General features: G+C 43.1%; 42 protein-coding genes, 1 pseudogene and 1 riboswitch. Of the genes and pseudogenes, 37 read left to right on the top strand and 6 right to left on the bottom strand.

Going from position 1 to position 41266, the window contains the following annotated elements:
- Window positions 1-45: 45 nt before the first annotated feature.
- The 31 genes and pseudogenes from BMZ22_RS13960 to BMZ22_RS14110 all read left to right on the top strand — a co-directional run bounded on the left by BMZ22_RS13960 (window position 46) and on the right by BMZ22_RS14110 (window position 26958).
- A complete protein-coding gene (locus BMZ22_RS13960) occupies window positions 46-597 on the top strand; it encodes a YcxB family protein (RefSeq protein WP_090086700.1) in 552 nt (183 codons plus the stop codon).
- A 111-nt stretch (window positions 598-708) separates the two neighbouring features.
- Window positions 709-1134, top strand: coding sequence for a hypothetical protein (locus BMZ22_RS13965; RefSeq protein ID WP_090086702.1), 426 nt, complete (start codon window positions 709-711; stop codon window positions 1132-1134).
- 63 nt (window positions 1135-1197) lie between these two features.
- Window positions 1198-1725 carry a hypothetical protein gene (locus tag BMZ22_RS13970; protein WP_090086704.1) on the top strand — a complete coding sequence of 176 codons (528 nt, stop codon included), beginning with the start codon at window positions 1198-1200 and terminating at the stop codon, window positions 1723-1725.
- 476 nt (window positions 1726-2201) lie between these two features.
- Window positions 2202-2450, top strand: a complete 249-nt coding sequence (locus tag BMZ22_RS13975) for a hypothetical protein (protein ID WP_090086706.1) — start codon at window positions 2202-2204, stop codon at window positions 2448-2450.
- Between the two features lie 127 nt (window positions 2451-2577).
- Window positions 2578-2769, top strand: a complete 192-nt coding sequence (locus tag BMZ22_RS13980) for a hypothetical protein (protein WP_090086708.1) — start codon at window positions 2578-2580, stop codon at window positions 2767-2769.
- Window positions 2770-2887: 118 nt separating this feature from the next.
- Window positions 2888-3091: a hypothetical protein gene (locus BMZ22_RS13985; protein ID WP_090086710.1), complete on the top strand. Its 204-nt coding sequence runs from the start codon at window positions 2888-2890 to the stop codon at window positions 3089-3091.
- Between the two features lie 147 nt (window positions 3092-3238).
- Window positions 3239-3490 carry a hypothetical protein gene (locus BMZ22_RS13990; RefSeq protein ID WP_090086712.1) on the top strand — a complete coding sequence of 84 codons (252 nt, stop codon included), beginning with the start codon at window positions 3239-3241 and terminating at the stop codon, window positions 3488-3490.
- A gap of 686 nt (window positions 3491-4176) precedes the next feature.
- Window positions 4177-5571, top strand: coding sequence for a 23S rRNA (uracil(1939)-C(5))-methyltransferase RlmD (rlmD, locus tag BMZ22_RS13995; RefSeq protein WP_090086714.1), 1395 nt, complete (start codon window positions 4177-4179; stop codon window positions 5569-5571).
- 518 nt (window positions 5572-6089) lie between these two features.
- The gene (locus BMZ22_RS14000) at window positions 6090-7136 is read left to right on the top strand and encodes an ATP-grasp domain-containing protein (protein ID WP_090086716.1); all 1047 of its coding nucleotides are present in this window, start codon (window positions 6090-6092) and stop codon (window positions 7134-7136) included.
- A 24-nt stretch (window positions 7137-7160) separates the two neighbouring features.
- The gene (locus BMZ22_RS14005) at window positions 7161-8237 is read left to right on the top strand and encodes a M20 family metallopeptidase (RefSeq protein ID WP_090086718.1); all 1077 of its coding nucleotides are present in this window, start codon (window positions 7161-7163) and stop codon (window positions 8235-8237) included.
- 173 nt (window positions 8238-8410) lie between these two features.
- Window positions 8411-9367: a tRNA dihydrouridine synthase gene (locus BMZ22_RS14010; protein ID WP_090086720.1), complete on the top strand. Its 957-nt coding sequence runs from the start codon at window positions 8411-8413 to the stop codon at window positions 9365-9367.
- Window positions 9368-9511: 144 nt separating this feature from the next.
- On the top strand, window positions 9512-10771 hold the full coding sequence (locus BMZ22_RS14015) for a YeeE/YedE family protein (protein WP_090086722.1): 1260 nt from the start codon (window positions 9512-9514) through the stop codon (window positions 10769-10771).
- Between the two features lie 210 nt (window positions 10772-10981).
- Window positions 10982-11542 carry a GbsR/MarR family transcriptional regulator gene (locus BMZ22_RS14020; RefSeq protein ID WP_090086724.1) on the top strand — a complete coding sequence of 187 codons (561 nt, stop codon included), beginning with the start codon at window positions 10982-10984 and terminating at the stop codon, window positions 11540-11542.
- The gene (locus BMZ22_RS14025) at window positions 11529-12188 is read left to right on the top strand and encodes a cysteine hydrolase family protein (protein WP_090086725.1); all 660 of its coding nucleotides are present in this window, start codon (window positions 11529-11531) and stop codon (window positions 12186-12188) included. The genes BMZ22_RS14020 and BMZ22_RS14025 overlap by 14 nt, the downstream gene beginning before the upstream one ends.
- Window positions 12189-12217: 29 nt before the next feature.
- Window positions 12218-13192 carry a glycine betaine ABC transporter substrate-binding protein gene (locus BMZ22_RS14030; protein WP_090086727.1) on the top strand — a complete coding sequence of 325 codons (975 nt, stop codon included), beginning with the start codon at window positions 12218-12220 and terminating at the stop codon, window positions 13190-13192.
- A 117-nt stretch (window positions 13193-13309) separates the two neighbouring features.
- Complete coding sequence (locus BMZ22_RS14035) at window positions 13310-14062, top strand: GNAT family N-acetyltransferase (RefSeq protein WP_090086729.1); 753 nt, start codon at window positions 13310-13312, stop codon at window positions 14060-14062.
- Window positions 14063-14229: 167 nt separating this feature from the next.
- Window positions 14230-15168 carry a heme o synthase gene (cyoE, locus tag BMZ22_RS14040; RefSeq protein WP_090086731.1) on the top strand — a complete coding sequence of 313 codons (939 nt, stop codon included), beginning with the start codon at window positions 14230-14232 and terminating at the stop codon, window positions 15166-15168.
- A 69-nt stretch (window positions 15169-15237) separates the two neighbouring features.
- Window positions 15238-15513, top strand: a complete 276-nt coding sequence (locus BMZ22_RS14045) for a GNAT family N-acetyltransferase (RefSeq protein WP_090086732.1) — start codon at window positions 15238-15240, stop codon at window positions 15511-15513.
- A 94-nt stretch (window positions 15514-15607) separates the two neighbouring features.
- Window positions 15608-16252: a transporter gene (locus BMZ22_RS14050; protein ID WP_090086734.1), complete on the top strand. Its 645-nt coding sequence runs from the start codon at window positions 15608-15610 to the stop codon at window positions 16250-16252.
- Window positions 16253-16555: 303 nt separating this feature from the next.
- Window positions 16556-17206, top strand: coding sequence for a hypothetical protein (locus BMZ22_RS17000; protein ID WP_177183456.1), 651 nt, complete (start codon window positions 16556-16558; stop codon window positions 17204-17206).
- Window positions 17203-17325: pseudogene (locus BMZ22_RS14060) on the top strand (cytochrome c biogenesis protein CcdA); the annotation flags it as partial. The gene BMZ22_RS17000 and the pseudogene BMZ22_RS14060, both read left to right, overlap by 4 nt.
- A 69-nt stretch (window positions 17326-17394) precedes the next feature.
- Entirely contained in the window at window positions 17395-18021 is a 627-nt protein-coding gene (locus BMZ22_RS14065) for a redoxin domain-containing protein (protein ID WP_090086736.1), read from the top strand.
- A 39-nt stretch (window positions 18022-18060) separates the two neighbouring features.
- Window positions 18061-18744, top strand: coding sequence for a response regulator transcription factor (locus BMZ22_RS14070; RefSeq protein WP_090086738.1), 684 nt, complete (start codon window positions 18061-18063; stop codon window positions 18742-18744).
- A complete protein-coding gene (locus tag BMZ22_RS14075; protein WP_245745453.1) occupies window positions 18737-19834 on the top strand; it encodes a sensor histidine kinase in 1098 nt (365 codons plus the stop codon). Before BMZ22_RS14070 ends, BMZ22_RS14075 begins: the two co-directional genes overlap by 8 nt.
- Before the next feature lie 60 nt (window positions 19835-19894).
- Window positions 19895-20040: riboswitch (FMN riboswitch) on the top strand.
- Window positions 20041-20228: 188 nt separating this feature from the next.
- Window positions 20229-21338, top strand: coding sequence for a bifunctional diaminohydroxyphosphoribosylaminopyrimidine deaminase/5-amino-6-(5-phosphoribosylamino)uracil reductase RibD (gene ribD, locus BMZ22_RS14080; protein WP_090086742.1), 1110 nt, complete (start codon window positions 20229-20231; stop codon window positions 21336-21338).
- Window positions 21319-21957, top strand: coding sequence for a riboflavin synthase (ribE, locus tag BMZ22_RS14085; protein WP_090086744.1), 639 nt, complete (start codon window positions 21319-21321; stop codon window positions 21955-21957). The genes ribD and ribE overlap by 20 nt, the downstream gene beginning before the upstream one ends.
- Window positions 21938-23131: a bifunctional 3,4-dihydroxy-2-butanone-4-phosphate synthase/GTP cyclohydrolase II gene (locus tag BMZ22_RS14090; protein ID WP_090086747.1), complete on the top strand. Its 1194-nt coding sequence runs from the start codon at window positions 21938-21940 to the stop codon at window positions 23129-23131. Before ribE ends, BMZ22_RS14090 begins: the two co-directional genes overlap by 20 nt.
- Before the next feature lie 17 nt (window positions 23132-23148).
- Entirely contained in the window at window positions 23149-23625 is a 477-nt protein-coding gene (gene ribH, locus BMZ22_RS14095) for a 6,7-dimethyl-8-ribityllumazine synthase (RefSeq protein WP_090086751.1), read from the top strand.
- 426 nt (window positions 23626-24051) lie between these two features.
- Window positions 24052-24267 (top strand): hypothetical protein, encoded by a 216-nt coding sequence (locus tag BMZ22_RS14100; RefSeq protein WP_245745444.1) that lies wholly within the window; start codon window positions 24052-24054, stop codon window positions 24265-24267.
- Window positions 24268-24272: 5 nt separating this feature from the next.
- The gene (locus tag BMZ22_RS14105) at window positions 24273-26147 is read left to right on the top strand and encodes an ABC-F family ATP-binding cassette domain-containing protein (RefSeq protein WP_090086753.1); all 1875 of its coding nucleotides are present in this window, start codon (window positions 24273-24275) and stop codon (window positions 26145-26147) included.
- 139 nt (window positions 26148-26286) lie between these two features.
- The gene (locus BMZ22_RS14110; protein WP_090086755.1) at window positions 26287-26958 is read left to right on the top strand and encodes a hypothetical protein; all 672 of its coding nucleotides are present in this window, start codon (window positions 26287-26289) and stop codon (window positions 26956-26958) included.
- Window positions 26959-27099: 141 nt separating this feature from the next.
- Here the strand turns inward: BMZ22_RS14110 and BMZ22_RS14115 are convergent, their stop codons facing one another.
- The 3 genes from BMZ22_RS14115 to kynB all read right to left on the bottom strand — a co-directional run bounded on the left by BMZ22_RS14115 (window position 27100) and on the right by kynB (window position 30697).
- Window positions 27100-28443: a CoA-disulfide reductase gene (locus BMZ22_RS14115; RefSeq protein ID WP_090086757.1), complete on the bottom strand. Its 1344-nt coding sequence runs from the start codon at window positions 28441-28443 to the stop codon at window positions 27100-27102.
- A gap of 104 nt (window positions 28444-28547) precedes the next feature.
- Window positions 28548-29882: a sodium-dependent transporter gene (locus BMZ22_RS14120; RefSeq protein ID WP_090086759.1), complete on the bottom strand. Its 1335-nt coding sequence runs from the start codon at window positions 29880-29882 to the stop codon at window positions 28548-28550.
- 182 nt (window positions 29883-30064) lie between these two features.
- Window positions 30065-30697, bottom strand: coding sequence for an arylformamidase (gene kynB, locus BMZ22_RS14125; RefSeq protein WP_090086761.1), 633 nt, complete (start codon window positions 30695-30697; stop codon window positions 30065-30067).
- Between the two features lie 406 nt (window positions 30698-31103).
- Here kynB and BMZ22_RS14135 point away from each other — a divergent pair, with 406 nt between their 5' ends.
- The 6 genes from BMZ22_RS14135 to BMZ22_RS14160 all read left to right on the top strand — a co-directional run bounded on the left by BMZ22_RS14135 (window position 31104) and on the right by BMZ22_RS14160 (window position 37920).
- A complete protein-coding gene (locus BMZ22_RS14135; protein ID WP_090086765.1) occupies window positions 31104-32282 on the top strand; it encodes an LL-diaminopimelate aminotransferase in 1179 nt (392 codons plus the stop codon).
- A complete protein-coding gene (locus BMZ22_RS14140; protein ID WP_090086767.1) occupies window positions 32283-33956 on the top strand; it encodes a thiamine pyrophosphate-dependent enzyme in 1674 nt (557 codons plus the stop codon).
- Between the two features lie 25 nt (window positions 33957-33981).
- Window positions 33982-35478 carry an aldehyde dehydrogenase family protein gene (locus BMZ22_RS14145; protein ID WP_090086769.1) on the top strand — a complete coding sequence of 499 codons (1497 nt, stop codon included), beginning with the start codon at window positions 33982-33984 and terminating at the stop codon, window positions 35476-35478.
- Window positions 35479-35561: 83 nt separating this feature from the next.
- Window positions 35562-36758: a saccharopine dehydrogenase family protein gene (locus BMZ22_RS14150; RefSeq protein ID WP_281242093.1), complete on the top strand. Its 1197-nt coding sequence runs from the start codon at window positions 35562-35564 to the stop codon at window positions 36756-36758.
- Window positions 36759-36842: 84 nt separating this feature from the next.
- A complete protein-coding gene (locus BMZ22_RS14155; protein WP_090086774.1) occupies window positions 36843-37583 on the top strand; it encodes an IclR family transcriptional regulator in 741 nt (246 codons plus the stop codon).
- A gap of 19 nt (window positions 37584-37602) precedes the next feature.
- Entirely contained in the window at window positions 37603-37920 is a 318-nt protein-coding gene (locus tag BMZ22_RS14160) for a DUF3870 domain-containing protein (RefSeq protein ID WP_090086776.1), read from the top strand.
- Window positions 37921-38080: 160 nt separating this feature from the next.
- On the opposite strand, the gene BMZ22_RS14165 is transcribed toward BMZ22_RS14160, so the two are convergent.
- From BMZ22_RS14165 to BMZ22_RS14175, 3 genes are all read right to left on the bottom strand, one after another.
- Complete coding sequence (locus BMZ22_RS14165; RefSeq protein ID WP_090086778.1) at window positions 38081-39283, bottom strand: acyl-CoA dehydrogenase family protein; 1203 nt, start codon at window positions 39281-39283, stop codon at window positions 38081-38083.
- 11 nt (window positions 39284-39294) lie between these two features.
- Entirely contained in the window at window positions 39295-40455 is a 1161-nt protein-coding gene (locus BMZ22_RS14170) for a CaiB/BaiF CoA transferase family protein (protein ID WP_090086779.1), read from the bottom strand.
- Between the two features lie 224 nt (window positions 40456-40679).
- On the bottom strand, window positions 40680-41036 hold the full coding sequence (locus BMZ22_RS14175; protein WP_090086781.1) for a DUF1428 family protein: 357 nt from the start codon (window positions 41034-41036) through the stop codon (window positions 40680-40682).
- Window positions 41037-41266: the final 230 nt, after the last annotated feature.

The following is a 41266-nucleotide window of genomic DNA, read 5'->3' on the forward strand; positions in this document are numbered from 1 at the left end:
AAAAAGTATGATAAAATTTAAAAGGTTTATAAGGAGCAATTTTCTTTGAATAATAGTGAAAATGTTTCGGTCAGAGGTACACTCAGCTTCGAGGATATAAAAGAATTTCAAATTCATCATTTGAAATTCTTGGGAATAATAGCGTTTATTACAATATTTGTACTTTTTACTCCGCTTCTGTTCATCGCAATGCGAATAATTTTTTTAGATATATTACGTGTGAATTTATTGTTTATACAAGTAGTCCTTGCACTAATTTTGTCTCTAATCGCTGCTACTTTAATGTATTTCTGGTTTAGATTGGTGATACGTTTCCGTTCTACCTCAGAATATAAAAGTGACCAACAAATCAGAAGCGAAGTTATTTACACATTTTGCGATGATGGGATTAATCAAAAAAGAAGCAACTCAAATATTTATTATGAGTGGGATGACGTTATCTCAATATATGAACACCAAAATATGTATTTATTGTATGTTTCCAAATTTAAAGCAATTATTTTACCTAAAAGGTTTTTTGAAACAGAAGACCAAAAAGAATTATTTAAGCAGGTTGTCTGTAAAAACATTACAACCCAAAAAACTAAATGGCTATAAAATCATTCAACTCTAAAGGTAAATGTAATAATTATACAATCGGGCGCTTATCAGGAATAAGGGCTCAGCGCCCATATTGTAAGGGCAATACTGTGGGAGGGGGGATAATTTATGGACTTTAACCTGTATCACGTATACATCCTCAGAAATTTGATTAAATTTTGTAAGAAAATAGGTGTTGCTTTAATATCTGTCATTATTCTTATTTTAATATGGTCTTTTTCATCTGAGGATCCGTTTCTAGATTTAGTAATGATAGGCTTATTTTATTTGTTGCCGGCTTATTTAATATTTGGTATTCCAATTTCATTCCTTATTGAGAAAATAGTTCAAAAACTATCCATAATCTCAAAACCCAAGCTATATTTTTTAAATTTATTCCTTTATGGTTTTGCTGGATTCCTGATAGTCTTTATACCGGTAATGTTATCTGGTGAGATGATATTAAATTTTAAATTCTTTTCCTTTACTGGTGTGACCGCAGCATTAATTTTTTATCATATCTCACTAATATTTGAAAATCCCACTCTTCGTTAAACGGGCGCGGTATTCTAATAGTGCGTCCTTTTGAAGCAGGCCATTTCAAAAGGGGGGATTCGGATGTCATCTTGGACTATTTGGCTTGCTACCGGTCTAGCAGTATCTGGAGTAATCTATGCAGTTTATAGTGTGTTTGCAAAAAAGCCAATAGGACTATATATTTCCGCAGTTTTCCATATTGTTTTGGGAATTTTATCACTTTTTTCGATTAGTTTTGCAATTGGTTTATATGTATTGAGCTTAGCCATTGTTGAATTAATCGCAGGAATTATATTAAACGATTCTGTAATTATCAAAAAAACAATTCATATAACAAATATTATATTACTTGTTGGTTTATTAGCATTAGGTTTTTTTTGCGTTCTTCGGATTGCATTTTGCTCCTCAACAAGATCCCTACATATCCGAACACATACATATTATGCTTATTTACGTTATATGGGCGATAGGTTATTACCTGCAAATAAGACAATCAACTATAAGAAACTTTGTAATTATTTTGGTTGTTTTCTTAATAATTCAGGCATTGAACTTCTTCTTTGGTTATTACGTCATTACGTTTTTAGAATTCTTCTTAGAATAGAGTAGCTTATGTTTTCTAATTAAATGGAAAATCTTATGTTACATTTGAACAAAATAAAATTCAGAAAGGAGAAAAGGCAGATGAGTATGTTTCCATTTATTTTGCTTGTCTTCTTTGTCTTTCCTATAGTTTCTCTGGTCCTAGGTGTCATTGGATATTTTATCTTTAAAAAAATTTATATAACACCTGGCATTATTGCAATAGCTGCCATTTTTGCGGTATTTAACAGTATTTAATTCTTCATTTTGGTTTCGGGCTGTATTGTATACTTTGTTATCGCTTATATCAGGAATAACTGCTAAATTATTAACTGCTAAAAAACATCTTACACAAATGTAGACATTCAAGAAATGGGCGCAAAAATTGAATAATGCTGGGCTTAGCAGTCCAATTTTCTTGGTCTTTAAGCAGTCAAAAAGACGGAAACGATTTATGTCAATAAATAAAACTAAAGGCTGCTTAATTTGAAGGGAGGGAGCAAATGTTTAAATACTTGGCAGCTATATGTCCATTGTTAGTGATAGTTCCTTATTTTGGTGCTGAACCATTGTATCCAATAGCATTTTCCTTTGTATTCGCTTTATTGGGCACGGTTTTTGGTGCAATTAGCACTAAAAGAGAATCAGGTTTGTTAGGAAAATTCGCCCTTTTTATAAACGGTTTACTTCTTTTGCTCGGCTTTTTAATATTATTATTTGCTGTATTTTGGATGATTGGTGGTACTTCTTAAATATGTCTAAAAAATAATAACTTATACTGCAAACGGGCGCGATTCACTAATAAGAAATCGTGTCAATATCGCATATAAGAGCCATTTAGTTGAATAGCACTTACGAAAGCGAATGGGTGGATTTTCGATGAAAAAACATAATAATATGGGCAGATCATTGTATTATATTGGGACATTTCTAAGCGCATTTGGCATTGCATTTGAGTTGCTTGAAGATGCACCAGACTCACTATCCGTGATAGCAATGCCTCTAATTATCATTGGGGTAATTTTATTAATTGCTTCAAATTTTTTCAGGAAAACTAAAGGTGCTGATTAAAAGCATTTTGGGCCTTACGATTAAAGAACGTAATTCCTAAAACGGGGGCGCATTCGCGGAAGAAGGCATCTATTAGAGTTGATCCATATAAAAGGGATTAAATAAGGGGGCAAGTGTGATGTCTAAAGGTTTGAAAATAATGTTATTTTGGTCACTTGGATTTCCAGTTATTATTACCTTTCTTCGCATTATTACAGATTACTTTTTAGGTCGTGACATTGAATTACTTTCATATTCGGCAGTTTTCTTAGGTATAGTTGCTGCAGGATTAATTTTTGCCGGACCTTTAAATTACTTCATACCCAAATCTCAAGAAAATTAACTTACACGTGTTATTCCGTTATAAGGCGCAAGAGTTGAACAATGATAAACAATTAAACAGGGGACGAAATTTTGACATCAGGATGAGTTATGTAAATGATGTATCCGATGATATAATGGTGTTAGTAAATACAAGGCGGTGTTTGAAATGAGTGTTAACCGTGAAGAGCTAAAACAGTTAATTGACTTTATTCACGAAGATGATGCACCTGAAGTATATGATTTTATCGGTTATCTAAACATGAAACGGGAAAGAGAAGCCATTGACCAATCTGATTTAGACCTATTTACTCGGGATAAGGAACTCATTCGTCAAGTACAGAAAAGTCAGGAAGATCGTACAAGTGGACGTATTTACAATCAAGAGCAGGGGCTAAAATATCTTCAGAATAAAATATAAATCTTCCGCAAACGGTCGCAAGTCAGGAATAAATGAATTAGGTCTTTCCAGTCGATTGGAGTATTTGAGCCAAACTTGGTATTGACAGCGCATTCCTGTTGGTTGTAGTGTCGTACGATACGCTATAACAAAAGGGAGTGTTGCCTTGTCTATTTTTGCAAGGTCAAAAATGTAAGTTATGGTTGACCTTATAAGAAAAGCTAAGACTTTCACTATTATATTTGTGAAAGTCAAGTTTTTCTAAAGACAATGGTTCTAATAATCGCGTTTGCAACACTTGTTGTAACGATTATAGACCATAAGAAATAGACCTCCCTGAGTTTTAGCGAACGGGTGAGGTCTATATTCTTACTCGCGCTGACCCCCTCTTGAAGGGGAGCGATTAATTGCTGACCGGAGATATTGCCGTATCTTCGGTCTTTTATTAGTTTATGTCTTATTACTGTTTCTATGTTTATTATAACACGAAAAAACAGCTTGCAAACAAAAAATGTAATGAGTTTTGTTTGCTATTTATAATGTTAATTTGCAGGTGAAAATGAAACCGGATGGTGCATTTTCCCGCTCGCTAATAGCACTTTTCTCTACTGGAGCTGAACTTCTTAACTTTAATGGCAGTCTTTTTATTTAAGAGGACGGGTATGGTATCATGACAACCACAAAGATGGACGAAAAGGAAGATCATAATGACAAAAAAAGCAGCACCAGTGAAAAAGAACGAAACAGTTAGATTGAAATTTGAAGATTTGACCCATGAAGGAAGCGGTGTCGGGAAAATTAACGGCTACCCGCTCTTTGTTCCCTATGCACTCCCCGGTGAAGAAGGCGACGTGAAAGTTGTTAAAGTGAATAAAAATTTTGGGTTCGGGAAGCTGCTTAATGTGAAGAAATCCAGCGAGGAGCGTGTTGAACCGCCGTGCGATGTGTATTATAAATGTGGCGGTTGTCAGCTGCAGCATATGAGTTACGATATGCAGCTTAACATGAAACAAGAACAGGTTAAAAATGCCATGAAAAAAATCGCCCATCTTGAATCAGTGCCCGTTCATCCGATTATCCGCATGGAAGACCCGTGGCGCTACCGCAATAAAGTGCAGATGCCGGTCGGTGAAAAAGCTGACGGTGAATTGATGACAGGTTTCTATCAGAAGCGGAGCCACCGGATTATTGAAGGTATGGAAACATGCAACATCCAGGATGAGGTAAACGACCGGATGGTTGAAGCGGTGCGCCGAATAGCTGACCGATTTAACATCCCTGCCTATGACGAAAAGAACGACACGGGTGTATTAAGGCATATTGTCGTACGAACGGGTGAAGCGACAAACGATACGATGATTGTCATTATCACACGGACACCCGATTTGCCGCATCAGGACGAGCTGGTTGATGAATTGAGCAAAACTTACCCGCACATCAAATCAATCGTGCATAACATTAATGACCGGCAGACAAATTCGATTTGGGGTAAAAAATCAAAGACTATCTGGGGAGAGGGCTATATTTACGATAAGATTGGTGATATCACTTTTAAAATCTCTGACAAATCATTTTACCAGGTTAACCCGCCTCAGACGAAGAAGTTATATGACAAGGCTTTGGAGTATGCGAATGTCGGCATTAATGATACGGTCGTTGATGCTTATTGCGGCATCGGGACCATCTCATTGTTTATGGCAAAGGAAGCAAAGAAAGTTTATGGCGTGGAAGTTGTGCCTGAAGCTATCACCGACGCAAAAGAAAATGCCCGAATGAATGGGTTTACCAATGCAGAATTCTATGTCGGTGAAGCGGAGAAAGTCATGCCGTGGTGGACGGCTCAAGGCCTCGAGCCTGATGTAATTGTTGTAGATCCGCCAAGAAAAGGCTGTGACGAAGAACTGCTCAAAGCAATGCTCGGCATGAAACCGAAGCGGATTGTCTATGTTTCATGCAATCCGTCAACGCTGGCACGCGATTTGCGCATTCTGGAAGATGGCGGTTATGTCACCCAGGAAGTCCAGCCGGTTGATATGTTCCCGCAGACACACCATGTTGAAGCAGTGTGCTGGTTGAAGAGGGATGTGTCTACCCAGGTTTAACGCTCGCCGGCAAAAATAAATAGTTGCCGAGCCAACCCTGAATTCGTGCGATAAATTGCGATTTCAGGGGTTTTTTTACTTATCCATAAATTAGCCCTGCATGATTCGGATAATGCGAGGTACAATGCCACTGAAAAGAGTCTCCCCTGCTGGAGCATCCGCATGTCTTTTTTTTCTCACGTTTCAAGTTGATTCCTTTGGGATATTGTATATTAATCCAAATTTCATTAGGTTGAGAATGTCATTTATTAAGGCTCTTTTATTAAAGATTGCTGTTTTGCAGCTTGCACTTACCCAACTGAAGCGGGCAAGAAACTGTGTAATGATTCCGTGATATGTTATAAGCAACAGTATCTGTGGGAAAAGCCTTTATTGAAGCAGGAATAATGGTAGGTTCTGCTTCCATGAAATATTAAAAGTGAAGCAATAATGAAATCCGGATAAGCCTTTCATTAATTCAAATTCCTGGAAGGCTTTTCTTAACGAAAGTCCATTAAATGATGAGGAGTGTGTCAACCATGAATATCTTACTGACATCGACAGCAAGAAGAATAGACTTTGTACAATTTTTTCAAGAAGCTCTGAAAGATGCAGGTATGGATGGAAAAGTAATTGTCGCAGACCCCGAGGGGAATGCGCCATCCCTTCAAGCGGGCGACGTAAACTATGTTATCCCGCATCAAACCGATTCCCGTTTCATCGATGCTATCTTCAATATTTGCAGGCAACATAAGGTGGATTGTCTTGTCCCCTTAAACGATTGGGAAGTGCCTAAACTATCTGCACATAAGGAAGAACTTACACAATTAGGCGTTTCCGTATTTGCGCCGGATCCCGAGATTATTGACAGAGTACGGGATAAGGGAAAGTACCGTGAATTGCTGAAAACTTTCGACGTTATGGCCCCCCGCTCATATATCAGACTGGAGGATGCTGAGAGGGCACTGGAAAACGAAGAGGTATCTTTTCCATTAATTGTAAAGCCACGAAATGGATCCGCATCAATTGGAATTGAATTCGTCAATACTGTGGAAGACATGAAGTTTGCTTACCAGCATGCCGCACGCACGATTGAAGATACACCGTTAAATGATGTTACAAATAAAAAACCGGAAGATAATGTCATTATACAGGAAGTGATTGAAGGCGAAAAGTTCAGTGTCGATATGTTCAATGACCTGGATGGAAATTTTCTTGCTTCCTTTATTCGAAAGCAATTGGATATGAGGGGCGGAGATGTTGATCGCTGTATTACCGTAAACACCCCTGAATTGGTAAGTATTGCGAAAAGGACCGGGGAAAACCTTGGGCATGCCGGCTATGTGAATGCCGACGTCTATTACGATGGCACGGATTATTATGTCATTGATATTAATCCGCGTTTCGGCGGAGGCTATGCGTTCACTCATCAGGCAGGAGCGGATATACCGGCCGCGATCATTGCACTGGCGGCTGGTGAAGAGATAAATGAAGATTGGCTGGAACAAGATTCAGATATAGAACTGGCCCGCCATGACATTGTTGTGCCGATAGATGTACAAAAGGTCAGCGAAGAATTTAAGTAGGAACAGATGGATAGGAGGGTTAACATGGGTGATCCAATCCCATTACTGGAAAAACTGATTGAAATAGATAGTTCCACCAAAGAAGGAGCGAACGAAGCAATCGATTTTTGTGGAGAATGGCTGGAAAACCGGGGTCTTACCGTTAAAAGAATCGAGAATAACGGGTTCCACATGTTAGTTTGTGAGATTGGCCAAGGTGATAACACAATCGTTTTAAATGGTCATATAGATGTTGTCGAAGGAGAGGAAGAGCAGTTCGAACCATATATTAACGAAGGAAAAATGTATGGCCGTGGCTCTGTTGATATGAAAGCAGGCGTAGCATCAATGATGGAGACCGTTGCACAGCTGAAAGACAGAGATATAACATCGAAGGTCATGTTGCAAATCGTACCTGATGAAGAAGTTGGCGGCATTAACGGGACAAAGTATTTAACAGATAATGGTTATGTTGGCGAATTTATCATATGTGGTGAACCGACAAGCATGGGAATTGCCATTCAATCGAAGGGCGTATTGCAGCTTGATTTCACCATCCGTGGAGAGCCTGCACATGGAAGCCGCCCATGGGAAGGCGATAACGCCATTACGAAGGCATATAACCTTTTTGAGGATATTCTCAAGCTTCCTTTTGCAACAGAGACTGCCGAACCTATGTATGGAAAACCATCCATTAATTTCGCTAAAATAAAAGGTGGAACGGTTTATAATAAGGTACCGGCCGCATGTGAGATGTCACTTGATATCAGGTATTTACCGGAACAATCACCTGACGAGATATTTAAACAGATCCAAGCGATAATCGAAGGAAACGTAACAATCCATATGCACAACCCCCCGGTCAAAACAGAAGAAGATAACCCATATGTACAAGCTCTGAAAACGTCAGTAACAAATCAAACCGACCTTGAAAAGGTGGCGATTTTTGGCCAGCACGGATCAAGTGACGGCCAGTTCTTTACTAAATATGGAGGCGCCGCCGTTGAATTTGGACCTGTGGGACACGACTGGCATGGCGAAAAAGAACTCGTTTACGTAGATTCTGTCAGAGAATACCAAAAAGTATTAAAAGAATTCTTATTAAACGGCAGCCATGGCTAAAATTATTTTGTTCAAAAGAATTTACGAAAAGGGAGTATGATGTGTATGGTGAAGCACACATACTTCTTTTTATATGTGTTTTTCAAAACACGCTTAATCAATTGATAAAATATGTTTAATCATGGTATAAGTGTAAAGGTAGATTTCTATTTGCATAATGAGAGGGTTTGACTATGGAAGCTAATTTTTGGCGTCATTTACCTCGTCCGTTTTTTGTCCTGGCTCCGATGGAAGATGTAACGGACGTTGTATTTCGCCATGTCATAAGTGAAGCAGCAAGACCTGATGTGTTTTTTACCGAGTTTACGAACTCTGAAAGTTATTGTCATCCGGAAGGCCGTCAAAGTGTGCGCGGACGGCTGACATTTACTGAAGATGAGCAGCCGATGGTGGCACATATATGGGGAGATAAACCCGAATACTTCAGACAAATGAGTATTGGCATGGCTGAACAGGGATTCAAAGGTCTGGATATTAATATGGGCTGTCCCGTGCCGAATGTAGCAACCAAAGGGAAGGGCTGCGGTCTTATCCGCCGGCCAGATGTGGCAGCTGAATTAATTCAGGCAGCTAAAGCAGGCGGATTGCCCGTCAGTGTGAAAACAAGACTGGGTTATACGTATGTTGATGAATGGCGTGACTGGCTGACCCACTTATTGAAACAAGACATCGTTAACCTTTCCATTCATTTGCGTACAAAAAAAGAAATGAGTAAAGTGGATGCGCATTGGGAGCTCATCCCGGAAATTAAGAAACTCCGTGATGAAGTGGCACCGGGTACATTGTTGACGATTAACGGCGACATTCCTGATCGCAGTGCCGGTCTCGAACTCGTGCATCAATACGGTGTTGACGGGGTTATGATCGGACGGGGAGTATTTAAAAATCCGTTTGCGTTTGAACAGGAACCGAGAGAGCACAGCAGCCAGGAATTACTTAATCTTTTGAGGTTGCACCTTGATCTTTTTGATAAATATTCAACCGAATTGGAGCCGCGCCAATTTAAACCGCTCCGCCGTTTTTTTAAGATATATGTCCGCGGCTTTCGAGGCGCGAGTGAACTAAGAAATCAATTAATGATGACAGAATCAACAAACGAGGTCCGAACACTGCTCGATCAATTTGGATGAATAAACTGGTTATTATGAACGGACAGGTGATGACCCCCCGTGGGGTATGGACCTGTCCATATTTTTTAATGTTGACAGAAAATATGTCAGCATTTATTATTATGGTTAAATCCTTACAAAATTTATAGGAAAAGAGAGGTTTATATGGCTGAAGCAACAAACGTACAACCGATAAATGATGTAAAAGATCCTGTGCAACAGAAAAGCACGGATTTAAATAAACCGCAAACGCCGCTGATTGTGGGAGGTCTTACCGTCGGAGCGATCTTAATGGTCTATTTGATGGCCACACAGAATAGCATGCAGCCGCTGCTGCTCGTCATTGGTTTATTGTTGGGATATACGTTATTCCATGCCCGATTTGGGTTCACTTCGGCATTTCGCAGGCTGGCGTCGGTCGGAAACGGCAAGGCGCTAAGGTCACACATGTTAATGCTCGCAGTCGCTGTTACTTTATTTGCACCGATTTTGGCATTCGGCACGTCATTTTTCGGTGAGAGTGTTTCCGGGTATGTCTCACCTGTTGGTGTAAGTCTTTTAGTCGGCGCCTTTATGTTTGGTGTCGGGATGCAGCTTGGCGGCGGGTGCGCGTCTGGCACACTTTATGCAGTCGGCGGAGGGCGCTCTGTCATGTTTATCACGCTATTATTTTTTATTGTCGGCGCAACGATTGGAGCCCATCACTTACCGTTCTGGACAGAAGATCTTCCGGCTTTTGAACCGGTATCGCTCGCAACCTCAACCGGGTTCGGCTATGGTGGTGCCTGGCTGTTATCCCTCGTATTGTTTGGCGTGATTGCCTGGATTACGCTTGTGGTGGAAAAGAAGAAACGGCCGCCGAGAATGGCGCCAAAACCGTCAGCTGCGGGCTGGAAACGACTATTGCGCGGTTCCTGGCCATTATTTGCTGCAGCGATTGTGCTGGCAGTTCTTAATGCATTGACGTTAATGACCCGAGGCACGCCGTGGGGAATAACATCGGCATTTGCCCTGTGGGGGTCCAAAGTGGCGCAGTTCTTTGGCGTTGATGTCGCAAGCTGGGGGTATTGGCAAGGGGCAAATGCAGCTGCATTGGAATCTTCCATTTTTGCTGATTCGACGACTGTTCTTAACCTGGGCGTTATTCTTGGTGCCTTTCTCGCATCAGCAGCCGGCGGATTATTCAAATTCAGCAAAATAACCGGCAAAAATGCAACAGCTTCCGTTATTGGCGGGTTGCTGATGGGTTACGGTGCACGCCTGGCGTTCGGATGTAATATCGGTGCGTACTTCGGCGGCATCGCCTCATTCAGTTTGCACGGCTATATTTGGGGTGTTATGGCCCTAGCCGGGACGTTTATTGCGCTATATCTCAGACCGAAATTTGGCTTATCGGTCCCAAAACCAAAAGATTCATTTTGCTAGACCGATTCGGCAGCAAATTGCTGCCCCTCATATTAAGACTGGTTCTCATTCGGAACCGGTCTTTTTTTATGGTTTTAAACCACCGCTTGGGAATAACTGAAATGACGTTTGACAACATAGATAATGCAATGTATAATTTGGTTAAATTGTTCAAAACAAATTGAACATATTATACAGATTGATAATACTGAGCTTAGGTTGGTGATTGTAATGGCCAGTAATGATTTTCAAAAAATTGAAGAGTCGCGGGATATTCTCATTAGTGCAATTGCCCAGACGATGGTAATTTATGGCGTCACACCGTCCGTCGGCAGGATTTATGGTGTGCTTTACTTTGCAGATAAACCGCTCAACCTTGACGAGATCAAGGACCAGGTAGCAATGAGCAAGGGGAGTGTCAGCACCGGACTGAGAGACCTTCTTGATACAGAAATGGTTATTAAAGTCTGGAAAAAAGGGGATCGGAAAGACCACTACATTGCTGAAAAAGACTTCTTTAAAAACTTTTTTGCTTTTTTTACGAAGATGCTCAGACAAGAAAGAAATATAACATTGCGTGCTAATGAACAAGTCGAAGGCACGCTGAAGGATATTGCGGAAAATAGTGAATCTGAAGAAGCAAGAGAGATGGCCAAAGGGGACCTGGAGGATATCAAAAACACGATGACTTATTTCGACTGGACGCTTCGGCTGGCCAATGCTATGGAGTCACGTGAAATATTTGATTATTTTCCGAAATATGAAGGGGGTGACAACAATGAACAAGAGTAACACAGCACTTGTTTTAATCGATATGCAGAAAGAAAGTGAATTTGGTATCGAGAATGTTGATTCAGTCGTCAAAAATACAGAACAGTTAATCGCTGCGTGCCGAAAAATCGGCATTCCGATTATCTATACGCGGCATATTAACCGCGAAGATACAATTGGCTTATCAAACAAGGAACCATTAAATGATAAGGGCACACCGGTATTTTACGATAATGGAACCGAGGCGGTAGAAATCTTTGATCAGATTAAGCCTGAAGACGGGGACATTGTTATTGATAAGTACCGCTGGAGCGGTTTCTATGAGACAAGTTTAGATTTGATGCTCAGCAATATGGGGGTGGAGCACTTGATCATGGGCGGCTTTGTCACGGACGGCTGTCTGATGACATCTGTATACGATGCTTACTTCCGTGATTATCAAGTGAATCTCGTTAAAGATATGTGTGGCGCCACCAATGAAGGCGCACATACGGCCTCAATTATGATAATGGCCAATTGGGTCTACGACTTAGCGATTTTTGACACATCGGAAATGATTAAAAAACTAAATGGTGAATCGTACAAAAGCTGGGAATCAACATATCCCGATCAATTGCAGTTCACCCCGGAAAATATGCGCGAAACGTTTAATAGGCTAAACAAATAAATTTAACATCCTAAGAGGAGGACGAATGCGTGTTAAAAAGAATTAAATTTTTAGGTACAACAGCCTTGATACTAATGCTCATGGTACTTGCAGCATGTGGAAGCGGCAATGACGAAAGCAGCGAAAACGACGGTGCCAACAGTGAAGAAGAAACGTCGAGTGAAGAATCGAGCGAAGGGTCAAACGGTGATGCTGTCAGTGAGATCGGTCAGGAAGAATTAACGATTCCTTACGTAGCGTGGTCATCAGCAGTAGCCAGCAACCATGTTATGGAGGTTGTATTGGAAGAAGCCGGTTATGACGTGACGTTAAAACAAGTGAACTCCGGCGCGATGTATACGAGCGTTTCTGATGGTTCGGCGGATGCAACGGTTAGCGTATGGCTGCCACATACGGATGCCAGTTACTGGGAAGAATATAAAGAAGACTTGGTGCATCTGGGGCCGAATCTGGAAGGAGCACCGCTTGGCTTGGTCGTTCCTGAATATATGGACGTTGAATCGATTGAAGACTTGAAAGAAAACACAAATTCAGTCGGTGATCAAACAGACTATACGATTACAGGAATCGAGCCCGGTGCGGGTCAGATGAAACTGACAGAAGAAGAAGTTATGCCTGAATACGGGCTTGATGACTGGACACTTCAAGCGAGCTCTTCAGCCGCTATGTCAGCTTCATTGGGCGACGCAATTGAGAAAGAAGAACCGATTGTAGTGACGCTATGGTCTCCGCATTGGACTTTCTCGGAATATGATTTGAAATATCTTGAAGATCCGAAAAATATTTATGGCGACCCTGATAATATCAATACAATTGTCCGGACGCAGCTGGAAGAAGATGCACCGAAAGCCCATAAAATCCTTGACCAGTTCAAATGGTCAAAAGAGCAAATCGGTGAAGTAATGGTAAAAATTAATGACGGCATGGAACCGGCACAAGCTGCCGAAGAATGGGTCAGCAACAACCAGGATACCGTCAGTGAATGGACAAAAGGAACAGAATAAGTAAATATTTAAAGAAGCAGGAACCACGTTGCGGTGGTTTCTGCTTTTTTATGTAAACATCAACTTGGCTATGATATCTGCTATAATAATATGAGTTATAATAGAAGGGGAATACATATGAAAAAACCAACATTTCAAAACATCGAAACAATCGGGCACGTTATTGAAGCGAATGCACTGTACAGACACTATCATTACCCCGAAATGCTGATCAGGTATGACAGTAATTTTATTGATTTCAAACAAATGCCTTCTTTGGAAGAGTTTAAGCAGACAGAAGCATTGTTGCAACAATTTCACAAACAACATAACCAAACGCATTTAAAGTTTGAATTTCCGGAAAATGAAAAACCAGGCCCAGGGCTGGTAAAATTTCTCGACGACAATGGTTATGATGTCGGGTTCACGGAATTATATGCCATCAGGCCGGAGGATTTTCCGGCACTCACAAATAATCCGGACATCCAAGTTAAAGAAGTAACAGGAGATAATTTAGATGATTATATCCGGCTACAGTATGAAAATGATAAGCAGAATGGCGAGATATTTGCTAATGAAAAGATCAATCTGAATAAAAAGCAGTTTGATGATGATGACAATATGAAAGTGATTGCCTATTGTCAGCGGCAACCGGCCGGCACGATGAATGTAATTCTCTCAGATGACTTCGTGGAAATCGATGATCTGGCAGTAAGCGAATCGCTGCAGCGAAAAGGAATCGGCGGGCGATTGCAGCAATTTGTCATGAGTAAATTTTACGACCGAATGATAATTTTGGTGGCAGACGGAGAGGACACGCCCAGGGAAATGTACCAGCGGCAAAACTACCAGTATTTAGGTTTTAAATACGAGGCGTTAAGAATCGACTAGGGTGACAATTGTGTGAAGGCAGGCATAAACAGTCGAAAAATGCTATAATAATAACAGATATGTCTCGGAAAAAAAGCTGAGACAAGCTGATTTTGCACATACAAAAAAAGGACACGTTTTGGTATAACGGATCCTTGTTTTTGGTTGTCTTTGAAAGGATGAATTGGATGAGCAGGCAAATTGTCACCTCATCAAATATAAAAAATGCTGGAGATGCAACAGACAAAGAAAAATCGTCATCCCTGGCGGCGGATTTGAAATCACTCTTCAAAATTCCTGTCCTGATTGCGAATGCCGTTCCGGTTTTTGCTGGTTTCTGGCTTGCTTTATATTTTACTGAAGCTTCATTTGCATCTAACCTTGATATGTTATTATTGACGCTTGTTGGCAGTACGCTGGTGATGGCAGGTGCACTTGTTTTTAATAACTGGTACGATGTTGATATTGACACCATTATGGACAGGACGAAATCACGGCCAACAGTGACCGGCCGTATTTCGCTTCAAACAGTGCTTGGAATTGCTGTTGCAGTGACTGTGCTTGGATTGTTGCTGTTATCGTTCACAACCCTTGAGGCGGTTATTTATGCCTTCATCGGATGGTTTACTTACGTTGTACTTTACACAATGTGGTCAAAACGCCGCTATACGCTGAACACCGTGATTGGAAGTATTTCAGGTGCTGTCACACCATTGATTGGCTGGGCGGCGCTGGAACCCGCTTCACACATTGTTCCGATTGTTCTGGCACTCATTATTTTTGTTTGGCAGATGCCGCACACGTTTGCGATTGCCATACGAAAATATGATGAGTACAAGGCGGCTAATGTAAAAATGCTTCCGGTCGTGCATGGGTTGGAAATAACAAAACGCCAGATGGTTATTTATATTGCATGTCTTTTGCCGCTCCCGTTTTATTTGTTTTCACTCGGCACAGCGTTTGTAGTGATTGCTACAGTGCTGAACCTTGGCTATCTTGTGTTGGCATTCAGCGGCCTCTTCACTGAAAACACCCGTAAATGGGCGGACAAGATGTTTATGGTGTCCGTTAACTATTTAATGGTTATTTTTGTAGCGGCAATTGCAGTCACATTGCCGTTGTACTGAGTAACAGTTAAGATTAAATTATGGTTATATCGGGGAATATGAAACTAAATGGAAAAGGAGGCGCTTGTTATGGCAGACATTAAAAAAGGTGACCATAAGTTTTACATTGGGGATGAAGAAGATCCCAAAGCCGAAATAACGTATATTGATGTCGATGCTGACACGCTGAATGTTGACCATACCTATGTGTCAGAAGATCTCCGCGGTGAAGGCATAGCAGGCAAGCTGGTTGAAAAAATGGTGAATTTTGCACGCGATGAAGGAAAAAAGATTGATCCGACATGCGAATACACCAAGAAAAAAATGGAAAAAACACCTGAATATCATGACGTGCTGGCTGGATAGCAGTCAGTATGGTGAACAGTTGCCGGGGTTACGCTTCCCTGGCTTTTTTAATATAATATAATAGAGAATGATTAAGCTGGAAGAGGGACAAACCATGCAAAAAGTGGCACAAATTATTTATGAAAGCATAATGATTTTACTCGTGATGCTTACGATCATAACCATATGGACAGAGGATACCTATAATTCGACACTCAGCTGGATTGTCTGGGGAGTATTCTTTGCGGATTTTACGGTCCGTTTTGTTATGGCGAAAGCAAAGTGGGACTTCATTAAACAAAACCCTTTTCTATTAATCGCTATTATTCCATTCGACCAGTTTTTTCAGGTTGCGAGAGTCGTACGGATTATCTATTTATTCAGGATTAAAACGATTACGAAATACTATGTCGTGCCTTATATCGAAAAACTCACCGTTCAATCTAAATCATTGATTTTATCCATTGTTGTGATACTACTCTTAGCTGAAGGCTTTCTGCTCCAAAAAGCAGAACAATCAGTGGATACTTACGTGGATGCATTATATGTCGTGACGGGTTATTTACTCTTTTTTGGCCATCGGATCTTTGAAATCGAACAAGCCATTTCGGTAGCGACACTGACAGTTGTGTCGGTTCTTGGTATTGCCCTCCAGGGACTTGCCCTGCAATGGGTGTTTAATAAATTGGACGTCGTGTTTAAACGATTTACACACCGGCGGAAAACGAATTCGGATGAACGGCGGGAAGCCAAAAATTAAAATACTATAGCGGTTCGCTGCAGTTTACCCGGGAATCGCTGTAGTCTTCAGCGGTCCGCTGTAGTTGGGCTAAGAATCGCTGTAGATTGCTCCATGATTGCTGTAGATTCTTTCAAAATCGCTGTAGTTTTACCGATAATCGCTGTAATTCCCCTTAAGGATTCCTATTCCACGAGATTCTTCGTATAAGTAAGCTCCCCTTAACATAGTTATAACGAGAAAAACATTCATATCTTTTCCTTTTTTCATCAAACTTTCATAAAACTTGCTTATAGTAAAAGAGAGACGAACGGAGGATATATCATGACATCAGCTTGGGTATTTATGAAGGTTACTGTTATTGTTTTAAGCATCGTGGCCGGGTTGATCTTTTTTTACGTCACAAGTCCGGCAGGGAAGGCGTTGAAAAAACAGCAATTAGAGGAAAGTATTTCACTTATCATTAATTTTGTCCTGTTTATATGGGCGGGGAAAATCTTGCTTAATTTGAATATATTTATAACGGACCCGCTTGCGGTGCTGGCTTATCCAAGTGATTCGAATGCTTTTTACCTCGCGCTGTTACTCCTTTTGGCCAATCTGGCGTGGAAGGTAAAAAAAGAAAAAGCCAAAGTAGAAACGATGCTTATGTCACTTATGCCGGTATTTCTGGCTTCGGCGTTCACATATGAATTTTTAGATATTATTGTGAATGACAAGCTGCTGTCATGGGGGCATTTAAGTTTACTTTTTATACTGCTTATTGTCTATTTGATCTGGCAGGAGCGGCTTGCTGCAGAAAAGCTGATGGCGGTCGTTTTTGCGTTATGGAGCGCGGGTCAACTCCTCATAGCCATCCCGTTATCGTTCACGGTTTTATATGGCTATACGATGGCCACGTGGTTTTTAGCGATTGTATTCATCATAAGTGTCATCACAATTATAAACAATAAGAGAAAGGAACGACGAACATGACTGCAGCAGCAGATTTAACGGTTTGTCTGGCATTGGGCGCCGGGGTTCTTTCCTTCCTTTCCCCATGTACATTGCCGATTTTTCCGGCATATTTGTCTTACATAACCGGGAATGCGCTGTCAACATTTCTGTTAAAAGCAGTTGAAGGGACATGGTTTTCCAATTTAGGATGACAGGAGGTAATGCATTTGAAAAAAATAGCCATAATTGTTGTCTTGACAGGTATGCTTGCATGGTCGGTCTATGACCTTGTTGGCAGTTCAGATAATCAAGAGACAGCAAATGAAGCAGAAAAAGCCGAAGAGAGTTCGTTTTCAGTTGAGGAAGGTTCAGTAGAAGAAGGCGGTGGTACACCAAGTGAGAGTGCTGAGGACAGTCCTGATTCGGACAGTGTTGGTCTTGATGTTGGCAATATAGCACCGGATTTTCAGTTGGAAACACTGAATGGTGAGCAAGTTGCTTTATCTGATTACCGCGGGCAGCGTGTTATGGTAAACTTCTGGGCGACCTGGTGTCCGCCATGCCGGGCTGAGATGCCGGACATGCAATCATTTTATGAAAATAAGAATGTCGAAATTCTTGCCATCAATCTTACCGGAACAGAAAGCAGTCGTGAAGGTGTCTCAGACTTCACAGATGAGTTTGGGCTGACGTTTCCTATATTGATGGACGAAAACACGCAAGTTGCCAATGACTATCAAATTCAGCCGATTCCCTCATCATTTATGATTGATTCAAACGGACGTATCCAGTTTAAAGCCCTGGGTGCGATGAACTATGAAATGATGGTTCAGGAATTTGAAATGATGCAATAAGTTCGCCTGTATCGTACAATGGAGCCAGAGGTGTTGAATATGCAACAAACGATACTCGTGGTGGAAGATGATCAGATGATACGTCGTCTGATTCGTTTGCATTTGGAAAAATATAACTATGACGTTGTTGAAGCAGGTAATGGTGAAGAAGCTCAGGATGTATTTTTAAACCATCATCCTTGTCTTATCATCCTTGATTTAATGCTGCCGAAAATGAGCGGTGAAGAATTTTGTCACTGGGTTCGTGAACAGGAACGGAATGAAGTCTCTGTTATAATGCTATCGGCTAAAGCCCGGATTGAAGATAAGATTGCCGGGCTGCGCATGGGTGCGGATGATTATATCACGAAACCATTTGAGCCCGATGAACTTATTGCACACGTGGAGGCGGTTCTGAGACGCACGGGGCAGTTTTGCCAAAAGGTCGTGCATAACGGCCTGTGTATCAAACCCCGTAAGGGCGAAGTACTTCTTTATGACAAGCGGGTTAAATTAACAAAGCATGAATTTAATCTTCTCTATTATTTCATGCAAAATCCCAATAATGTATTGACGCGTGAACAATTGATTGAACAGCTTTATCCCTACGCAGATAATACAGTGTTGGATCGGACAATTGATGCGCATATAAAAAAGCTTCGGGAAAAAGTTGAAGATAACCCTTCTGAGCCACAACGCATCCAGACTGTCCGGGGAATGGGGTATAAGTTTGTCAGTGTATAAACGCATGACATCCTTGATTCCGGATGGGTTTCTGGGTCGGCTGTCACTTTTGAATGTCGTTATTTTTGCATCAGCTATTATTCTCAGCAGTCTTGCGGTTTATAATACAGCATGTTTCTTAGTAGATGCCATGGGAACTTTAAATGATTCACAGCAAAGACAATTCAATTCGCTGCTGTTTAATTATCTGCTGATTTTTTCAGTTATAACAATCGTTGGCGGGAGTTTGCTTCATTTTTATTTAACGCGGAAATTAATTAAGCCAATACGTCGTTTAATCATATCGTTTAAACAGCTGAAAAAAGGGGAGTATCCCAAAGTTGCCGAACTTTCAACAAAGGATGAGATAGGCCAACTTGCTTCTCATTTTAATGCGCTGGTAAATCAGCTGGAGGCAAATGACCAGCAGCGCCATAAACTTATTTCGGATTTATCACACGAATTGCGGACGCCGCTGACTAATTTAAACGGCTACCTTCAAGCACTGGAACGGGGGGATATTGAGGGAAGCCGTGAATTGTACACGTCATTGCACGGGGAATCCCGGCGGCTGACGTCCATGATGGAAGCACTTGATCAGCTTAAGGAATGGGATCATGCCGCTTCCAGATCGTATGTACAGTACACAACAGCTGATATGGCCGAAATTATCAAGCAGTGTACAGATATGTTCAGCTGGCGGTTGGAGCAGGAAGCGATCCCAATAACGGTTGATGCCGAAACGTTTGAGATATCAATTCATATAGATGGCGTTCAGCAGGTAATCAGCAATTTATTGGAAAATGCCATACAATATTACACTGGCAGCGGGGCAATAGACATTCGAGGAGAATTGTATGGATCATGTTATCGTATATCGGTCAGCGGCCCAAGTGAATCCATACCTGAAGCGGAAGTGGAAAATATTTTTAGGCGGTTTTATCGATTGGATCATTCCAGAAACAGACTAACCGGAGGGAGCGGCCTTGGACTCTCAATAGCCCGGGAGATTGTTGTGAATCATGGCGGAAGAATCGGCCTGTCGTCTCAGGGCTCTCGAAACATGTTCTGGTTTGAATTGCCGCTTGATAGGAATAAGGATTTGGAATAATCTTTGCATTAACCCATCAAACAGTGATATAATATAAAAAAATTCAATACTGAATATAACACATTCCTTCGGGGCAGGGTGCAATCCCCGACCGACGGTGATGAGACATTGTCTCAAAGTCCGTGACCCGTGCGGCATAAAGCCAAACGGTGGATCTGGTGAAACTCCGGAACCGACAGTGACAGTCTGGATGGGAGAAGGAATTTTTTCGAAGCGTTTTTGTCGGGCTAAGTGTATACATTTGGCGTTTTTGCCGTAGTATATCTAATCCGCTCAATACAAAACGATGCGATTAAAATTCTGTCCGTATGCCTCTGAAGTGAATTCAGGGGCTTTTTTAGTGCCTGAATTGTATTATCACAGTTAAATACTTGCGTGTGAGGAGGATGCAGCAATGGACGATGCACATTATATGCAAATAGCCTTAAATTTGGCTGGTTCAGTTTCGGGACAAACGACTCCCAATCCGCCGGTGGGTGCGGTAGTCGTCAAGGATGGCGAAATCCTCGGATTTGGCGCTCATTTGAAGGCAGGGGAGCCACATGCTGAAGTACATGCGCTTCAAATGGCCGGCGAGAAAACAAAAGGTGCCACCATATACGTCACGCTCGAACCCTGCAGTCATCATGGCAAAACGCCGCCATGTGCTGATTTAATTATTGAAAAGGGGTTAAAACGCGCGGTCATTGCCATCAAGGACCCAAATGAAAAAGTCGCCGGGCGCGGGATTGAAAAGTTAGAAGCGGCGGGCGTTGATGTTGAATTGGGTGTCCTGAAAAGCGAGGCAGCCAAGGTGAACAAATATTTTCTTCACTATATTCGGACCCAAAGGCCGTATGTCACGATGAAGTCGGCTGTCAGTCTGGACGGAAAAACTGCAACATATACGGGTGACAGCAAATGGGTGACCGGTGAGGTTGCACGGCGTGATGTTCATCAGTATCGTCACACACATGATGCAATTTTAGCGGGCGTAAACACCGTTTTTGCTGATAACCCAAGCCTGACTGCCCGTCTGCCGCATGGCAGTAAAAGTCCGCTCCGAATCATTCTCGACAGTGATTTGCGTACACCTTTGGAAGCTAACGTCGTGAATGATAAGCAAGCTGAAACATGGATTATCACCGGAAAACATGTCAGCGAAGCGCACATGGCAACATTTAAGGAAAAAAGCGGTGTAAGCATTGTCCCGCTTGATTCACTCGACCCAATGACTGTCCTTGACTATTTGGGAAGCAGAAAAATTATGTCATTATTCGTTGAAGGTGGAGCTGAGGTGAACGGTTCGTTTTTGGAAAGCGGGGCAATCAATCAGCTTGTGCATTATATGGCGCCAAAATTAATTGGCGGAAAGGATGCGCCTTCATCCATTGCGGGCACAGGATTTAAATATATGACAGAAGCATTTCCTCTGACCATCACAAATGTGGAAATGATCGGAGAGGACATTAAAATCACAGCGGAGCCACGAAAGGGTGATACAGATGTTTACGGGGATTATTGAAGAAAAAGGCATCATTAAACAAATCAATCACGTATCCGAAAAATCGATTCAAATGACAATCGGATCCTCAAACGTTCTGTCAGATATGAACATCGGTGACAGTATTTCGGTGAATGGCATTTGCCTGACCGTAACGGCTTTTACGGGGACAAGCTTTCAGGTCGATGTCATGCCGGAAACAATTAACGCTACGTCGCTCAAGTCACTGGCAGAAGGGTCCAATGTGAACCTTGAACGCTCAATGCCTGCAGATGGCAGGTTTGGCGGTCATTTTGTTTCCGGACATGTCGATGGGATTGGGACGATTGTACGTAAAGAAAAACAGGAAAATGCGATTTATTATGACGTGAAAATACCGGACGAACTGGCTGACTATTTTATCATGAAAGGCTCTGTCGCCGTTGATGGTGTCAGTCTGACGGTATTCGGCTTCAGCGACAGCACGTTTACGATCTCACTTATCCCCCATACAGTATCAGAAACCGTATTGGGCGAGAAAAGCACGAACGATATCGTAAATATTGAATGTGACATGCTCGCTAAATATGTAAAAAACATGCTCAATCACCACCATATAAAAAACGAAGGAAGTGGACAACGTGTTTCATACAATCAATGAAGCGATAGATGATTTGAAAGCTGGCAAGCCGGTAATTGTGGTTGATGATGAGGACCGGGAAAATGAAGGCGATCTGGTGGCACTGTCAGAATATGCGACACCTGAAATGATTAATTTTATGATTACGCACGGAAAAGGGCTTGTCTGCACATCCATCACACCACACTTAGCCGAAAAACTTAAACTGCCGATGATGGCGAGTCAGAGCAGTGACCCGTATGAAACGGCATTCACTGTCAGCATCGATCATCAGGAGACAACGACAGGCATTAGTGCGGGTGACCGGTCGAAAACAATCCGGGCGTTAGTCGATCCCGAAGTTAAAGCGGAAGATTTTAAGCAGCCTGGCCATGTTTTTCCGTTGATTGCTAAAGAAGGCGGCGTTTTGACGCGGCAGGGTCATACCGAAGCTTCAGCCGATCTCGCAAAGTTGTGCGGCGCCTCCCCATCAGGTGTTATTTGTGAAGTTATTAAGGATGATGGCACAATGGCGCGGGTGCCGGATTTACGTAAAATGGCTGACACGTTTGGCTTGAAACTGATATCGATAGCAGATCTGGTTGCATACCGCAAGCAGCAGGAATGGCATATCAGCAGAGTTGTGGAAACAACGTTGCCAACCGACTTTGGCACATTTACCGTGTATGGTTATACGAATGATTTGGATGACAAGGAACATGTTGCGCTCGTAAAAGGCGACATTCATGAGCAAGACAATGTGTTGGCCAGAGTGCATTCCGAATGTCTTACCGGTGATGTGTTTGGTTCCCATCGCTGTGATTGCGGACCGCAGCTGCAGGAGGCTTTAAATAAAATTAATGAAGCAGGTGCCGGTGTGTTAGTATACATGCGTCAGGAGGGGCGTGGCATCGGGCTGATAAACAAACTCCGTGCCTATGAACTGCAGGATTCCGGTATGGATACGGTAGAAGCAAATGAACAGCTGGGATTTTCGCCGGATATGCGTGAATATCACCTCAGTGCACAGATTTTAAAGGATATAGGAGCCGAAAAAGTGAATCTTATGACGAATAATCCGGAAAAAACACGCGGGCTTAAGTTTCACGGTATTGAAATTAGTTCCCGTGTGCCGATTGAGACGGGAAAAACAGACGAAAATCAACGTTACATGCAAGCGAAATATCATAAAATGGGACACTTATTCAGTATTTAAATTGATGAAAAAAGGAGATGAACGTTTTGGGTAAAACATTTGAAGGAAGTCTTGTCGGATCGGACCTGAAGATTGGTATTGTTGTAGCGCGGTTTAATGATTTCATTACAAGCAAGTTGCTGGAAGGCGCATCCTCTTCCTTAAAACGGCAGGGTGTCAAAGAAGAAAACATTGATATTGCCTGGGTGCCCGGTGCCTTTGAGATCCCGGTAGTTGCCGAAAAAATGGCGGTCAAGGATGAATATGATGGCGTGGTGACACTTGGTGCGGTTATCCGTGGTTCGACACCACATTTTGACTATGTCTGCAGTGAAGCGGCGAAGGGTATCTCCAATGCCGCATCACGTTCCGGAAAACCGGTTATTTTCGGAGTGCTTACGACCGAAACGATTGAACAGGCGATTGAACGAGCGGGAACAAAAGCGGGCAATAAAGGAGCAGAAGCAGCTGCTGCAGTTATTGAAACCGTAAATGTCATGAAAGAATTGGATTAAGACTGAAATCCCAGGCATGATTTTTACCTTTTAACTTCAGACATACCAGCTTTCATTGCAGATTTTTCATAATGGCAATGAAGCCTTCAATACGATAAACTGGGGATAGAGAGTTTTATACTTTTATCCCGCATGTAAGGGACAGTAACCTGCCGAAGAACGGCAGCTAACTGTCCCTAAATGTCCGATTCTGTTCGGGCCCGCAGGACGCGGGTCACAAAGGCGTTGCCACAGGACGTGGCGAGCTTAGCCTTTGTTCCACTTAATCAGTGAAGAAAACCACTTCACTGATTGAAGATTCACTTTATCCCACATGTAAAGGACAATAAGCCGTCAAAGTACGCCGGCTAACTGTCCCTAAATGTCCGATTCTGTTCAACTAACATTCAGCGGGAAAAGGCATTCCGCTGAATGAAGTTTCACTTTATGTCTGGGGGGATCATCATTAAATTTTTTGTTTATCAAATACTCGGTTTGGGTGTTATCTGGATCGGGATGGCATTCTTTTTTCAGGAAATGGATCAAATCAGTAAATTAATCTTTTATGCTGTCACGTCATGGCTGTTATTTTTAATTGTCATTTTAATAAAACAGCTGATTAAAAATCATAAAAATGATGATGATTCAACAATAGGAAGGTAATTAATATGCTCACAGTCGAAAATTTATATAAATCATACGGTGACAAAACGTTACTGAATAATATTTCATGCATCATCAAACCAAATGCCAGAATCGGGTTGATTGGTGTTAACGGCACCGGGAAATCAACGTTTTTAAAGGTGCTTGCAGGGATTGACACTGCGGAAAAAGGTACGATTGATCATCCCAAAAATTATCAAATCGAATATCTGGCCCAGGAACCTCAACTCGAAGAAGAACTGACTGTAATTGAACAGATTTATTATGGGGAAGCCCTCATGATGAAAGTGATGCGTGAATATGAACAGGTGCTGCTTGATATGCAGCATAACCCGGAAAATGAGAAAAACCAGGAACGGTTACTGGAAAAGCAGCAGCAGATGGATCAAGTGGAAGCATGGGAAGCTAACACAGCTGCCAAGACGGTTCTTACGAAGTTAGGAATTACTGACTATCACAAACAGGTGGCCGAACTGTCAGGCGGCCAAAAAAAACGCGTTGCCATAGCAAAAGCGCTGATACAGCCCGCCGACCTATTAATTCTTGATGAGCCGACCAACCATCTTGATAACGAAACGGTAGACTGGCTGGAGAACTACTTGGCGTCGTATAAAGGCTCTTTACTGTTGGTTACGCACGACCGCTACTTTTTGAACCGAGTCACCAATAAGATTTATGAATTGGATAAAGGTAACCTTTATATTTACGAAGGTAATTATGAATTATTCCTGGAGAAAAAAGCCGAACGGGAAGCATTAGAGAAAAGTTATGAAGAGAAACATCAAAATACGCTGCGCCGTGAACTTGCCTGGCTGAAAAGCGGTCCTAAAGCGAGAGGAACGAAACAAAAAGCACGTGTCGAGCGGGTGCAGGAAATGAAAAAGCAAACATTTGACACGAAATCGCAGGACGTCTCGTTTGAAGCGGGTTCAACCAGGCTGGGAAACAAAGTGCTGGAACTGGAAGGCATTGAAAAAAGCTATGAATCAGGAACACTCATTAAAAATTTTGACTTTATGGTTGTTCCAGGTGACCGTCTTGGTATTGTTGGACCGAACGGCACGGGTAAAACCACTTTATTGGATATGATGGCAGGCAGAACGGAACCTGACAAAGGTGAAATTGAGACAGGTCAAACGGTTAAAATCGGCTATTATACACAAGGTGACGAAGAGCTGGATGGCGATAAACGAATCATTGAATATATTCGTGAGACCGCTGAGGTTGTCCATACAAAAAATGGAGGGGTTATCACAGCAGAACAAATGCTGGAACGGTTTTTATTCTCCCGGCGAGAACAGTGGAACTATATACGCAAGTTATCCGGCGGGGAGCGAAGACGCCTCTTTTTGCTGAAAGTTCTTATGCAAGAGCCAAACGTTCTGCTGCTGGACGAGCCGACCAACGACCTGGATACACAGACGCTTGGGGTGCTGGAAGAGTACTTGGACCATTTCCCCGGCGTTGTTATTACAGTATCGCACGACAGGTATTTCCTCGATCGCGTTATTAATCATATGCTGGTGTTTAAAGAAAACGGCCCCATTGAGCATTTTTACGGCAATTACAGTGAATTGCTCGAGCGTGACAAGCATCAGGAAAAGCAGACATCCAAAACAACTGGAAAAACGCAAAAGAAACCTGTGCAAAAGAAGAAAATGTCTTATCATGATAAAATTGAATGGGAAACGATTGAAGATGATATAACAGAGCTGGAAACGAAGCTGGAAGAGCTTGAAGGGCAAATAGCCGGCGCGGGGAGTGACGCCGGTAAAGTCCAGGAACTTTTTAATGAGCAGCAAAAGATAGAGGAAAAACTGGAATCCAAAATGGAACGCTGGGAACAACTTTCCATTTTGGCCGAAGAACTGAACCAATAATCGTGGAATGGTTTGTGCAATCAACTGAAATGCATTATTTTGATGATTAAACTGTATTTTATCCCATTTTATGTTTAATTTATGTGGTATTACGGAAAATAAGAATGATATAATGTATAAAATTTGAGGAGGCACTAGAATGAAATTATTCCAGGTTAGAAAAGGACAGTTCGTTTATTACAAAAATGAACTTCATAAAGTTTATTCAGTTAAACCAATGTTCAAGCAATCTGTACATCTCTATCGCTTGAAAGATATGCAGCAGGATATAACGAGTGCCGGCAATATTGAGCCCTGCCGTCCAAAACATAACGATTCATTTATTTTTTACGGTAAGCGTTACACGATTGATAAAAATAGAAAGCCTGAGCCAGGCGATTTTATCTTAATCATAAAACCGGCGCCCGATTTTCTGGATCATTATTCGCTCAACGAAATTGAAAAAGTAGACAATGTTGAAGATGGAAATGTTGTTACGACGCGTGATAATGGTGTTAAACACAGTGAATATGTTGTCATGGTTCCGGGAAAACAAGAAGGCAGCGAAGATATAGCCTATTATGATAAGCAGCTTGTGTCAGAAGCGCAGCTGGAAGAAGATGAATCAGCGGGAATCATCACCCAAAATGAAAACTTCGAAAAGCCTGTTGTCGGTGATATTTATTTCGATATACAAAATGATACAAAAGCGATGGTTGTAGCAATTAACGAGCATGAAGTCTATTTGGGTCATAATGTGACAGTTGATCTTAATGATTTAATGGATGATGAAAAATACAGGTTAATTTATCGATTTGAAGAAGGATTTTAAGCGTTTATTGCGTTTTATAGAATTGTTAATGAATAACATAGAAAAGGGAGCACTATTCAGCGGGAGGTGCTTCTTTTGTGTTGGATATAAAAAAGCCTCGGCACACCTGTAAGAAAAGGAGGGAGTGCCGAGGTTTGTTAATTAGGCGTTCAGTTTGCTGATTGCTTTATAGCCTATGACATTGACAGGATCTTTCGGTGATGAATATGGCGGTGCGTAGCCCAGTTCTAATTCAGGAAGCATCCGCACGGACATTTTTCCTTTCATAGCTGTCGCCAGGACAGCCAATCGTTTATCGGCACCTTCTCTCCCAATCACTTGAGCCCCGTAAATGAGCCCGGATTTTGCATCGAACAGAATTTTGATGCAAATTTTCTCAGCGCCGGGATAATAGCCGGCATGTGAGAGCGCTTCGTGCGTCACTGTTTTGATATCGTAATCCAACTGATCCAATACCGCAGTGTTTAAGCCTGCAGAGCCAACTGTTAAATCGAAAACTTTAAAAATTGAAGTCCCTTGAACGCCGGAATATTCAATTGGTTTCCCTTGAATATGGCTGGCTGCAATGATTGCCTGTCGGTGAGCAGGTCCTGCCAGTGCAACGTGTCTTGGTATCCCGGTCAGGTAGTCGTTTGTTTCAATAACATCGCCTATGGCGTAAATATCCGGATCGTTCGTTTGCATATAATTATTCACTTTAATGGCGCCGGTCTCACCTAATTCTAACGCGCTTGATTCAGCCAGCTTTTTATTCGGCCGGATTCCGGCAGCCATGATGGTCATGTCAGCCTGCAAGCTTTTGCCACTACCTAAGTTCAGGGTCGTGCCATTATTGGAAAACGAGTTAAGCTCTTCATTTAAGAGCAGATGAACCCCTTTTGATGTAATATGGTGTTCAATCATTTCTGCCATGTCTTTATCCACCAGTTTCATGACTTGTTCAGAGCGGTCAACAATTGTACAGTCAATACCCAATGCCTTTAAATTTTCCACCATCTCCAGTCCGACGAAACCAGCACCGACAATAGCGCACGTCTGAGGCTGATGTGTCTGGATAAAATTCTGAATCGCATCCATGTCCGGAATCGTGTGGAGTGTGAATATGCGTTCCTCATTATAACCATCAATGTCAGGTTTGACGGCAGAGGCGCCAGGGGCGAGTACAAGTTTGTCATAAGGTGCGTTGTGTTCCCCTGAAGCGTCCCTGTATGTCACCTGTTTATTTTCACGGTCGATAGCGGTCACTTCTGAATTTGTTTGAAGGTTAATATTGTATTTGTCGGCGAATTTATCACTATTCACAAGCAATTGTTTTCGTTTTTCGACTTCGCCGCCAATATAATATGGCATGCCACAGGTAGAGAATGCAATGTGCTCGTCTTTATCAAACAACGTGATGTCAGAATTCTGATCATTCCGCCGTACTTGGGTGGCAATGTTGGCACCGCCCGCGACTCCGCCAACGATGATGATTTTTTGTCCCATATGTGTATACCTCCCTTTCATTATAAATTCCCTGTTACTATTATTTTAATCCTAGAGTCTATCTGGACTGGGTTGAGGAAGCCTGCCGTGCAGACTCCCTGGCATTAAAGAATTCCCAGTGAATTTAAAAACACAATAACGATCGTAACCGGCACGAGCCAGCGCATAATTTGAAACCAAAGCTGGTATGCACTGTGGGACAGATTGTTGGCATAGGAAAATTCCTGCTTCATCAGTGCTTTGTCCATTCTGATACCAATAAATAATGCCATCATGAGGCATCCGGCCGGGAGCATGATATTGCTTACAAGAAAGTCACTGGCGTCAAAGACCGTTTTTCCAAAGATTTGAAAGTCTGCCAAAACACTTGAAGAAAGAGCAGCGGGAATGCCTGCGATAAAGACAATTACCCCTGATATCCATGTAACTTTTACGCGTGATATGTTTTTGCGTGCAGTGACCGCAGCTGTCATAATCTCAAGCATGCTGAATGCAGATGTGAAAATAGCAAACAAAAACAATAACAGAAACAGTGTCAGAAACAATTCACCGAGGGGCATTTGCGCGAAAGCGGCCGGCAGGACCATGAATAATAGCCCTGGGCCCTCTGTCGGCTCCAGCCCAAATGAAAAGACCACCGGAAATATGGCGAGCCCGGCTAAAAGTGAAACAAAGATGTTCATGATGGACACTGATGCAGCTGAAAACGGAAGACTCACGTCTTTACCGAGGTAGGAGCTGTATGTCACCATGACGGAAAAACCGACCGCCAATGCGAAAAATGACTGACCGAGCGCATATAAAATGCCTTCTGCCGTAATTTTTGAAAAATCCGGCTGCAGAAAGAACCTGAGGCCTTCTGCTGCACCTTCAAATGTAATCGACCGGATAACCAGTATAATGAAAAAGATAAATAATAAAGGCATCATCACTTTACTGGCTTTTTCAATGCCCGCTTTAATACCAAATGAAACAATAATGACAGCGATAATTAAAAATAAAGCATGACCGGAAATGGCTATAAGCGGATTCCCGGTTATCATTCCGAATAGTTGTTCATAGTTGGCCCCCTCGGATATGACGGAGCCAAACAACGACATGACACTGTATATAAGCACCCAGCCGCCGACAACACTGTAAAATGACAAAAGTATAAATGAACCGGCGACACCCCAATAACCGATGACCCGCCAGCTGCTGCCGGGCGCAAGTTTTTGAAATGCACTGACAGCTTCTTTCTGGGCACCGCGTCCAATGATAAATTCAGTAATTAACAGGGGTAGCCCGATGATTAACGTAAATGCGATAAAAAGCAGGAAAAAAGCGCCGCCCCCGTTCATCCCTGTCATATAAGGGAACTTCCATATAGCTCCGAGGCCGATTGCCGCACCTGCCGATGATAAAATAAATCCAATTCGTGATGACCAATGATCGCTCATAGTTAGTTCCTTTCCAATTTAAAATGTAACCAATATTATATACCATGTCAGCCGCCGGCCACAAATACATACGCATCAAGGTAAGCCGGCCGGCGAAACTTCTGTCAAAAATCCCTGGGTATCGGGGAGCAGAAGTCAACGCAGAACCTCTCGTTTAGGGCAATAATATCCGCTGCTGCTTTTTAGCCAGCTTGGCGCAGTACGGCACGGACCGGGCTGCCATCAGCGCCACTGATGGCAAGCGGCAGCGCAATGAGTTCATAGCGGCCGGGCGTAATATGATCAAGCATCAGGTTTTCCAGAATAAAAATATCGTGCCGGTAAAGCGCTTGGTGTGTCGCTAAATCTTGACTCTCCGGCGGGTCAACAGAAGGCATATCAACACCGAGCAGTTTGACCCCGTTTTCATGTAAGAATTCTGCAATACTTGTGTCCAGCTCCGGCATTTGTTCGGGAAACCGTTCCGGATTATTGGGCAGCGATGTATGCAGCAGAACACGTGTCACACCATGTAGATTAAACGCCTGAAGCGTTTCGGCGGTAATTTTCTCAGTGTGGCTGACATCAAGCACAATGGCTTCACCGATATACAGGTTTAAGTCCAGTTGATCAACTGTTTTGCCGTTGCTGTCGTAGTGGAATGGCGCGTCTATATGGGTGCCGGTGTGGACGCTGCCGGCAATTTGCCCAACATTGACCAAGCCGGTTTGTTTTTTTGTATGCGTGAATGAATAGTCAAACGGCATATCACCAGGAAAGTGGGCCATGTCATTTGTCAGCGGCTGTGATATATCAATCCATTTTGGTTTTGTCATCCGGCAATGATGCTCCTTTCGTATTTGTATAATTAGATCTTTCTTTATCATAACAGTGAAATGAACTGTATGGAATGTTGACAAACCGAGAAGGGATTTTCGGGAAGATGTTTCATATCTTGAGCTGATGTTTCCGTTCTCCGGCCCATATATTTGTTCTCCGGCACATATTTCTGTTCTCCGGCCCATATATTTGTTCTCCGGCACATATTTCTGCTTTCCGCCCATGTTTGATATTTTGAACGTATTATCGCAAAGTACGTCGTTGTTATGGATTTTGTGCCAAAGTCAGCTGCTATTTTATATTGATCGTTTACAAACTGTTGTAATTTTTCAGACGATGGTTTACACTTAACACAGATATTTATTTGAAATGTTGTTTCATTAAATGAAATGGAGGTGTGCCATGTCATTTGTCTCGGATAAAGTCAGTAATTTGCCGCCCTATTTATTTTCCGAATTAAACCAAAAGAAAACAGCGCTTCAGGCAAAGGGTGTGGACGTCATTGATTTGGGAATCGGGGCACCGGATTTGCCGACGCCTGATTTTGTTATCAACCGATTAATTAAAGAGTCACAGGTTGCTGCCAATCACGGCTATTCGGTTTATAACGGTTCTAAGGAATTCAGAGAAGCAGTCGCTCACTTTTACAAGACCCACTACAAGGTGGAATTGGATCCTGAGACTGAAGTACTTGCTGTGATCGGTTCAAAGGAGGGTATCGCTAATTTAATGCAGGCAACTGTCAATCCGGGAGAAATAGTGCTGGTGCCGGACCCGGGTTATCCGGTATACAGGACAGCCGTACATTTAGCAGGCCTGGAAAGTGAGACATTACCGCTCGATGAGGCGAACGGCTATAAACCGTTATATAGCCATATCGATCCTAACGTTATTAATCGATCGGCCTTAATGTTATTGAATTACCCGAATAACCCGACCGCGGCCATTGCTGATTACAACACTTTTTTGAAAGCGATTGCATTTGCCAGGAAAAATCAGCTTTTACTGGTGCACGATGCGGCCTATGACTTGCTTACATTTAATGGGTACAAATCACCCAGCGTAATGCAAGTGCCTGAAGCAAAAGAATGGGCGGTGGAGTTTGGCTCATTGTCGAAGAATTTTAATATGGCCGGATGGCGCATCGGCTATGCGGTTGGCAATAAGAACGTTATAAAGGCGCTTTCCACCATTAAAAGCAACATTGACACCAGTCAGTTTCTTCCTATTCAAAAAGCTGCTGCTACTGCTTTAAAAAGTGACTTCTCAGCAGTTGATAACCATAAAAAAATCTATGAAAAACGAATGGAAACGATGTATGCGGCGTTACACAGGCTGGGTATTCAGGCAGATAAACCGAATGGAACAATCTTTCTCTGGGCGAAAGTTCCGCAAGGTTATACATCTATGTCATTTGCCGAAAAATTACTTGACGAAGCGGGTGTTATTGTTACTCCCGGAAATGCGTTCGGCTCGAAAGGCGAAGGTTATTTCAGGGTGGCGCTCACCGTTACGGTGGAGCGATTGAAAGAAGTCATCAGCCGAATAGAACAGTTGAATTTAAATGAGGTGATACATTAAATGGAGACAGGTGTCCGAACGCGTAAAACCGTGACAGGCGGACAGGCGATCGTTGAGTGTATGAAAATTGAAGGTGTCCGTGAGTGCTTCTGTGTTCCCGGTGAAAGTTATTTGCCATTGCTTGATGCACTGTATGATGAAGAAAGTATTAACCTGATAGCCGCTCGTCATGAAAGTGGTGCAGCGTTTATGGCAGAAGGCTATGCGAAAAGAGCATTAAAGCCCGGAATCGTAATGGCAACAAGGGGCGTTGGCGCCTCCAATCTTTCTATAGGTGTTCACACCGCCTACCAGGACTCGACGCCGATGGTTGTATTTTTGGGGCAGGTGCACAGTAAGAACCGGGGCAGGGAAGGGTTCCAGGAGATTGATCTTGATCAGTATTTCGGACATATTGCCAAATGGGCTGTTGAAGTGAAGGATGCTGCTCGGATAGCTGAGATCACACAGCGTGCTTTCCGAATTGCGAAAACCGGAAGACCGGGGCCTGTTGTAGTGTCCCTGCCTGAAGATATATTGCCCCGAAAAGCCGAAATGGTGTTTAGTCCGGCGACTGTCCTCCCTCAGCCAGTCCCGGCCAAAGAGGAGATTAACCATATCAAGCAATTGCTTTCTGCAGCTAAAAAGCCGCTTATTATTGCCGGCGGAGGGGTAAAAAGTGCCGGTGCAGAAGAAAAATTGATCACATTTGCAGAAGCGTATCATTTGCCTGTTGTGGCGGCGTTTCGCAGACAGGACGTTTTTCCGAATCATCACCCGCTCTATGCCGGCCATTTAGGTCTTGGGACGAACCCAAGGATTTTAAAAACTGTCGAGGAAGCAGATACAATCCTTGCCATCGGCACCCGCCTTTCGGAAGTAACCACACAAGACTACGAAATTATCACACCGGAGAAAAAACTAATCCACGTTGATATCAGTTTTGAAACAATCGGTAAAGTGTTCGCCCCCGACGCCGGCATTGTGGCGGACGCCGGTGAAGCATTGCAAGCATTAACGGATATCGGCATTCAAACCAGCTGGCAAACGTGGGCAGATGAACGCAGGCGTGCATTTGAAGAGGTGAGCTCGCTCGATGTATCGCATAAAGACACTATATACAAGCATATAGTGGCACTGATGGAAGATATTTTGCCAGATGATGCTTTTTTGACCAATGACGCCGGAAATTTTGCCGGCTGGCTGCATGCTTATTACCCGTTCAAAAATAAACAGACGTATACAGGGCCCACTTCCGGTGCCATGGGGTACGGGTTACCATCAGCAATAGGAGCAAAGCGTGCCGAACCTGGTAAACCGGTCATCGCTTTGGCAGGCGATGGTGGTTTCATGATGACGATGCAGGAACTCGAAACGGCGGTCAGGTATCAGATTCCTGTCATCAGTATCGTATTTAATAATCAAATGTATGGAACCATCCGGATGCACCAGGAGATGAACTATCCGGAAAAAGTGATCGGCACTGATTTGGGAAAGGTCTCTTTCAAAGGTGTAGCTGAAAGTGTAGGAGCGGACGGTTATTTAACCAATACGCCAAATGAATTTGCGAAAGCACTTAAACAGGCATTGTCGAAAAACGCGCCGGCTGTAATCGAAATTATGACGGAGAAAGAACAGATTTCCGTTTCTTCCACGATTTCACAACTCCGTGATCGTGCTGAAAATAAAGAATAGATTATCAATAATAGGAGGTATTATCATGCGAGAAGCACTGCTGAATACGAAAAAGCTGCAAAATTTTATCGACGGTGAATGGTTGGAAGCACGTGAAGCGGCCCCTGTTGTTAACCCGGCAAACGGTGAAACAATCGTGGATGTGCCCTTATCAAAAGGTGAGGATGTCAATAAAGCTGTGCTGGCAGCAAAAAAAGCACAAAAGGAATGGGCACTGGTACCCGCACCACAGCGGGCTGAAGTGTTATTTACAGCAGGTCAAATGATGAAAGAGCGAAAAGAACATCTTTCCAAGCTTTTGACAATGGAAAACGGCAAGGTGCTTGAGGAAGCACGCGGAGAGGTCCAGGAAGGGATTGACATGGCATTTTATATGGCCGGTGAAGGGCGCCGTCTATTCGGTCATACAACACCGGCAGAGCTGCCAAATAAATTTTCCATGAGTCAGCGTGCCCCTGTTGGTGTTGTCGGTATCATCACTCCGTGGAACTTTCCGATTGCAATCGCAACCTGGAAGTCGTTTCCGGCAATCGTTGCAGGGAATGCAGTTATCTGGAAGCCGGCAACCGAAACACCCATCATGGCATTTGAATTGGCAAAGATCTTGGAAGAAGCAGGTCTTCCAAAAGGTGTGCTGAACGTTGTATATGGCAAGGGATCTGAAGTGGGCGATGCGATGGTGCATCATGATGATATTCGGGTCATTTCCTTTACAGGGTCCAATGAAACCGGCCGCCATATTGCGAGTGAGTGCGGCAAACAATTGAAGAAAGTTTCGTTGGAGATGGGCGGCAAGAACGCCATTACCGTTATGGATGATGCTGATCTTGATCTGGCAGTAGAGGGTATTATCTGGAGTGCATACGGAACAAGCGGTCAGCGATGCACTGCAGCAAGCCGTGTCATCGTCCACGAAAATGTGAAGGAAAAGGTAGAGGAGCGGCTGCTTGCTCAAATTGAGAAACTGACAATCGGTGATGGCCTCGATGAATCAAATAAAGTAGGACCAATTATTAATAAAGCCGGGCTTGAAAAAATTGAAAAGTATATACAAATCGGCAAAGAAGAAGGCGCCAAATTAATGGCTGGCGGCTATGTGCTAGATAATGATAACTATGCGGCTGGCCATTATTTCGCACCAACCTTGTTCACGGACTGTACAGCGGATATGCGCATATCGCAGGAAGAAATCTTCGGTCCGGTAATTTCATTAATTCCGGTAAAAAGTTTTGAAGAAGCAATCGAAGTGAACAATGGCGTGAAATACGGACTGTCGAGCTCGATTTTTACAACCGATGCCAACAGGGTTTTCCAGGCCCAGCGTGACCTTGATACAGGAATCGTTTATGTTAATGCAGGAACCACAGGAGCAGAAATACACCTTCCGTTTGGCGGTACAAAAGGCACAGGCAATGGTCACCGCGACTCAGGCGTTCAGGCACTTGATGTATTTACGGAGTGGAAAGCTGTCTATATCGATTACAGCGGCAAGCTTCAACGTGCACAGATTGATACGGAGTAAGCTCTTTTTTAAAGTGCCGGATATGACAAAGGGAGAGGACTCTCTCTGAAAATGCGGGGACAGTCCCCCTAAACGCAAAAAAGATTACAGGCAGGGAGTGGATGCGTGTGAAGATAGGTGTGCTTGGTTCCGGATTGATGGGAAAGGAAGCTGCACGGGATTTAGTACAAAGCGAAGGTGTAACAGCAGTTGGGTTGGCTGATATTAATATTGATGCGGCCGAACAAGTTGTTAATCAGCTTGGTTCACCTAAATTAACAGCTTACCAGGTCAACGCCAAAGACGAAGAGGAGCTTGGCAATTACATGCAGCAGTTTGACGTCGTTATTAATGCATTATTTTATTCATTTAACGAAATTGTTGCCCAAACGGCGATAAAAGCTGGCGTTCATTCAGTTGATTTGGGAGGGCACATTGGCCATGTAACCGATAAAGTGCTCGAAATGCATGACGATGCCCGGACAGCGGGCGTGACATTAATTCCGGATCTGGGTGTTGCTCCGGGTATGATTAATATTCTATCAGGCTATGGGGCAAGCAAGCTTGATAAATTGGATGAAATTAAGTTATATGTAGGGGGAATTCCGGTAAACCCTGAGCCGCCATTTGAGTATAACCATGTTTTTTCAATGGAAGGTGTTTTTGACCATTATACGGATCCGGCGCTGATTATACGTAATGGTATAAAACAAGAAATCGAATCGTTATCAGAAGTGGAACGTGTTCATTTTGAGAAATTCGGACCGCTTGAAGCGTTTCATACCTCCGGCGGGACATCAACACTATCATTCTCGTATCCTGATTTAAAAACACTGGAATATAAAACAATTCGCTATCCTGGTCACGCAGAGAAATTCAAACTTCTTGTTGATTTGAATTTGACGCGGATGGATTATTCAGTTGATGTGAATGGTCAGGAAATTAACCCGCGCGAAGTATTGCTTAAGGTGCTTGATCCAATCGTTGACTTGGGCGAGAAAGATGACGTGGTATTGCTGAGAGTAAAAGTGAAGGGTGAAAAGGCCGGCAACACCGAAGCCCATGAATTTGAAATGACAACGTATAAAGACCGCGAACATAATGTGACAGCGATGGCCCAAGCGACTGCGAACACGATATCAGTCGTGGCTCAGATGATTGCCGACGGTACTATAAGCAAACGTGGAGTTTATCCGCCCGAGCAAATTGTTCCCGGTGATGCCTATATCAAGAAAATGGCAAAAAGAGGCGTAAAGATTTGCGAATCCGGCAGCGATGCGAAAACACACGTAACAAGCTGATCATTTAATCTTACGAAAGCTTTAAAAAAACCAATTATAATTTGTAAATGTTTCTAATTATGAATACAGCAAGGAGTTTTCGTCATGAACCAAAGTGTCATTAAAGCTTTAAAATTACTTGACCATTTTTCAGCCGATACACCAGAATTGACATTAAAGGAAATCGCCGATAAGTCAAATCTTCCAAAGCCGACAGCATACAGGCTTTTATCATCACTTGAATCGAGCGGTCTTTTAACCAAAACTAAGGAAAACGAACATGACAGCAAATATCAATTGGGGCTGAAACTGCTGGAACTTGGTCAAATTGTTTCTGACCAGCTCGAAATCCGGCATATTGCGCTGCCTTTTATGCAGCAGCTTGCCCGCGACATAAATGAGGTTATTCATTTGGTTATTCGGGATCAGGATGAAGCTGTCTATATTGAAAAAGTGGACAGTTCACGAGCCTTAACGCTGAATACAAGAGTCGGCAAAAGCTCTCCACTTTATATGGGTTCAGGACCGAAGATGCTTCTGGCCCACATGCCGCGGGGTCGTCAGGAAGCAATCTTGGAGGATACCTCTAATAAAAAGAAACGGCTCCGGGAACTGCAAACGATTTATGAAACGAGTTATGCCTTCAGTATCGGGGAACAGGATCCTGATACAACTGGCATTTCGTTCCCTATTTATGACTACAGCAATCAAGTGGTTGCCGCATTGGCAGTAAGCGGTTTGTCAAGCCATTTTGAAGGTGAAAATCTGCAGGCGCTGAAGCAAAAAACAAAATCAACAGCTGAAACAATATCCAAAAAACTTGGCTTTCGTGAATCTGTTTACTAGCTGGAAGGGGCTGATACGAATGAATACGATATTTATTGCAGGACACGCCAGGCTGCCATCCGGAATGGCTGCCAGGAGCATGTATGAGACACTTACAATTACAGCTGAAATTGATAAGAAATACGGTGTTATCATTACCGCCAATTGTACACTCGCGACCGAGCACGGCAGAGACTTTATCCACCACCTGCTAAGAGGTCATAGTCTGCAGGATGGCGTTGATGAACCTGCTGAGGCGATGAAAGAACACTATCTCGGAAAGGCCGGCAATGCCCTTTTATCTGCGTTGTATGATTTGTACAGGCAGTATGAGCAATATAGGGAAAGTCTTGACTAGCAATCCTGATCTACAGCGATTCACCCGCAGACTACAGTGATTGCGTTTTAAACTATAGCGACTCCGGACAAAACTACAGCGATTCTGTCACAATCAACAGCCTCAATCTCAAAAAAGGATAGCTGCATTCCCCGGCAGGATGCAGCTATCCTTTTAATACTTAAACCTGTACCTGATTGCCTTCCCATGCTGGAAGCATTTTGTTTAATGGTTTATCCTCACGATAGCCCAGTGCGTAATCTGCCTGCATGAGTGTATGCACTTCCCGTGTTCCTTCGTATATAACAGGGGCTTTCGAGTTGCGCAAATAACGCTCAACCGGATATTCATCGGAGTAGCCATAGGCACCGTGGATTTGTACAGCATCGTCTGCAGCCTTGTTGGCAAAATCGCACGCCTGCCATTTGGCCATGGATGTTTCTTCGGTATTGCGTTTTCCTCTGTTTTTCAGTTCGCCGGCACGGTATACGAGCAGGCTGCTCATTTCAAGACCGGCCTTCATTTTGGCAATCATTTGCTGGACAAGCTGATGCTGACCAATGGGCTTGCCGAATGTTTCGCGCTCATTTGCGTATTGGACACTTGCTTCAAGGCAGGCGCGGATTTGTCCGACAGCACCTGCAGCAACCGTAAAGCGGCCATTATCGAGCGCGGCCATGGCAATTTTAAACCCTTCACCTTCTTCACCGAGCAGGTTTTCTTTGGGCACCTTCACGTGGTCAAAAAAGATCTCACCAGTATTCCCTGAGCGGATGCCGAGTTTTCCTTTCGTTGCTTTGGAATCAAATCCTTCCCAGCCGCGTTCAACGATAAAAGCCGAAATCCCCTTGTGACGTTTAGCTTTATCGGTATAAGCAAATACAAGAAAGTGGTCAGCTGTATCGCAAAGTGAAATCCAAGCTTTAGAGCCATTTAAAATATAATAATCGCCATCCTTGACTGCAGTGGATTGAAGCGAGGCAACATCCGAACCGGCACCAGGCTCTGTCAGACCGTAAGCACCGACTTTTTCACCCTTCGCCTGTGGCACGAGGTACTTCTGCTTTTGTTCTTCCGTCCCCCACTGCAGAAGTGTCATGCTGTTCAGCCCGGTATGAACGGAAACAGCTGTACGAAATGCCGTGTCGCCGCGCTCAAGCTCCTCACAAACAATGGCCAATGAATTATAATCCATCCCGCTTCCGCCATACCGCTCCGGGATGCAGACACCCATCAAACCAAGGTCAGCAAGCCGTTGCATAATGGCAGGATCAAATTGGCCTTTTCGGTCCCATTCGGCAATATAAGGCATGATTTCGTTGTCGACAAAGCTTCTGACCGTGCTGCGCAACATATTTTGTTCTTCTGAAAAATTAAAATCCATCGAATCATCTCCTAGTGTTTTTGTTTGGAAATCCCTAATTGTTCCAATAGCGAATCGGTGTGTTCGCCGGCATCAGGCGGGTGACGGCGTGTGTTCACCGGTGTACGTGATAGTTTCAAAGGACTGCCGATCATCCGGATACTGCCTGCTGTCGGGTGTTCACTGTTGATAAACATATCCCGCGCTTTCAGCTGTGGGTCTTTTACAACTTCATCAATAGATTGAATCGGGCCGCACGGGATGCTGTTTTTCTGAAGCTTCTCCTGCCAGAAAGCAGTCGATTCAGTTGAGAGCACCTCCTGCAGCAGCGGAATTAATACGCTGCGATTCTCAACACGGTCCGGGTTTGTCGTGAAGCGTTTATCTGATCCATATTCCGGTTTGCCCAACATCGTGCACAGCCGCTGAAATTGCTGATCGTTTCCTACTGCTATCACCATCTGACCGTCCTTGGTGTCGAATGTTTGATAAGGAACGATATTCGCATGCTGATTACCCAGCGCGGTTGGTTTCTTCTCTGCCATCAAATAATTGCTTCCAATATTAACAAGGGCACTGACAGCCGAATCATACAGTGAAAGGTCAATCTTTTGCCCTTTGCCGGAGTATGTGCGTTCCAAGAGCGCTCCCTGAATGCCGATGCAAGCGTATAGACCGGTTAAAATATCGGTAATGGCAACTCCGACTTTCTGCGGTCCGGACGCACTGTCACCGGTAATGCTCATTAACCCGCTCATCGCCTGAATAATGAAGTCATAGCCTGGCATATCTTTATAGGGTCCAGTTTCACCAAAGCCTGTGATGGTGCAGTAAACAAGTTCCGGGTTGATGTCTGCCAACGTTTCATAATCGAGACCAAGCCGATCCATCGTTCCGGTTTTAAAGTTGTTGATGACAACATCACTTCCACGGACAAGCTCCTTGATCGCCTTAATCCCTTCCTCGGATTTCAAATCAAGCGTTATACTTTTTTTGTTCCGATTGGCGCAAAGATAATAGGCACTTACGCCATTTTGAAAGGGCGGTCCCCATTTCCGTGTTTCGTCGCTGCCGCCGGGTGCTTCGACTTTAATAACGTCTGCACCGAGATCTCCGAGAATCATCGTGCAATATGGACCTGCCAGCACACGGGATAAGTCAAGGATTTTTATATTCTCAAGTGCTCCGGTCATTTCCTCACTCCTTTCATAAAAAATAAACCACTCCAAAAAGACCACAGGATTCTGCGCGTCAATTTGAACTGGCTTTTGTCTGTTGAATCAGAACTGGTGTTGAACTGTTAACAGATTAGGCAGTTTTTTGATTGTTTGTTAATAAGCATCATGGATTTGAGCGTGGAAAACGCTTTAGCATGATTAATAATAGTATATAGTATTCTGAAAAATATGTAAACCGTTTAGTAGTGATCCGTTGTAAAAGTTGCAGCGATTACCTTTGATTGGTCAGTCGTATCGGCCAGTTGATCACGAATCAGCCGGATATCCGATCGATCACTAACTTGATTCATTACATCGTGGTAGTGCGATTTATTCCGGTACACCGACTGCCCCAGGAAAATAGCTTCATTATCGTCTTTTGAAATGATATCGGTCAATCCTTTATAGTCATGATGGCCAATCAGACTGTCAGCCTGATAGGTTTTCTCTTCCAGGGAGCCATGTGACATATAAATTTCGCCAGCCTGGTGATTCATGTCGATAAACGTTTGGACATTTTCATGCTTAACCCGATATAGATAAATAAGTGTATACATATGACCACCCCTCCATCAATAATTCCATAAAAAAAGTAAAAATCCTTTTTACGGAAGGCAATTTTTTTAGCTGTTAACTAAAATAGTTACATTTTCGACACAAAACCCACGATCTACCGCGTACCTTGTGATATTACTCCCGGAAAAGACAGAAACATGGGCGGGGGAACGAAAATATGTGCCGGAGCGCGGGAATATGGGCGGGAGAACAAAAATATGTGCCGGAGCGC

Origin of the sequence: Lentibacillus persicus (assembly GCF_900112705.1) — a bacterium.
GTDB classification, from domain to species: domain Bacteria; phylum Bacillota; class Bacilli; order Bacillales; family Amphibacillaceae; genus Lentibacillus; species Lentibacillus persicus.

What these genes read in the sequence shown, in the direction of transcription:
- BMZ22_RS13965 (WP_090086702.1), top strand. Translation starts at nt 709, where the DNA reads ATGGACTTTAACCTGTATCACGTATACATCCTCAGAAATTTGATTAAA.
- BMZ22_RS13970 (WP_090086704.1), top strand. Translation starts at nt 1,198, where the DNA reads ATGTCATCTTGGACTATTTGGCTTGCTACCGGTCTAGCAGTATCTGGA.
- BMZ22_RS13975 (WP_090086706.1), top strand. Translation starts at nt 2,202, where the DNA reads ATGTTTAAATACTTGGCAGCTATATGTCCATTGTTAGTGATAGTTCCT.
- BMZ22_RS13980 (WP_090086708.1), top strand. Translation starts at nt 2,578, where the DNA reads ATGAAAAAACATAATAATATGGGCAGATCATTGTATTATATTGGGACA.
- BMZ22_RS13985 (WP_090086710.1), top strand. Translation starts at nt 2,888, where the DNA reads ATGTCTAAAGGTTTGAAAATAATGTTATTTTGGTCACTTGGATTTCCA.
- BMZ22_RS13990 (WP_090086712.1), top strand. Translation starts at nt 3,239, where the DNA reads ATGAGTGTTAACCGTGAAGAGCTAAAACAGTTAATTGACTTTATTCAC.
- rlmD (WP_090086714.1), top strand. Translation starts at nt 4,177, where the DNA reads ATGACAAAAAAAGCAGCACCAGTGAAAAAGAACGAAACAGTTAGATTG.
- BMZ22_RS14000 (WP_090086716.1), top strand. Translation starts at nt 6,090, where the DNA reads ATGAATATCTTACTGACATCGACAGCAAGAAGAATAGACTTTGTACAA.
- BMZ22_RS14005 (WP_090086718.1), top strand. Translation starts at nt 7,161, where the DNA reads ATGGGTGATCCAATCCCATTACTGGAAAAACTGATTGAAATAGATAGT.
- BMZ22_RS14010 (WP_090086720.1), top strand. Translation starts at nt 8,411, where the DNA reads ATGGAAGCTAATTTTTGGCGTCATTTACCTCGTCCGTTTTTTGTCCTG.
- BMZ22_RS14015 (WP_090086722.1), top strand. Translation starts at nt 9,512, where the DNA reads ATGGCTGAAGCAACAAACGTACAACCGATAAATGATGTAAAAGATCCT.
- BMZ22_RS14020 (WP_090086724.1), top strand. Translation starts at nt 10,982, where the DNA reads ATGGCCAGTAATGATTTTCAAAAAATTGAAGAGTCGCGGGATATTCTC.
- BMZ22_RS14025 (WP_090086725.1), top strand. Translation starts at nt 11,529, where the DNA reads ATGAACAAGAGTAACACAGCACTTGTTTTAATCGATATGCAGAAAGAA.
- BMZ22_RS14035 (WP_090086729.1), top strand. Translation starts at nt 13,310, where the DNA reads ATGAAAAAACCAACATTTCAAAACATCGAAACAATCGGGCACGTTATT.
- cyoE (WP_090086731.1), top strand. Translation starts at nt 14,230, where the DNA reads ATGAGCAGGCAAATTGTCACCTCATCAAATATAAAAAATGCTGGAGAT.
- BMZ22_RS14045 (WP_090086732.1), top strand. Translation starts at nt 15,238, where the DNA reads ATGGCAGACATTAAAAAAGGTGACCATAAGTTTTACATTGGGGATGAA.
- BMZ22_RS14050 (WP_090086734.1), top strand. Translation starts at nt 15,608, where the DNA reads ATGCAAAAAGTGGCACAAATTATTTATGAAAGCATAATGATTTTACTC.
- BMZ22_RS17000 (WP_177183456.1), top strand. Translation starts at nt 16,556, where the DNA reads ATGACATCAGCTTGGGTATTTATGAAGGTTACTGTTATTGTTTTAAGC.
- BMZ22_RS14070 (WP_090086738.1), top strand. Translation starts at nt 18,061, where the DNA reads ATGCAACAAACGATACTCGTGGTGGAAGATGATCAGATGATACGTCGT.
- ribD (WP_090086742.1), top strand. Translation starts at nt 20,229, where the DNA reads ATGGACGATGCACATTATATGCAAATAGCCTTAAATTTGGCTGGTTCA.
- ribE (WP_090086744.1), top strand. Translation starts at nt 21,319, where the DNA reads ATGTTTACGGGGATTATTGAAGAAAAAGGCATCATTAAACAAATCAAT.
- ribH (WP_090086751.1), top strand. Translation starts at nt 23,149, where the DNA reads ATGAACGTTTTGGGTAAAACATTTGAAGGAAGTCTTGTCGGATCGGAC.
- BMZ22_RS14100 (WP_245745444.1), top strand. Translation starts at nt 24,052, where the DNA reads ATGTCTGGGGGGATCATCATTAAATTTTTTGTTTATCAAATACTCGGT.
- BMZ22_RS14105 (WP_090086753.1), top strand. Translation starts at nt 24,273, where the DNA reads ATGCTCACAGTCGAAAATTTATATAAATCATACGGTGACAAAACGTTA.
- BMZ22_RS14110 (WP_090086755.1), top strand. Translation starts at nt 26,287, where the DNA reads ATGAAATTATTCCAGGTTAGAAAAGGACAGTTCGTTTATTACAAAAAT.
- BMZ22_RS14115 (WP_090086757.1), bottom strand. Translation starts at nt 28,443, where the DNA reads ATGGGACAAAAAATCATCATCGTTGGCGGAGTCGCGGGCGGTGCCAAC.
- BMZ22_RS14120 (WP_090086759.1), bottom strand. Translation starts at nt 29,882, where the DNA reads ATGAGCGATCATTGGTCATCACGAATTGGATTTATTTTATCATCGGCA.
- kynB (WP_090086761.1), bottom strand. Translation starts at nt 30,697, where the DNA reads ATGACAAAACCAAAATGGATTGATATATCACAGCCGCTGACAAATGAC.
- BMZ22_RS14135 (WP_090086765.1), top strand. Translation starts at nt 31,104, where the DNA reads ATGTCATTTGTCTCGGATAAAGTCAGTAATTTGCCGCCCTATTTATTT.
- BMZ22_RS14140 (WP_090086767.1), top strand. Translation starts at nt 32,283, where the DNA reads ATGGAGACAGGTGTCCGAACGCGTAAAACCGTGACAGGCGGACAGGCG.
- BMZ22_RS14145 (WP_090086769.1), top strand. Translation starts at nt 33,982, where the DNA reads ATGCGAGAAGCACTGCTGAATACGAAAAAGCTGCAAAATTTTATCGAC.
- BMZ22_RS14155 (WP_090086774.1), top strand. Translation starts at nt 36,843, where the DNA reads ATGAACCAAAGTGTCATTAAAGCTTTAAAATTACTTGACCATTTTTCA.
- BMZ22_RS14160 (WP_090086776.1), top strand. Translation starts at nt 37,603, where the DNA reads ATGAATACGATATTTATTGCAGGACACGCCAGGCTGCCATCCGGAATG.
- BMZ22_RS14165 (WP_090086778.1), bottom strand. Translation starts at nt 39,283, where the DNA reads ATGGATTTTAATTTTTCAGAAGAACAAAATATGTTGCGCAGCACGGTC.
- BMZ22_RS14170 (WP_090086779.1), bottom strand. Translation starts at nt 40,455, where the DNA reads ATGACCGGAGCACTTGAGAATATAAAAATCCTTGACTTATCCCGTGTG.
- BMZ22_RS14175 (WP_090086781.1), bottom strand. Translation starts at nt 41,036, where the DNA reads ATGTATACACTTATTTATCTATATCGGGTTAAGCATGAAAATGTCCAA.